44 protein-coding genes are annotated in these 48,500 nt (G+C 62.8%); 16 read left to right on the top strand and 28 right to left on the bottom strand.

Annotation, left to right across the window (positions count from 1 at the left end):
- Window positions 1–373 precede the first annotated feature (373 nt).
- From J9893_RS06905 to J9893_RS06895, 3 genes are all read left to right on the top strand, one after another.
- Window positions 374–1,138, top strand: coding sequence for an EAL domain-containing protein (locus J9893_RS06905; RefSeq protein ID WP_143238234.1), 765 nt, complete (start codon window positions 374–376; stop codon window positions 1,136–1,138).
- 153 nt (window positions 1,139–1,291) lie between these two features.
- Window positions 1,292–2,065: an amino acid ABC transporter substrate-binding protein gene (locus J9893_RS06900; RefSeq protein WP_143238235.1), complete on the top strand. Its 774-nt coding sequence runs from the start codon at window positions 1,292–1,294 to the stop codon at window positions 2,063–2,065.
- 338 nt (window positions 2,066–2,403) lie between these two features.
- On the top strand, window positions 2,404–2,808 hold the full coding sequence (locus tag J9893_RS06895) for a hypothetical protein (RefSeq protein WP_010672394.1): 405 nt from the start codon (window positions 2,404–2,406) through the stop codon (window positions 2,806–2,808).
- A 93-nt stretch (window positions 2,809–2,901) separates the two neighbouring features.
- Here the strand turns inward: J9893_RS06895 and J9893_RS06890 are convergent, their stop codons facing one another.
- The 7 genes from J9893_RS06890 to norV form a co-directional block, all read right to left on the bottom strand.
- Window positions 2,902–4,122: an aromatic amino acid transporter gene (locus J9893_RS06890; protein WP_041214146.1), complete on the bottom strand. Its 1,221-nt coding sequence runs from the start codon at window positions 4,120–4,122 to the stop codon at window positions 2,902–2,904.
- A 198-nt stretch (window positions 4,123–4,320) separates the two neighbouring features.
- Window positions 4,321–5,535 carry an aromatic amino acid transporter gene (locus J9893_RS06885; protein ID WP_043155441.1) on the bottom strand — a complete coding sequence of 405 codons (1,215 nt, stop codon included), beginning with the start codon at window positions 5,533–5,535 and terminating at the stop codon, window positions 4,321–4,323.
- 70 nt (window positions 5,536–5,605) lie between these two features.
- The gene (gene tnaA, locus J9893_RS06880; protein WP_010672391.1) at window positions 5,606–7,072 is read right to left on the bottom strand and encodes a tryptophanase; all 1,467 of its coding nucleotides are present in this window, start codon (window positions 7,070–7,072) and stop codon (window positions 5,606–5,608) included.
- Window positions 7,073–7,535: 463 nt separating this feature from the next.
- Window positions 7,536–8,753: a 4Fe-4S binding protein gene (locus J9893_RS06870; RefSeq protein ID WP_109112736.1), complete on the bottom strand. Its 1,218-nt coding sequence runs from the start codon at window positions 8,751–8,753 to the stop codon at window positions 7,536–7,538.
- 122 nt (window positions 8,754–8,875) lie between these two features.
- Window positions 8,876–9,214: a DUF1971 domain-containing protein gene (locus tag J9893_RS06865; RefSeq protein WP_167826497.1), complete on the bottom strand. Its 339-nt coding sequence runs from the start codon at window positions 9,212–9,214 to the stop codon at window positions 8,876–8,878.
- Between the two features lie 51 nt (window positions 9,215–9,265).
- On the bottom strand, window positions 9,266–10,417 hold the full coding sequence (norW, locus tag J9893_RS06860) for an NADH:flavorubredoxin reductase NorW (RefSeq protein WP_210600709.1): 1,152 nt from the start codon (window positions 10,415–10,417) through the stop codon (window positions 9,266–9,268).
- Window positions 10,414–11,898: an anaerobic nitric oxide reductase flavorubredoxin gene (gene norV / locus J9893_RS06855; protein WP_109112739.1), complete on the bottom strand. Its 1,485-nt coding sequence runs from the start codon at window positions 11,896–11,898 to the stop codon at window positions 10,414–10,416. The genes norW and norV overlap by 4 nt, the downstream gene beginning before the upstream one ends.
- A 170-nt stretch (window positions 11,899–12,068) precedes the next feature.
- Here norV and norR point away from each other — a divergent pair, with 170 nt between their 5' ends.
- Window positions 12,069–13,589 carry a nitric oxide reductase transcriptional regulator NorR gene (gene norR, locus J9893_RS06850; protein ID WP_275058933.1) on the top strand — a complete coding sequence of 507 codons (1,521 nt, stop codon included), beginning with the start codon at window positions 12,069–12,071 and terminating at the stop codon, window positions 13,587–13,589.
- Window positions 13,590–13,672: 83 nt separating this feature from the next.
- Here norR and J9893_RS06845 read toward each other — a convergent pair whose 3' ends face one another.
- The gene (locus tag J9893_RS06845) at window positions 13,673–14,677 is read right to left on the bottom strand and encodes a substrate-binding domain-containing protein (protein WP_039041004.1); all 1,005 of its coding nucleotides are present in this window, start codon (window positions 14,675–14,677) and stop codon (window positions 13,673–13,675) included.
- A 435-nt stretch (window positions 14,678–15,112) separates the two neighbouring features.
- Here J9893_RS06845 and J9893_RS06840 point away from each other — a divergent pair, with 435 nt between their 5' ends.
- The 6 genes from J9893_RS06840 (at window position 15,113) to J9893_RS06815 (ending at window position 20,988) form a co-directional block, all read left to right on the top strand.
- A complete protein-coding gene (locus J9893_RS06840) occupies window positions 15,113–16,234 on the top strand; it encodes a branched-chain amino acid ABC transporter substrate-binding protein (protein ID WP_210600711.1) in 1,122 nt (373 codons plus the stop codon).
- Between the two features lie 66 nt (window positions 16,235–16,300).
- The gene (gene livH, locus J9893_RS06835) at window positions 16,301–17,227 is read left to right on the top strand and encodes a high-affinity branched-chain amino acid ABC transporter permease LivH (protein WP_010672383.1); all 927 of its coding nucleotides are present in this window, start codon (window positions 16,301–16,303) and stop codon (window positions 17,225–17,227) included.
- A gap of 82 nt (window positions 17,228–17,309) precedes the next feature.
- A complete protein-coding gene (locus tag J9893_RS06830) occupies window positions 17,310–18,578 on the top strand; it encodes a high-affinity branched-chain amino acid ABC transporter permease LivM (RefSeq protein WP_039041002.1) in 1,269 nt (422 codons plus the stop codon).
- The gene (gene livG, locus J9893_RS06825) at window positions 18,575–19,348 is read left to right on the top strand and encodes a high-affinity branched-chain amino acid ABC transporter ATP-binding protein LivG (RefSeq protein WP_010672381.1); all 774 of its coding nucleotides are present in this window, start codon (window positions 18,575–18,577) and stop codon (window positions 19,346–19,348) included. The genes J9893_RS06830 and livG overlap by 4 nt, the downstream gene beginning before the upstream one ends.
- 10 nt (window positions 19,349–19,358) lie before the next feature.
- A complete protein-coding gene (locus tag J9893_RS06820) occupies window positions 19,359–20,060 on the top strand; it encodes an ATP-binding cassette domain-containing protein (protein ID WP_010672380.1) in 702 nt (233 codons plus the stop codon).
- Window positions 20,061–20,142: 82 nt separating this feature from the next.
- The gene (locus tag J9893_RS06815; protein ID WP_104452078.1) at window positions 20,143–20,988 is read left to right on the top strand and encodes an AraC family transcriptional regulator; all 846 of its coding nucleotides are present in this window, start codon (window positions 20,143–20,145) and stop codon (window positions 20,986–20,988) included.
- Here the strand turns inward: J9893_RS06815 and J9893_RS06810 are convergent.
- Window positions 20,967–21,476, bottom strand: coding sequence for a LysE family translocator (locus J9893_RS06810; protein WP_246875520.1), 510 nt, complete (start codon window positions 21,474–21,476; stop codon window positions 20,967–20,969). The two genes, J9893_RS06815 and J9893_RS06810, sit on opposite strands and share 22 nt — an antisense overlap.
- Before the next feature lie 163 nt (window positions 21,477–21,639).
- On the opposite strand from J9893_RS06810, the gene glpE reads away from it, so the two are divergent.
- On the top strand, window positions 21,640–21,963 hold the full coding sequence (gene glpE / locus J9893_RS06805) for a thiosulfate sulfurtransferase GlpE (RefSeq protein WP_210600713.1): 324 nt from the start codon (window positions 21,640–21,642) through the stop codon (window positions 21,961–21,963).
- A 29-nt stretch (window positions 21,964–21,992) separates the two neighbouring features.
- Window positions 21,993–22,826, top strand: coding sequence for a rhomboid family intramembrane serine protease GlpG (gene glpG, locus J9893_RS06800; protein ID WP_210600728.1), 834 nt, complete (start codon window positions 21,993–21,995; stop codon window positions 22,824–22,826).
- Between the two features lie 59 nt (window positions 22,827–22,885).
- On the opposite strand, the gene J9893_RS06795 is transcribed toward glpG, so the two are convergent.
- Window positions 22,886–25,303 carry a VolA/Pla-1 family phospholipase gene (locus J9893_RS06795; RefSeq protein WP_053288913.1) on the bottom strand — a complete coding sequence of 806 codons (2,418 nt, stop codon included), beginning with the start codon at window positions 25,301–25,303 and terminating at the stop codon, window positions 22,886–22,888.
- A gap of 301 nt (window positions 25,304–25,604) precedes the next feature.
- Between J9893_RS06795 and J9893_RS06790 the strand changes: the two genes are divergently transcribed.
- Window positions 25,605–25,862 carry an accessory factor UbiK family protein gene (locus J9893_RS06790; protein WP_041212039.1) on the top strand — a complete coding sequence of 86 codons (258 nt, stop codon included), beginning with the start codon at window positions 25,605–25,607 and terminating at the stop codon, window positions 25,860–25,862.
- 139 nt (window positions 25,863–26,001) lie between these two features.
- On the opposite strand, the gene fre is transcribed toward J9893_RS06790, so the two are convergent.
- From fre to trxA, 5 genes are all read right to left on the bottom strand, one after another.
- Entirely contained in the window at window positions 26,002–26,700 is a 699-nt protein-coding gene (gene fre, locus J9893_RS06785; protein WP_010672373.1) for an NAD(P)H-flavin reductase, read from the bottom strand.
- A gap of 155 nt (window positions 26,701–26,855) precedes the next feature.
- Window positions 26,856–28,325: a 4-hydroxy-3-polyprenylbenzoate decarboxylase gene (gene ubiD / locus J9893_RS06780; RefSeq protein WP_010672372.1), complete on the bottom strand. Its 1,470-nt coding sequence runs from the start codon at window positions 28,323–28,325 to the stop codon at window positions 26,856–26,858.
- 33 nt (window positions 28,326–28,358) lie between these two features.
- Window positions 28,359–29,366, bottom strand: a complete 1,008-nt coding sequence (locus J9893_RS06775; RefSeq protein ID WP_143238243.1) for a hypothetical protein — start codon at window positions 29,364–29,366, stop codon at window positions 28,359–28,361.
- 106 nt (window positions 29,367–29,472) lie between these two features.
- Complete coding sequence (gene rho / locus J9893_RS06770; protein ID WP_010672370.1) at window positions 29,473–30,738, bottom strand: transcription termination factor Rho; 1,266 nt, start codon at window positions 30,736–30,738, stop codon at window positions 29,473–29,475.
- A 207-nt stretch (window positions 30,739–30,945) separates the two neighbouring features.
- Entirely contained in the window at window positions 30,946–31,272 is a 327-nt protein-coding gene (gene trxA / locus J9893_RS06765; protein WP_010672369.1) for a thioredoxin TrxA, read from the bottom strand.
- Between the two features lie 113 nt (window positions 31,273–31,385).
- Here trxA and rhlB point away from each other — a divergent pair, with 113 nt between their 5' ends.
- The 3 genes from rhlB to J9893_RS06750 are packed head-to-tail and all read left to right on the top strand — an operon-like array spanning window position 31,386 to window position 34,452.
- Entirely contained in the window at window positions 31,386–32,675 is a 1,290-nt protein-coding gene (gene rhlB / locus J9893_RS06760; RefSeq protein WP_049636361.1) for an ATP-dependent RNA helicase RhlB, read from the top strand.
- A gap of 13 nt (window positions 32,676–32,688) precedes the next feature.
- Complete coding sequence (gene gppA, locus J9893_RS06755) at window positions 32,689–34,179, top strand: guanosine-5'-triphosphate,3'-diphosphate diphosphatase (RefSeq protein ID WP_010672367.1); 1,491 nt, start codon at window positions 32,689–32,691, stop codon at window positions 34,177–34,179.
- Window positions 34,180–34,191: 12 nt separating this feature from the next.
- Entirely contained in the window at window positions 34,192–34,452 is a 261-nt protein-coding gene (locus J9893_RS06750; protein ID WP_041214156.1) for a Rho-binding antiterminator, read from the top strand.
- A 70-nt stretch (window positions 34,453–34,522) separates the two neighbouring features.
- On the opposite strand, the gene J9893_RS06745 is transcribed toward J9893_RS06750, so the two are convergent.
- The 13 genes from J9893_RS06745 to J9893_RS06685 form a co-directional block, all read right to left on the bottom strand.
- Window positions 34,523–35,272 (bottom strand): class I SAM-dependent methyltransferase, encoded by a 750-nt coding sequence (locus tag J9893_RS06745; RefSeq protein WP_143238430.1) that lies wholly within the window; start codon window positions 35,270–35,272, stop codon window positions 34,523–34,525.
- A 60-nt stretch (window positions 35,273–35,332) separates the two neighbouring features.
- A complete protein-coding gene (locus J9893_RS06740) occupies window positions 35,333–37,900 on the bottom strand; it encodes a GGDEF domain-containing phosphodiesterase (protein ID WP_143238245.1) in 2,568 nt (855 codons plus the stop codon).
- A 234-nt stretch (window positions 37,901–38,134) separates the two neighbouring features.
- Window positions 38,135–40,177, bottom strand: coding sequence for an oligopeptidase A (prlC, locus tag J9893_RS06735; protein WP_042879059.1), 2,043 nt, complete (start codon window positions 40,175–40,177; stop codon window positions 38,135–38,137).
- A 221-nt stretch (window positions 40,178–40,398) separates the two neighbouring features.
- Window positions 40,399–41,418, bottom strand: a complete 1,020-nt coding sequence (gene hemB / locus J9893_RS06730; RefSeq protein WP_039041081.1) for a porphobilinogen synthase — start codon at window positions 41,416–41,418, stop codon at window positions 40,399–40,401.
- A gap of 3 nt (window positions 41,419–41,421) precedes the next feature.
- Window positions 41,422–42,207 (bottom strand): TatD family hydrolase, encoded by a 786-nt coding sequence (locus J9893_RS06725; RefSeq protein ID WP_109111985.1) that lies wholly within the window; start codon window positions 42,205–42,207, stop codon window positions 41,422–41,424.
- Window positions 42,208–42,318: 111 nt separating this feature from the next.
- On the bottom strand, window positions 42,319–43,071 hold the full coding sequence (gene tatC, locus J9893_RS06720; RefSeq protein WP_010672360.1) for a twin-arginine translocase subunit TatC: 753 nt from the start codon (window positions 43,069–43,071) through the stop codon (window positions 42,319–42,321).
- Window positions 43,068–43,523 carry a Sec-independent protein translocase protein TatB gene (tatB, locus tag J9893_RS06715; protein ID WP_048209343.1) on the bottom strand — a complete coding sequence of 152 codons (456 nt, stop codon included), beginning with the start codon at window positions 43,521–43,523 and terminating at the stop codon, window positions 43,068–43,070. The genes tatC and tatB overlap by 4 nt, the downstream gene beginning before the upstream one ends.
- A gap of 3 nt (window positions 43,524–43,526) precedes the next feature.
- Window positions 43,527–43,775 carry a Sec-independent protein translocase subunit TatA gene (gene tatA, locus J9893_RS06710; protein WP_010672358.1) on the bottom strand — a complete coding sequence of 83 codons (249 nt, stop codon included), beginning with the start codon at window positions 43,773–43,775 and terminating at the stop codon, window positions 43,527–43,529.
- 39 nt (window positions 43,776–43,814) lie between these two features.
- Window positions 43,815–45,455, bottom strand: coding sequence for a ubiquinone biosynthesis regulatory protein kinase UbiB (ubiB, locus tag J9893_RS06705; RefSeq protein ID WP_010672357.1), 1,641 nt, complete (start codon window positions 45,453–45,455; stop codon window positions 43,815–43,817).
- The gene (locus J9893_RS06700) at window positions 45,455–46,063 is read right to left on the bottom strand and encodes an SCP2 sterol-binding domain-containing protein (protein WP_109111984.1); all 609 of its coding nucleotides are present in this window, start codon (window positions 46,061–46,063) and stop codon (window positions 45,455–45,457) included. Before J9893_RS06700 ends, ubiB begins: the two co-directional genes overlap by 1 nt.
- Window positions 46,064–46,071: 8 nt before the next feature.
- Entirely contained in the window at window positions 46,072–46,824 is a 753-nt protein-coding gene (gene ubiE, locus J9893_RS06695) for a bifunctional demethylmenaquinone methyltransferase/2-methoxy-6-polyprenyl-1,4-benzoquinol methylase UbiE (protein ID WP_039041078.1), read from the bottom strand.
- Window positions 46,825–46,889: 65 nt separating this feature from the next.
- Window positions 46,890–47,267, bottom strand: a complete 378-nt coding sequence (crcB, locus tag J9893_RS06690; protein ID WP_010672354.1) for a fluoride efflux transporter CrcB — start codon at window positions 47,265–47,267, stop codon at window positions 46,890–46,892.
- Between the two features lie 87 nt (window positions 47,268–47,354).
- The coding region (locus J9893_RS06685) for a cytosine deaminase (protein WP_210621912.1) at window positions 47,355–48,500 on the bottom strand (1,146 nt) is incomplete at its 5' end.

The following is a 48,500-nucleotide window of genomic DNA, read 5'->3' as shown; positions in this document are numbered from 1 at the left end:
CTGAGTTTACGACGTGCTACTTTCTCGTTGGTGGTCATACGGTGACTCCAGATAACACGGTAGGGGTACCGTTTTGTTATCCGGTTTGAAGCCGTATGACCACTCCCTTTTGTGGGCAACTGTCAGGTGAATACCATCTCCATACAGATTAGCCGTCAGGCGTAATCGGACGTTCGCGTAAATCGATTCTCCCGCAATCACGGCCAGCCGCACTTCCCCCCTACGGCTGGCCGCCCCTGCATCACGGCAACAACCGTAATCAAAGCGTCTCGTTCGTCCGATTACGCTTCGCTAATCGAACCTACAGGGGGGTAATGAGCTGTTATCATTTGAGACAGTGCCCAGCGCCGCCACGGCCAAACAGAGGAACGTCATGGATATACCTGCCGCCCCGTCCTCCACCCTCTGCCAGCAGTGTCATGAGCAGGTGGATCTCGACTTCGATTTCACCATGGCCTTCCAGCCCATCGTCGATTGCAGCCAGCGCACCGTCTTCGGCTACGAGGCGCTGGTGCGGGGGATCAACAACGAACCGGCGCAGAGCGTGATTGCCCGGGTCAACGACGACAACCGCTACCGCTTCGATCAGCTTTGCCGCATCAAGGCCATCGCGCTGGCCGCCCGGCTCGATATGCGGGGCATGCTGAGCATCAACTTTCTGCCCAACGCGGTCTACCGCCCGGAGCGCTGCATCCGCACCACCCTGCAGGCGGCCCGCGAGCATCTCTTTCCCATCGAGCAGATCATGTTCGAGCTGACCGAGGTGGAGCAGGTGCAGGATAGCCAGCATCTCCGCAGTATCGTTGATCACTATCAGGCCCTCGGCTTCAAGACGGCAATCGATGACTTTGGCGCCGGTTACTCGGGCCTGAGCCTGCTGGCCGATTTTCGCCCCGACATCATCAAACTCGATATGCACCTGCTGCGCGGCATCGACCAGGACCCGATCCGTCAGGCCATCGTTCGCCACTGTCTGGCGCTGTTTACGGAGTTGCAGATCACCCCGCTGGCGGAAGGGGTCGAGACCCGCGACGAGATGGCCTGCCTGCGGGAGATGGGCGTCAGCCTGATGCAGGGCTATCTGTTTGCCCGCCCCGGCTTCGAAACCCTGCCCGAGGTGGATTTCGCCAGCCTGTGAGCGGCGCTGGCTATCTCCCTTTGTTGTCGTTCATTCGGGCAAGGCGGCCCGGAGGGTATCCACGGGCGGACGGCAGAAAGCGCTGGACCGGGCAACCCCCTGGGCTAGGATAGGACTGTCACCCTTTGCAACCACCGCTCTGACAGGGACACCATGGCGCAGGTTTCAGGATACCGCTTCTTCGCTCTTTCACTGCTCTTGCTGCTGGCCTTCCAGGTATGGGGGGCGCAAGGCAGGGGCAACATCACACTGGTGAGCTCCCTTGAAACTAGGGACTCCCCCTATGGTCGCTGGCTCGATCTCATCTATCGGGATGCGTTCGCCCGCCTGGGCTATGACTTCCAGTACCAGGGCTACCCCGGGGGACGGGCCCCCCTGCTGGCAGAGCAGGGACAGGTCGATGGCGAGATCCACCGCGCCGCCAGCTACCAGCAGCAGACCCGCACCCTCCAGCGCGTGCCCGAGCCCCATTTCGCCGTCTCCTATCAGGCCTATGCCCACCAGCCCGGGATCCAGCTGCAGGGGTGGCACAGCCTGCTGGGCACCGGTTATCGGGTCGAGTTTCGCCGTGGCGCCAAGCTGCCGGAGATGATGCTGGGCAAGGTGGTGGCACCGAACCGGCTCTTTGCCATCACCACCGCCGAGCAGGGGATGGGCAAGCTGCTCAAGGGGCGCAGTGACCTCTATGTGGAGCAGACCCTGATTGCCAGCCAGGCCCTGGCCGCCCTGACGCGCCAGGACCCGGGCTATGCCGGCATCTACTCCGCCGGGGTGATGGAGCTGGCCGATTCTTACGTCTACCTGCACGAACGGCATCAGGATCTGCTGGCCCCCCTTGCCAGCGTGATCCGGCAAATGAAGCAGGACGGCACGGTGGCGCGCTATGAGCAGCAGGCCATGGCGGCTGAGGGCACCAGCCAACCTTAACGTCCTCTTTTTCCGCAAGCCCTCCCGCGCCCTGACCATGCAGGAGACCCGGGGCGATCAATTCTGTCGCAGACTCATGGCCGCAGCGGGCACCCTGTTCGTCAACACCACGTTGACAAAAACGCCCCCTGTATCAGGGAACTCACCATATAAAACCCCAGCGACCTTGTGTTCATCTGGCTTGCGGCCAAAAGGCACCATGTCCGTCTGTACATACCCCAAATCTTGCAACATCCCCCACTCCGACCGCCCCATCATTTCGATGGAGTCGCGTCATCGTTCAGGCATATCTTCCCCTTGAGGCCCGTGCCAGGGCCCGATCACAGGAGCAATACATAATGAAAAAAGCAGTAACGGCCGCCTTGCTGGCCATGATGATGGCGGCCTCGGTTCAGGCGGCAGACAAGGTGACCACGGTGCCGGTGCACTTCGCCAAAGGCGCGCACAGCGCCAAGGTTGATGGCACCTTCTCCGGTTATGACACCATCAACTACACCCTGGGCGCCAAAGAAGGCCAGACCATGACGGTCGCCATCACCGGCAGTACCAATGCCAACTTCAACGTCTTCGCGCCGGGCGCCATCCCGGGTCAGGCCGAGGCACTGGGCGGCGGCAACGTGGACACAAAATGGCAAGGCACCCTGCCCAAGTCGGGCAAGTACCTGATCCAGGTCTACCAGATGCGCGCCACCGCCCGTAAAGGCGCCAAGGTCCCCCACTCCCTGTCGGTCGGCATTCAGTAACCGACGCCAATATTGCCTGTGTGACAAGCAAGAAGGAGCCCATGAGGCTCCTTCTTTGTCATTGTGTGCTGGCACTGCGACCCGGGTAACGGCTCAGCCCTTGTAGGCGGGCAGCAGGTCCACCATGTTGAGCAGGTGGAAGGCGGCGGTCAGCACGCCGAACAGGATCACCAGGACGATCATGAAGAGGCCGCCGGGGGCGCGGAAGCCCTCGCCACCTTCTTCGCGCCGGGCCGCCCGCACCTTCCAGGCCAGCAGGGGCGGGATGATGCAGGTCCACAGGGTCGCCACGGCGCCCGCATAGCCGATGGCCACCAGGAAGCCGAACGGGAACAGCAAGGAGAGCACCAGGGGCGGCAGGAAGGTCACCGCCCAGGACTTGGCGCGGCCACCCCGGCTGTTGTCGAACTTGAACAGATCCGCCAGGTAGTCGAACACCCCGAGCCCCACCCCGATGAAGGAGGAGAGGATGGCCGCCATGGAGAAGGCGTTGAGGGCGCTGGCCACCGCCTTGGACTCGATCACCGAGCCGAGGGCCTTGAGCAGGGCATCCACGTTGCCCCCCTCCGCGATCACCGGGCCGAACTCGCTGCGGGGCAGGTTGCCAAAGACGCTCACCAGCCAGATGAGGTAAAACGCGAGTGCGATCAGGGTGCCCCCCAGAATGGCGCGGCTGGCACGGCGCTCTTCACCGTAGTAGGCGCGCATGGAGGAGACCGAATGGTGGTAGCCGAACGAGGTGAGCGCCACCGGCAGCATCACCAGGGCATAGGGGGCGTAGCTCACTTCGCTGCCCACCCGGTCGAGCAGCAGATCGAGGCGCACATTCATCGACAGGCCCGAGATGCCGAAGGCAAAGCTCAGCCCCATCAGGATCACCAGCAACACCGAGATGCGGTCCACCGCCCGGGTGGAGTGCCACACCAGCAGGGAGAAGGCCAGGGTAAAGAGCACGGACGCCCACTGGCTGCCCATCCCCGTCATGCCGTCGATGATGAGACCGGCCGAGGTGATGTAGGCATAGAGCAGGATGCCGCCGACGAAATAAACGCTGAGATTGTTGAGGGCGTTGACCTTCTCCCCCAGCAGATCCCGGGTCACGGTATCGAAGGAGACGCGCAGGGGATAGCCCCGATAGGACTCCAGCAGCATCCAGCCGGAGACCGTCATCACCACCATGGTCAGTGCCACCGCGAGCATGGACCAGAGGGTCCAGGCGCCCGCCCCCGCACTCGGCAGCCCCAGCATGCCGGCCCCCACACAGACGCCGGCAATGATGCATGCCCCGCCCACCAACGATGGTTTCTGTTCCATTACTCCCCCAAACGGATTGTCGACTGGTCACGGCACACCGCCGTGCTTCTCCTGCGTTCGCCACTGCTGGCGCCGGGGGACTTTACCCTGCATGCCTTCGGGTATCAAATCCGGAGGGGAAATGGGGGGAAACGGGCCGGATCCTGCGCCCCATCCGTGGAATATGTTCGGGATGGGGCCAGGTTCGGCACACCAGGGTCAGCCGGTGTAGACGGGCAGCAGACCCGCCATGGCCATCAGGTGGAAGATGGCGGTAAGCACCCCGAAGACGATGACGGCCACCACCATGGGCTGGCCGCCGGGGGCCTTGAACCCCGCCTCGTCCGGGGCCAGCTCCCGGGACTTCTTCGCCAGCAGGGCCGGGATGATGCAGGCCCAGACGGTCGCCGCGGCCCCGGCATAGCCGATGGCCACCACGAAGCCGAACGGGAACATCAGGGAGAGCGCCAGGGGGGGCAGGAAGGTCACCGCCCAGGATTTGGCCCGCCCCCGGCGGCTGTTGTCGAACCGGAACAGATCCGCCAGATAGTCGAACACCCCGAGCCCCACCCCGATGAAGGAGGAGAGGATGGCCGCCATGGAGAAGAGGTTGATGGCCTGGGAGACCTGCCTGGACTCGATCACCGAGGCCAGCGCCCCCAGCAGCACATCCACGTCACCCCCCTTGGCGATGACGGGGCCGAAGGCGGGACGAGGCAGGTTGCCGAAGATGCTGAGCAGCCACAGAAGATAGAGCGCCAGGGCGATCAGGGTCCCCCCCAGGATCGCCTGTCTGGCTTTCTGCTCCTCGCCGTAATAGGCGCGCATCGATGCCACCGAGTGGTGGTAGCCAAACGAGGTGAGCGCCACCGGCAACATGGCCAGGGCGTAAGGGGCGCGGCCCAGCTCCTCGGCAAAGGAGTTGAACAGCTTGGCGGTGTCGACCTTGCTGGCAAGCCCGGAGACCCCGAACACGAAACTCAGCACCATGAAGACGATCAGGACGACCGAAATCCTGTCCACCGCCCGGGTCGAATGCCAGACGAACCAGGAGAACACCAGCACGAACAACACCGAGGCCAGCTGGCTATTGATGCCCAGCAGGCCGCCCAGGATGAGACCCGACGAGGTGATATAGGCATAGAGCAAAATGCCGCCCACGAAATAGACGGTGAGGTTGTTGAAGAGATTGATCCTGTGACCGAGCAGATCCTTGGTCACCGAGTTGAAGGAGGCGGTCAATGCGTAGGGTTTCAGGGCTTCCAGCAGCATCCAGCCTGAAACCGTCATGACGACCATGGTAAGAATGATGGCGAGGGTTGACCAGCTGGTCCAGGCCCCGGCTCCCGCGCTCGGCAGCCCCAGCATGCCGGCACCGACACAGACGCTGGCAATGATGCAGGCCCCTCCGATGACGGACGGTGTTGATGTCATGTGTGTCACTCCAAATCTTTCACAGAGCAGTGAAAAAAAAGGGCACAGAAAAATCTGTGCCCCTGACTCGTTATGCTTCTATCAATTTTTTCTGCGTCTTGCCGGCTGACGGGTCGTTATGCTCGACCTCTTTCAGTCTGGCGGTGAAGTGACGCAGCACGGCCGGCTCGTAAATGAAGTCCAGCCCCTTCACCCGGTGGGCGTTCTTCTTCACCTCGCCGAAGGCCTCGATGACAAAGTCCATGTGGGTCTGGGTATAGGTGGCACGGGGGATGGTCAGGCGCAGCAGCTCCGCCGGGCAGGGGTGCTGCTTGCCGGTGGCGGGGTCGCGCCCCAGCAGCAGGGAACCTATCTCCACCGCGCGGATGCCGGCGACCTTGTAGAGCTCGCAGGCCAGGGCGTGGGCCGGGAACTGATCCGCCGGGATGTGGGGCAGCAGCTTGCCCGCATCCACGAAGGCCGCATGGCCCCCCGCCTGCTGGCACACCACGCCGATGGCCTCCAGCCCGTCCACCAGGTACTGCACCTGGCCGATGCGATAGGCCAGCCAGTCCTGGCGCATGCCGTCCCGCAGGCCCACCGCCAGGCGCTCCATGGCGCCCCCTTCCAGGCCGCCATAGGTCGGGAATCCCTCCTGCACCACGCACAGGGTGCGGCACTCGGTGTAGACGTCCAGCATGCTGTCATCCTTGAAGCACAGCAGCCCCCCCATCTGCACCATGGCATCCTTCTTCGCCGACATGGCGAGGCCGTCGGCGTACTTGTAGGACTCCCTGGTGATCTCCTCGATGGTCCAGTTCGCGTAGCCGGGCTCCCGCTGCTGGATGAAGTAGGCGTTCTCGGCGAAGCGGGCGGAGTCCATGATAACGGGGATGTCATACTTTCTGGCGATCTCGTACACCGCCTTCAGGTTGGCAATGGAGACCGGCTGCCCCCCGGCGGAGTTGCAGGTGATGGTGCTGACGATGTAGGGCACGTTGGCGGGGCCCGCCTCCAGGATGGCCTCTTCCAGCTTCACCAGATCGAAGTTGCCTTTGAAGTCGGCGGTGACCGAGGTATCGAACGCCTCCCTGGTGTAGACGTTCTTCGCCACGCAGCAGTTGATCTGGGTGTGGCCCTGGGTGGTGTCGAAGAAGTAGTTGGAGAGGGCCACCATCTTCTTGCGATCCAGCCCCTTCTCCTGCTCCCGCTTCTTGATGAGCACGGGGATGTAAATCTGCTCGGCGCCGCGCCCCTGATGAGTGGGGATGGTCAGGGAGTAGCCGAAGATCTCCTGCACCGCCTGTTGCAGGGCATAGTAGCTGCGGCTGCCGCTGTAGGCCTCGTCACCGCGCAGCATGGCGGCCTGCATGTCCTGAGTGATGGCGCCGGTGCCGCTGTCGGTCAGCAGGTCGATGAAGACGTCTTCGCTGTCCAGCAGGAAGGGGTTCATGCCCGCCCGGACAATGGCCTCTTCCCGATAGGCACGGGTGGTGCGCTTGACCGGCTCGATGACACGAATACGGAAGGGTTCGGGCAGATGCTTGAAGTTTTCCATAATATAAACACCCCAGATTTAAATATTCAAAATGAGTCTCTTCCCCCGCCGAAAATAGAATGTCCGGCAGGTGGGAAATATTGGAAAATGGGTGCACGACATCGCCTCGCCAGAATAAACAGGCGAAGACGGGTGCAGCTATTTCAGTTCAGGAATGGAGGCGGGCTCGTGGCATGGCAGGCATGCCGCGCCGCCGCGGGGAATTACAGCGGGAAGAAGAACGCGATCTTATGGTCCAGGGTAAACCACTTGGGATAGCTGACCTTGATATTCATGTTGTTGCTCATCCAATTGATATTAACAACGCCAAATAACAGCACCCATTATGGTGGGGAGCGCTATATGATCAATTGCAATATGAGCAAAGTGGGATGGCGCTAACAATTTGGCGGGGGATTTTTATACAGCTTTTATCGCCAATCCGAAAGATCCCCCCATCATCCACCTTTTGCCCTTTCCCCCCTCAGTGGCTCAACCAGGGCAGCCGCTGCAACAGCTCGTAGCGGTCAGGGATCGGTGTCTGGCTGACCCAGAGATCCAGCAAGCCGTAAGCGAGCAGCGGCAACACCAGCAGCAACAGACAGAGCAGCCCCAGCAGTTGGCGGGAGGCGAGTCGCTGCCCTTGCGTGCCAAGATGCAGGGCATCGGCCCGCTTGGGGCAGGCGGCCACGCAGCTCTGGCAACCGGTACACTCGAGGCTCTGCACCGCGATGAGCTGGTGCACCTGGATGCGCGAGGGGCAGGCCCGGCTGCACTTGTCGCAGTCGTGGCCCAGGCTTCGCAGGCAGCGGGCCGGGTCGCGGCGAATGCGCACTGGGGTCAGCAGGCCGAGCAGGGCGAACCAGGCGCCATAGGGACAGAGGTAGCGACAGAACCCTTGCCGGAAGGTGGCGGTGAGCAGCAGCACCCAGCCAAGGCACAGGCCCGAGATCAGGGTCAGGTTGAAGAAGAAGGCCCCCATCTTCATGTCCGCCGCCTGATGGTAGGGGCTGGCAAGGTAGCCGGGCAGGGCGGCGGCGGGTACCGCCAGCAATATGATGAAGAGCAGAAAGGCGAGCACCAGAAACTTCTGGCCGCGCAACACGGCATCGAGCCAGCGCGGCGGGGTCCACTCCCCCGGCAACAGGCGCGAGCGCAGGCCGTGCAGCCACTCCCCCACCAGCCCGAGCGGGCAGAACCAGGCACAAAACGCCCGACCCAGCAGCAGGGCCGACAGGGAGAGCACCAGCACGGTGACGGTGGCCGCCGGGTGATGGGGGTCCGTCAGCCCCTGCCCGAGCCAGGCCCGCAGCCCGAGACCACCTGCGATGGGCAGGAAACCGTCCACCACGTCAGGGCGTACCAGCCAGGGGGTCATCCCCAGCCCCAACTGTCCGATATGAACAACATATTGAACCGCCACCAACACCCAACACAGCAGCAATAGCTGCCTGGTGGCCGTTCTGAGACGTTGACTGTCTATGTGGGCCAGCATGAGTAGGGGGCGATAGCGCAGCCAGAGCGCCAGAGTCGTGGCCACCAGCCCCAGTGCGAGCCAGAGTACCGAATCCGCCACCAGCAGCCAGAGCGCGGCGGCCAACAGCAGAGAGAGCGTCCAGCCCCAACCGCTGCGGCCCTGCCACAACAACAGAACCAGATAGACCAGACCCGAGGTCATGGTCAGGGCTTCCAACAGGCTCATGTTTCCCTCACTGTGCTCATCCGAATCGAGGGGGCAGGATAACCAACATCTGAGTTGATGATTTTGATCTGCATGGGCAGAGGGGGCATTTGCCCGCTCCGCCCCCTCAGCCTTAAACCCCGTTATTTGCGGCTGTGGAACAGCGGCTGGTCGGATTCGGCCTGCTCGGCCCAGAAGTGGATGTTGAAGCGGGCATCCTCCGACAGCTCAACCCTGTGCCAGTACTGGGGCGGGCTGGTGGCAAACTCCCCGGCCCGGATCACCAGGCTCACCTCGGGCTCCTCGGCCTGTTCGTCGGCAAAGCCGTGATAGGTGACTGTGCCCTCCATCACGCAGAGTTGGCCGAACACCCCGGCCGCGGTGTTGTGGTGGGTGAGCAGGGCCTGGGGCACATTCTCGCGGGTAAAGAAGGGAGTGGAACGGCGCACCACCCAGTGAGACGGGATCAGTTGCATGGCCATATCGGTTCTCCTCGTGTGGCCGGGTCGACCCGGCCGGTGCAATGAAAGGGGTTAACGGGGCAGCTGACGCAGCAGCGGGAAGGCGGCGCTCATCTGGTCACCCCCCACCACGAAGCCGCACAACTCGCCGGCTTGGTCGCGCGCCTCGGCCACCATGCCGTGGCTGTTCCAGCGGCACTGCCAGGCGAGATCCTCGCCCCGGGTGCGGCCAGCCAGTTGCAGCGGGTAGCGCGGCGTCTTCACCTTCACCAGCATGGGGGGCAGGGTCAGCGGGGTCGGTGTGCCGAGCAGGGTACGCGCCAGCGCATTGGCGCCCAGCACGATGGGTTGCAGGAAGGGGAGCAGCTGACCTTGCCACTGCACGCAATCCCCCAGCGCGAAGATATGGGGATCGCTAGTCTGCAGCCGATCATCGACCAGGATGCCGCGATCCACCTCCAGCCCGGCCCCGCGGGCCAGGGTCAGATTCGGCCGCAGGCCGATGGCGGCGATCACCAGATCCTGCGCACTGACGCGCCCGTCGGTCAGGGTGACGCGCCAGCCATCCCCCGGCTGGGCATCCACCCTGGCGAGACCCGTCCCGAACTGCAGACTGACCCCCTGGCTGCGCAGCGCCTGTTGCAGTGGCTGGGTCAGGGTGGCGGGCAGCAGGGCGCTGAGCGGGCTATCGGCCAGATCCAGCAGGGTGACCTCGCGGCCATCGCTCGCCATGTCCATCGCCAGCTCGCAGCCGATAAGGCCGGCCCCCAGCACCAGGATGCGGCGGGCCTGGCGCAGTTGCGCCTCGGTGGCGGCGTACTCCTGCTGGCTGTTGAGGGTGACCAGGTGTTCGCTGCCCGGCAGATCGGGGCGCACCGCGCTCGCCCCGGTGGCCAGCACCAGCTTGCCGTAGGGGAATTCCCCCTGCTCGGTCAGCACCAACCGCCGGGCTGGATCGATGCCGAGCACCGGGCTGTGGGGCAGCAGCGCGATGCGCTGCTGCTCGGCAAAGTCGCTGCCGCTAAGACGGGTCATGGCTGCGGCGGCGCAGCCCCGGCTCACCACATGGCTCAAGTCCGGCTTGTTGTACTCGTCGCCGCTGTCGGCGGTGATGAGGCGGATGGGCTGCTCGGCGTTAAGCTTGCGCAGGCTCTTGACCAGCTGCTGGGCAGCGAAGCCGCTGCCGATCACCACTATCTCGTCGCGCTGGGGGATGGCACTCATACGCAAGCCTCCACGGCGCAGGGTTCAAATACCTCCTTGCCGATGCCGCAGCCGGGGCAGAGGAAACTGTCCGGCACCTGGGCCCAGGGGGTGCCCGGCGCCACCAGCTGATCCGGCTCGCCCTGGGCCGGGTCATAGACCCACTGGCAGACCGTGCAGAGCATGGCCTGGTCGTCATCCCATTCGGCGGCGGCCGCTGCGGCTTGCGGCTCAACAGCAGGCATCGCGGGGACGGGCGTCACGGTTGTCTGGGTTGTGGTGATCGGGCGGGGTGCGTCCAGCGGGTGCAACGCCCACTGACGGGCGAGCTGGCGGCCGTGTTCGCGGCATTCCGCCAGCGCCGAGCCATCCGGCCGCCACTTGGCCTTGAGGGAGAGGCTGATGTCAAAGCCTGCATCCATCAATCGGGTCTGGATCCGGTCCACCGCACCACCTGTCCAGCCGTAGCTGCCGAAGGCCGAGGCGCGCTTGTTACGGAAGCGCAGGCCGGTGATCTCTTCGAGCATGCCCGCCACCTTGGGCATCATGACGTTGTTCATGGTGGAGGAACCCACCAGTATCCCCTTGGAGCGGAACACCTGGGTCAGGATCTCGTTCTTGTCGTGGCGGGCCACGTTGTAGATCTTCACCGCCACACCGGGGTCCACCTCGTGGATGCCCTGGGCGATGGCGTCCGCCATCATGCGGGTGTTGTTGGACATGGAGTCGTAGAAGAGGGTGATGCGGTCTTCCTGATAGTGGTCGGCCCACTCCAGGTATTTCAGGATGATCTGGGTGGGATCTTCGCGCCAGACGATGCCGTGGGAGGTGGCCACCATGCTCACCGGCAGGTTGAAGCCCAGCACTTCCTTGATCTTGGCGGTCACCAGGGGGCTGAAGGGGGTGAGGATGTTGGCGTAGTAGCGCTGGCACTGCTCCATCAGCTCGGTCTGATCCACCTCGTCGTTGAACAGGTGCTCGTCGCAGTAGTGCTGGCCGAAGGCGTCGTTGGAGAACAGCACCGCATCCTCGGTCATGTAGGTCATCATGCTGTCGGGCCAGTGCAGCATGGGGGTCTCGATGAACACCAGCTGCTTGCCGTTGCCGATGTCCAGGCTGTCCCCTGTCTTGACCGGGTGGAAGTTCCACTCCGGGTGGTGATGATGGCCGGTGATGGAGTCGATGGCGTTGTGGGTGCAGTAGATGGGGGTGCCGGGAATGCGGGCCATCAGCTCGGTCAGGGCGCCGGCGTGATCCTCCTCGGCGTGGTTGATCACCACATAGTCGATGGCGGCGAGATCGATCTCGGCCGCCAGGTTCTGCACGAACTCCCGGCTGAACTTGTGATCGACGGTATCGATCAGCACATTCTTCCCTTCGCGGATGAGGTAGCTGTTGTAGCTGGTGCCCTTGTGGGTCTTGTACTCGGTGCCGTGGAAGTCGCGTACCTCCCAGTCCCGTTGGCCGACCCAGTGGATGTTGTTCTTGACGTGAATGCTCATCAGGCAGTTCCTCGAATGCAATAGTGGATGTTCAACTGAACTAGCTATTGCAGCGGACGTGCCAATATGTAACTTGTTGTTTTTAATGAGTACACATATCTATCATTGTCATTTAGACAGCCTCTCTTTATAGTCAAAATCACAAACACACTGTCATTTGGACAATCATCGTGATCTCGACCGACAGCCTGGCGCGCATCGCCCTCGACCTGCAACTCGGCATCTCCCATCAGGACCGCTTCCACCGCCTGATCCAGAGCGTGCGCAGCCTGCTGAACTCGGATGCCTCGGCCCTGCTGCGCTACGAGGGGGGCCAGTTCATCCCGCTGGCCATCGACGGCCTGATGCAGGACGTGCTGGGGCGCCGCTTCGCCCTCAAGGATCACCCGCGCCTCGAGGCCATCGCCCGCGCCGGGGATGTGGTGCGCTTCCCTGCTGACAGCGCCCTGCCCGACCCCTATGACGGCCTGCTGCCGGATCACGACGACTTCAAGGTGCACGCCTGTGTCGGCCTGCCGCTCTTCTCGGATCAGGCGCTGATCGGCGCCCTGACCATAGACGGCATGAACCCGACCCAGTTCGACGGCATCAGCGACGAGGAGCTGCGTCTGGTGGGGGCCCTGGCCGCCGCCGCCCTCGACAACGCGCTGCTGCTGGAGCGGCTCGCCCGCCAAAGCAGCGAGCCCCTGGTCCCCGGCACCCGGCCCGGCCCCGAGCAGCCAGAGATGGTAGGGCACTCCCCCGCCATGGCCCGGCTGCGCCACGAGATAGACGTGGTGGCCAGCTCGGAGCTGAACGTGCTGATTTTGGGGGAAACGGGTGTGGGCAAGGAGCTGATCGCCAAGGCGGTGCATGGCGGCTCGCCCCGCGCCCATGCCCCCCTGGTCTACCTCAACTGCGCCGCCCTGCCGGAATCCGTGGCCGAGAGCGAGCTGTTCGGCCACGTGAAGGGGGCCTTCACCGGCGCCATCCACAACCGGGCGGGCAAGTTCGAGCTGGCGGACAAGGGCACATTGTTTCTCGACGAGATAGGGGAGCTGTCCCTGGCGCTGCAGGCCAAGCTGCTGCGGGTGCTGCAATACGGCGATCTGCAGAGGATCGGCGACGACACCCCCCTCAAGGTGAACGTGCGCATCCTGGCGGCAACCAACCGGGATCTGAAGCAGGCGGTGGTCGAGGGGCAGTTCCGGGCCGATCTCTACCACCGGCTGAGCGTGTTCCCGATCCAGGCCCCGGCGCTGCGGGAACGCCCAGGCGACATCCCCCTGCTGGCCGGTTACTTTTGCGAGCGCTGCCGGCTCAGCCTGGGGCTGGAGCGGCTGCGCATCCAGCCACAGGCGCTGCAACTGCTCGAGCGCCACGACTGGCCCGGCAACGTGCGCGAGCTGGAGCACGCCATCCACCGCGCCGCCGTGCTGGCGCGGGCCGAACAGGGCAGCCCCTCGCCGACCCTGGAACCCCACCACTTCAACCTGGGGACGACGGGCTCATCCCTGCCCGCCGACGTGGTCAGCCCACCCCCGGCCGTCACGGATCTGGGCCTGCGCGCCGCCACCGATCTGTTCCAGCGCCAGCTCATCGAGCAGACCCTGGCCGCCCATGACGGCAACTGGGCCGCCACCGCCCGCGCGCTGGATCTGGACGGCGGCAACCTGCACCGCCTCGCCAGGCGGCTCGGCCTCAAGGAGTAACGCTCCCAGAGACGAGAGGCGCCCAAAAACAGAAACCCCCTCGCTGGCGAGGGGGTTTCGTGTTCATGGCACCCGTGGCGCCGTCAGCGCAGGGACTTGACCGAGCGGCGGACGATGAGCTCGGGCTGCACCGTCATGGACTCCACTTCCAGTTCCTTGTTGCGGATCCGGCTCACCAGTTGCTGCACCGCCAGCAGACCGAGCTCGGCCTTGGGGTGGCGGATGGTGGTGAGCGGCGGGCTGGAGAAGCGCGCCATCTCCACGTCGTCATAGCCGATCATGGAGATATCGTCCGGCACCTTGACCCCGGCCTCCCAGGCGGCGCAGATGGCACCGATGGCCATGGGATCGTCGAAGGCAAAGACCGCGGTCGGGCGAGGGGTGAGGGCCAGGATGCGCTGCATGGCATCGAAGCCGCTCTGGCTCTCGTAGTCCCCTTCGAAGATCTGCTCTTCTTTCAGGGTCATCCCCTGTTCAGCCAGGGCATCGCGCACCCCGTCCAGTCGCTGCTGGGTGGTCGGCTTGGCGAGATGGCCGGTGATGCAGACGATGTTGGTATGGCCCTGCTCCAGCAGATGGCGCATGGCCAGCCGCGCGCCGATGCGGGCGTTGTCGTTGATCACGTTGGCGAAATCGCACTCGTTGCCCCAGTCCAGCACCACCTGCGGCACCTTCTTGTGGATACGCAGCATGTCCCTGAACTGGGTGTCGATATCGGTCCCCAGCACCAGCAGACCGTCCACCCGCTTCTCCATCAGCATGCGCAGATAGTGCTGCTGGCGGGGCGGCTGGTTCTCGGTGTTGCACAGGATCAGGCTGTAACCCTGCTCGAAGCAGTAGGCTTCCACCCCCTGTACCACTTCCGCGAAGAAGGGGTTGGCACTGGTGGTCACCAGCATGCCGATGGTCTTGGTCGAATTGATCTTGAGACTGCGCGCCACCGAGTTGGGCGCGTAGTTAAGCTCTGCCACCGCCTCAAGCACTTTCTGGGTTGCGTCTTCGCTGACCCGACGGGTGTGATTGAGTACATGTGAGACGGTGGAGATGGATACGCCTGCGCGCGAGGCGACATCCTTGATAGTTGCCATCTCTGTCTCCTGAATAACAAAGGCGGAACAGTAGCAGATTTCCCGAATAAAGGCTTGGTTTTAACGGGCGCTGCCAGTGAATTATCAATGCTGGCTAATCTATGCGGTCATTTCTTTTTGCGCAAACGGATTTTGGTCAAAATGAGAGCGGACGCAGAATGAAATATCGTCAGTTTTTTACTCTGGAAATTGTCACCATGACAATTTGTTATCTGTATGTTGCACCATCACAGCAACATTAAACTCCGATAAATAGCAATAAACTGCGCGTTAGTTTCACAAAACCCCTCTCGCGCCTGCTCCGGTTAGTATCTTTAACATCTTGTTATTGCCCGGCGAGGAATGATAGAACCTTATCTATCGCCGGGCTGGCGGGACACAGGCTCGGAATGACGTGCATAAAATGAAACAATTCACTGATTAAGGGACGAATCAATGCATAACTTCAGCAAAATGGCAGTCAGAGCAGCGGTTTCTTTGGCTCTGTTTGGATCAGTTTCCATGGCCAATGCGGCCGATACCATCAAGATCGGCATCGCCGGCCCCCTGACCGGCCCGGTCGCCCAGTACGGTGACATGCAGTTCACCGGCGGCAAGATGGCGGTCGAGCAGATCAACAAGGCGGGCGGCATCAAGGGCAAGCAGATCGAAGCCGTCATCTATGACGACGCCTGCGATCCCAAGCAGGCCGTGGCCATCGCCAACAAGGTGATCAACGACGGCGTCAAGTTCGTGGTCGGCCACCTCTGCTCCGACAACACCCTGCCCGCCTCCGACATCTATGAAGATGAAGGGGTCCTGATGGTCACCCCCGCCTCCACCAACCCCAAGATCACCGAGCGTGGCTACCAGATGGTGCTGCGTACCATCGGCCTGGACAGCGACCAGGGCCCGACCGCCGCCAAGTACATCATCGAGCAGGTCAAACCCCAGCGCGTGGCCGTCATCCACGACAAGAAACAGTACGGCGAAGGCATCGCCTCCAGCGTGAAAGCCGCGCTGGACAAGGCAGGCGTCAAGGTCGTTGCCTATGAGGGCATCACCGCCGGCGACAAGGACTTCTCCGCCCTGATCGCCAAGCTGCAAAAAGAGAACGTCGACTTCGTCTACTACGGCGGCTACCACCCGGAGCTGGGTCTGATCCTGCGCCAGGCTGGCGAAAAGGGTCTGAAGGCCAAGTTCATGGGTCCGGAAGGGGTGGGCAACAAGGACATCTCCGCCATCGGCGGCCCGGCTTCCGAAGGCCTGCTGGTGACCCTGCCGAACAAATATGACCTGGTGCCGGCCAACGCCCCCATCGTTGCAGCGTTCAAGGCCAAGGGTCAGGACTCCTCCGGTCCGTTCGTCTGGACCACCTATGCCGCCATGCAGGCCCTGGCGGCCGGTATCGCCAAGGCGGGCGAGGATGATCCGGCTGCCGTCGCTGCCGCCATCAAGGCCGCACCGATCGACACCGTGATGGGCCCCCTGACCTGGGCACCGAACGGTGACCTGAAAGGCTTCGAATTCGGTGTGTTCCAGTGGCACGCCGACGGTACCTCCACTCAACTCAAATAATCTGCCGGTCGGGGTGACGTGAGTCACCCCTCCTTTCTTTGCGGGCAAGTACACAGGGAACGCGGTATGTCCGAACACCTTCTTTATCTGGTTCAGCAGTTGCTGAACGGATTGACCATAGGCAGCACCTATGCGTTGATCGCCATCGGCTACACCATGGTCTACGGCATCATCGGCATGATCAACTTCGCCCACGGCGAGGTCTACATGATCGGCTCCTATGTCGCCTTCATGGTGATGGCCGGGCTCATGATGATGGGCATCGACAGCACCGTGCTGCTGCTGGGGGGCGCCTTCCTGGTCAGCATCATCATCACCGGCAGCTATGGCTGGTCCATAGAGCGGGTGGCCTATCGTCCGCTGCGGGGCGGCAACCGCCTGATCCCCCTCATCTCCGCCATCGGCATGTCGATCTTCCTGCAGAACATGATGCGGATGGCCCAGGGCTCGCGTGACATCGCCATGCCCACTCTGATCTCCGGGGGCTGGACCCTCGGCGGCGAGGATGGCTTCCAGGCCAGCCTCTCCTACATGCAGCTCATCATCTTCGTGGTGACCTTCGTCACCATGCTGGCGTTGACCCAGTTCATCGGCCGCTCCCGCATGGGGCGTGCCTGCCGTGCCTGTTCCGAAGACATCAAGATGGCCAACCTGCTGGGGATAGACACCCACGTGGTCATCTCCATCACCTTCGTGCTGGGGGCCGCCCTGGCCGCCGTCGCGGGGGTGCTGCTCGGCATGTACTACGGTGTCATCAACCCCTATCTCGGCTTCATGGCAGGCTTGAAGGCCTTCACCGCCGCGGTATTGGGCGGCATCGGCAGCATTCCCGGTGCCGTACTGGGCGGCCTGCTGCTCGGCGTGGTGGAAGCGCTCACCGCGGGCTATCTCAGCACCGAGTACAAGGATGTGATGGCGTTCGCCCTGCTCATCTTCGTGTTGCTCTTCATGCCCACCGGCATCCTGGGTCGTCCGGAGGTCGAGAAGGTATGAAAAACCAATCTATGCATGCCCTCGTGCTGCTGTTCATGACCATCACTGGCATTCTCGGCCGTCCGGAAGTGGAGAAAGTCTGATGAAACGTCAATTTATCCATGCCTGCATCGCCAGCCTGGTGCTGCTGGTGCTCTCCTTCTGGCTGCTCGGCTTCAAGCTGGAGACCGATGGCTCCCGCCTGCTGGTGGTCAGCCGCCTCGATGTATCGCTGGCCTGGCTGCTGGGGGGCGCCACCATCGTCTTCTGGTTCCAGATGCTGCGCGGCCAGATAAGCCGGCTGTTCCAGGCCTCCATCAGCGGCTTCTCCGTCGGCTTCACCAAGCTGGTGCTGCCAAGCCCCGAAGAGGCCCCCAAGCTCTATAACCTCACCGCCGTGCTGGTGCTGCTGTTTGCGGTGAGCTGGCCCTTCATGGCCTCTCGCGGCGCCATCGATCTGGCCACCCTCACCCTGATTTACATCATGCTGGGGCTGGGACTGAACGTGGTGGTGGGCCTCGCCGGTCTGCTCGACCTCGGCTATGTCGGCTTCTATGCGGTCGGCGCCTACAGCTACGCCCTGCTCAACACCTACTTCGGTCTGAGCTTCTGGGAGTGTCTGCCCATCGCCGGTCTGCTGGCGGCCACCTTCGGCTTCCTGCTCGGGTTCCCGGTGCTGCGGCTGCGGGGGGACTACCTGGCCATCGTCACCCTGGGCTTTGGCGAGATCATCCGCATCCTGCTCAACAACATGACCACCCTGACCGGCGGTCCGAACGGGATCTCCGGCATTCCGAAACCGACCCTGGGGGGGCTCGAGTTCAACCGCACCGTCAAGGATGGGGGCTTTGGCACCTTCCACGACTTCTTCGGCATCGCCTACAACGCCAACCACAAGGTGATCTTCCTCTACCTGATGGCCCTGGTGCTGGTAGTGGCGACCCTGTTCGTCATCAACCGCCTGCTGCGCATGCCGCTCGGCCGTGCCTGGGAGGCGCTGCGGGAAGACGAGATCGCCTGCAAGTCCCTGGGGCTCAACCCCACCATCATCAAGCTGACCGCCTTCACCATAGGCGCCTGCTTCGCGGGCTTTGCCGGCAGCTTCTTCGCCTCGCGCCAGGGCTTCATCAGCCCGGAATCCTTCGTCTTCATCGAGTCGGCCATCGTCCTTGCGATTGTGGTGCTGGGGGGCATGGGATCCCAGATCGGGGTGGTGCTGGCGGCCATCGTGATGACGGTGCTGCCGGAGCTCGCCCGCGAGTTCAACGAATATCGCATGCTGATGTTCGGTCTCTTGATGGTATTCATGATGATCTGGCGGCCGCAGGGACTCCTGCCCATGAGTCGACCCCATATGGAGCTGCGTAAATGAGCAACAATCAACCATTGTTGGATGTCTCAGATCTGTCGATGCGCTTTGGCGGCCTGCTCGCAGTCAACGGCGTCAAGCTGGATGTGGAAAAGGGGGAGGTGATCTCCATCATCGGCCCCAACGGGGCGGGCAAGACCACCATCTTCAACTGCCTGACCGGCTTCTATCGCCCGAGTGGCGGTGTCATTCGCTACAAGGGTGAGGAGATCCAGGGGTTGCCCGGCCACCTCATCGCCCGCAAGGGCATAGTGCGGACTTTCCAGCACGTGCGCCTGTTCAAGGAGATGACGGCGGTGGAAAACCTGCTGGTGGCCCAGCACAGGCATCTCAATACCGGCTTCATCGCCGGCCTGTTCAAGACCCCCTCCTTTCGCCGTGCCGAGAAAGAGGGGCTGGAGCAGTCCGCCTTCTGGCTGGAAAAGGTGGGCCTCAAGGATCTCGCCAACCGCGCCGCGGGCAACCTGGCTTACGGCCAGCAGCGCCGCCTCGAGATCGCCCGCTGCATGGCGACCCGGCCCGAACTGCTGATGCTCGATGAACCGGCCGCAGGCCTCAACCCCAAGGAAACCGACGAGCTCAACGAGCTCATCTCCAACCTGAGGGACGAGTTCGGGGTCTCGGTGCTGCTGATCGAGCACGACATGAAGCTGGTGATGGAGATCTCCAACCGCATCTTCGTGGTCAACCAGGGCACCCCGCTGGCCCACGGCAAACCGGACGAAATCCGCAGCAATCCGGCGGTGATCAAGGCCTATCTGGGCGAGTCGTAAGGACAAAAAGATGTTAGAACTTCGCAACGTATCGACCCACTACGGCAAAATTCAGGCGCTGCACGACGTCAGCGTCGAGGTGAAAGAGGGGGAAATCGTCACCCTGATCGGCGCCAACGGCGCCGGCAAGACCACTCTGCTGATGACCCTGTGTGGCGAGCCCAAGCCCAGCAGCGGCTCCATCTGGTTCGAGGGGGAGCAGATAGACTCTCTCACCACCGCCCGCATCATGCGCAAGGACATCGCCGTGGTGCCGGAGGGGCGCCGCATCTTCGCCCGCCTCACAGTGGAGGAGAACCTGCTGATGGGGGCCTTCTTCGTCGACAAGGCGGAGCAGCGCGGCCTGCTGGATCAGATTTTTACCCTGTTCCCCCGCCTGCACGAGCGGCTGGAGCAGCGGGCAGGCACCATGTCCGGCGGCGAGCAGCAGATGCTGGCCATCGGCCGCGCCCTGATGAGCAAGCCGCGCCTGCTGCTGCTGGATGAACCCTCCCTGGGACTCGCGCCCATCGTCATCCAGCAGATCTTCGACACCATAGAGCAACTGCGCCAGAAGGGGATGACCATCTTCCTGGTGGAGCAGAACGCGAACCAGGCGCTCAAGCTGGCGGATCGCGGCTATGTGCTGGAGAACGGCCGGGTGGTGCTGCAAGACACGGGAGAGGCCCTGCTGGCCAACCCCGCCGTCCGCCAGGCCTATCTCGGCGGCTGAGGATGCAGCAACCATCGTCACCCTTCCCCTGCCGCGCTCCCCGAGCCAGGCAGGGGAACAGCCCCCCGCCGAGGAGCACATCGTGAGCCGTGCGCGGGCGACGCAGGATCAGCACCACTTCTGGCACGATCCCGCCCTGCCCTTCATCGAGGCGCGGGCGGTGCAGGATGGCCGGCGCGTCTGCTATGACAAGCACAGCCACCCCCACTTCTCCATCGGCGCCATCACCGGCGGCCACAGCCACTACCTCAACCAGCGCAGCCTGCAAGAGGTCGGCCGCGGCAGCCTGGTGTTGATGAACCCGGAAGAGGTGCACGCCTGCAATCCCGTCGCGGACCAGCCCTGGTCCTATCTGATGTTCTACATCGACAACCTCTGGTTGCAGCGCCAGCAGGAGGAGGCCGGGCTCGGCAACGCGTTTCGCCCCTTCGACATGACCGCAAGCCGGGATCCCCTGCTCTACCAGGGGCTCTGCCGGCTTCATCGGCAACTGGTGGAGGAGCCGGATCCCCTGGCTCGCGAAGTGGCCTGCCACCTCTTCAGCCGCCAGCTTCTGGCCAGGCTCACCCCGGCCAAGTGGGATGACCGCCCTCCCCGGCACCTGCAGCGAGCCGCCGAGCTGATGCAGGACGAGAGTGCCTGCGCCCTCACCCTGGCACAGCTGAGTGCGGTGGCCGGGCTTACCCCTTCCCACTTCGTGCGCGCCTTCAGCCGCCACTACGGCATGACGCCCCACGCCTACCTGCTCGATCAGCGCATTCGCCACGCCCGCACCCTGCTGCGCCAGGGGCAGCCCCTGGCGGAAGTGGCCCTTGCCAGCGGTTTTGCCGATCAGGCCCACTTCCAGCGCCAGTTCAAACGCCGGGTGGCCGCCACCCCGGGCCAGTACAAAGCGCAGCTCGTCCCTCAGGACGAGCGCACCAGATAGGCGGCGCTGAGCAGCAGCAAGAGCGCCATGGCCCGATTGAACCAGCGCAATCGGCGAGGAGAGACCAGCCACCCCTGCAATCGGCTGCCCGCATAGGCCCAGCAGGCGATGGAGCCGAGGCAGATCAACAGATAGATGCCGGTAAAGAGGGCGATCTGGCTCATGCCGCCCGCGATCCCATAGGCTCCCATCCCCATGCTGGCGGCGAGCCAGGCCTTGGGATTGAGCCACTGCATCAAGGCCCCGTACCAGAAAGCGGGGGGCACACCCTCTACTTCCTTCACCTCGCCGCTGTCCACCAGCAACTGCCAGGCCATCCAGCCGAGAAAGAGCACGCCGCCCCAGTGAATGGCCCCCACCACGTGGCTCAGGCTGGCCGTGAAACCGTACCGGGCGCCGGTGCCAAGGGCGACCAGATTGACCGGCCCCGGGGAGATGGACATGGCCAGGGCAAACCCGGCCATGGATAACAGCAGACTGAATTCCATGGATGATGCTCGTTCAATTGAGGGAAGTCCGAGCCTACCCGGCCCGGGCGGCCCGATATTGAAGAAAATTGCGATCCCCTGGATGCCGCCCCCATTGCACACTTAGCGCAAACCGCCGCTTGCGGTAAACTGCCCTTCAACCCTCCATTTTCAGGACATCTCAATGGACCAGTTTGCCCATATCAGCGCCCATGATGCCCACCAGAAGCTGAGCGCAGGCGAAGCCCGTCTCGTGGACATTCGCGATCCCCAATCCTTCGAGACGGCCCACGCAGTCGGCGCCTTCCACCTTACCAACGGCACCCTGGTTCGCTTTATGAACGAGGTGGACTTCGATACCCCTGTCATCGTGATGTGCTATCACGGCAACAGCAGCCAGGGGGCGGCCCAGTACCTGCTGCAACAAGGCTATGACGAGGTCTATAGCCTGGATGGCGGTTTCGAGGCCTGGCGCAGCGAGTTCCCCATCCAGGCGGGGGACGCATGACAGAGGCGGGTCGCTCCTCCTCAACCGGCATGATCCAGCTGCTGGTGCTGGGTGACGCCCGCATGGCCCAGGCGCTGGTGGATTATCTCGCTACCCTGGGCATTCCGTGCGAGCTGACCCAGTCAGAGCTTGGCGTCTCGGTCTGGCTGGCAGACGAACAGCGCCTCGCCCAGGCCCAGCAGGAGGTCAAACGCTTCCTGAGCGAACCCAATCATCCCCGCTACATGGAGGCCTCCTGGCAATCCGGCCATGCCGATGCCCGGATCGACTACAGCAAGGGGATGACGGATCCGGTCACCGACTTCCTCCACCAGGCGGGCCCTCTGACCCTGGTGGTCATCATCGCCTGCCTGGCCATCTACGCTCTGGATGCCATCGGCCTGCCCATCTTCGACGAGCTCGCCTTCCACCCCACCCTGGCCCAGTTCACCGACTGGCAGGCCTGGCGCTACGTCACCCCGGCCTTCATCCACTTCTCGGTGCTGCACCTGGTGTTCAACCTGTTGTTGTGGTGGTATCTCGGTGGCCAGATAGAGCAGCGCCTCGGCAGCGGCAAGCTGTTCATACTGCTCATCGTCGGGGCTGCCCTGCCCAATATCGCCGAGTTCTTTGTCAGCGGCCCGCGCTTTGGCGGCCTCTCCGGGGTGGTCTATGCCCTGCTCGGCTACAGCTGGCTGCGAACCAGGCTTCAACCGGATTGCGGCCTCGCCATGCCGCCAGCCCTGATGGGCTTCATGCTGGTCTGGCTGGTGCTCGGCTTCCTGGACATGCTCGGCACCCCCACAGCCAACATGGCTCACCTGGCGGGTCTGCTGGTCGGCCTTGCCCAAGGCTGGCTGGACAGGCACCACAGGCCAGCCTGAGCCGATTTGCCATAAAAAAACGCCGCCCCAAGGGGCGGCGTTTTTATTGGTCGGCCGGCTTACTGCTTGAGCAGGCTGCCGTCGGTCACCTTGACCGCGGTACCGCCGCTTGCGAAGAAGCTGCCGAACTGGGTCTGCATCTCGGTGGTGACGGCGCCGGTCGGATCGAAGTTCTCGTCAGGTGCCAGCAGCGAGCTGTGCCCCCCGGCCACGAAGCGGGCCGCTCTGTGGTTGGCGGCGCCGGTGGCGGTCAGCGGTTGCAGGGCCAGGACCTTGAACAGCGGCTCGGTGCCACCCAGCGGGGCGGTGGCGATGCTGTTCGGGATCACTCGATCCGACAGGCTCAGGGCGCCGTCGCCGACGATTTCGGTGGCAAACAGCGGGAAGTCCGCCGCGATGCCGCTCCCCAGGTTGATGGGGTCTGCCGAATCCAGCACCGACTGCGCCGCGAAGCTGTAGCTCTGCAGGGTGCTGGCCGCCGTGGCCTGGGTGGCCGCATCCTGGCTCGGCAGGAACTCGTTGACGAAGCAGGTCGGCACCGCCGTCTTGCAGTTCGGGGCGTAGGCGGTGAAGGCTGCCTTCAGGGCCGCACTGCCAGCGGTCAGCACGCTCATCTGGATGGTCGGGCCGAAGGTCGGCGAGTTCAGCAACAGCGGCGCTATGCCGCCACCCGGCATGGCCAGGCCGCCAGTGTCGAACTTGAACAGGGCGTCTGCCGTCGGGTTGCCAACAGACTGGTTGGCCACCGCCAGCAGGTTGGCCCCCGCGATGGCACCCAGAGAGTGACCCAGGAAGTGTACCTTGAGGCTGCCAGCGGTGCCGATAGCCCCCTTGGCATTGGCCAGCCCCACCGCCAGACGCAGGCCCAGCAGATCCGCCACGCTCTGTTTCAGGTTGTCGCGGGCCACGGTCAGGTAGCTCAGGTTCAGGTAGGGGGTCGGGTTGTCGGAGGTGGTCACCGAGTCCATGCTGCCGGTCAGGGCGAAGCCGCGTTCACCGTGCAACGGATGATCGATCACCACCACGGCCACGTTCTTGCTCGCCTGGGCACCGGCACCAATCTGGCCAAGGGCCAGGGCGTAGGCGTTCTCCTTCACCGAGGTGACGCCGTGCTGATAGATGATCACGTCGGTGATGTTCGCCAGCGGTGCGGCGGCGAAGATCCGCATCGGGACGGACTGCACCTCTTCCAATGCCGGCAGCGGGTTGAAGCGCCCGATATTCATCTCGGGATCCAGCGCCTTGCCGCCGGAGGTGAGGGTCACCCCGATCAACTTGCTCGCCTCCGCCAGCAGCTCGGCCTGACGGCTCGGATCGGCGATGAGTTCGCCCAGCAGGGCCGGATCCACACCCGCCCCCACCAGGCCGCCGATCACTTCGGCATCCTGGGCCTTCAGGGCGTTCGCGATGGCGTAGAGGCTGGGGATGGCACCGTGCCAGGACTGGGTCTTCGCCTTGTCCCAGGAGCCGGCGGTGGTCGGGGAGGAGAGGAAGTAGGGCAGCTTGACGGTGCCGCTGTAGACGGTGGTACCCAAGGCCAGATTGTGGAGTGGAGTGCCGTCACCAAAAGCGGCGGCAATCGCATCCTTCTGCTCCTGGGGCAGGAAGTTCTCGGCGTCCAGCTGGGTCAGGAAGGGGCTGCCGCCGCTCACCGACAGGGTATAGGTGCCAGGCAGGCTGGTATTGCCCAAGGCGTCCTGCTTCCACAGGGCGGCAGCGTCCAGGGTCGGGCTCTTGAGCACGGATGCGGCCGCCCCTTTCACCGCCACCAGCACGTCGGCGCCGGACTGGGTACCGAACCAGTCGGAGAAGATCACGTGGTCGCTAGTGATGCCGGTGGCAGCCTTGAACAGCCCTTCCTGCAGCGCAATCAGGCCGCTGATGGTCTGCTCCTGGGCGTTGCTGCCGGTGCTGGTCTTGTAGTTGCTGTAGTCGCTACCCGGTCGCAGGGGGGCACCCGTGCTGTCTTTGAGGGTATCGGTCGCCACTATCATGTAGTAGGAAGAGGGGTTGAGCGGCTTGAGCGGCACCAGATTCAGCTTCCCGGTCGTCTCGGCCACCACGAAGTCCACCCCGTAGGTCAGCACCTTTTTCACGCCGCTCGGACGCAGGGCCGCACTGTCAAACTCCAGCTCCATCAGGTAGAGGGGGGCCACGGAGGCTGCGAATTCAGCAGCGGCCGGCGCCTTGACCTGGATGCCGGAGGCCGTCACCGGCACTATCTGGATCGCCTGGGTAGTCGACCAGCCATCCAAGGTGGAGAGGGCGGACACCGGGTTGGAGAGATCCGCCGTTTCCGTGGAGAATTTCAGGGTACCGTCGGTCGCACGGGCTGCCAGGGCGCTGGGTCGGACTGCATTGGAGCCGCTCAGCAGATAATCGAGATAGCTTGAGGTATCGCCTGTGTTGTCGTCACTGCCACCACAACCGCTCAGCAGCGCACTGACGACGGCCGCGTAAATTAGCTTTTTCTTCATATCCTTATCTCTTTTATGTTGTTATCCATGATGAGCCTGACGGGGTAGGGTTCAAACCCGACCGAATCATATTAACAGCAACGCAACAATTAATAAGCCTCTGGTCAGTCATCTGATCTGATTTTTTTGTGTACACCATCAAGGAATTGGAATTGATTCCCGGTGCCACAGGGTAGCAGCCAGGGTACATCAACCAGACCCGACCAGAGCCCGATGGGATCCATGGCGCAAAAAGCCGCCCCGATCTCGGCAAAGGGGACGATTTGTCGGTAGAATGGCGCCATTGCTTAAGGAGACCCCCATGATCGACCCGAAAAAACTGGAAGAGATCGCCAAACAGATACACAACGCCCTGCCCCCCGGCATTCGCAGCATGGGTGAAGAGGTGGAGAAAAAGACCCGTCAGGTCTTGCAGGCTCAGCTCAACAAGCTGGATCTGGTGAGCCGCGAGGAGTTCGACGTGCAGACCAAGGTGCTGCTGCGCACCCGGGAGAAGCTGACCGCCCTCGAGACCAAGCTGGCCCAGCTCGAGCAGCAGCTTGCTGCCAAGGGCGAATGATCCGGCGTGACCCGCCGTAGATAGCACAAACCCCAGCCAGGCTGGGGTTTGTCGTTTTTATGGGGACAACGAGTTTCTCATCCCCCCTTCTCTCGCAAGACGATAAGGGGGCAGATCGACGCTCTGCGGTTGGCCGTGGTCAGATAAACTCGTAGGCATCGCCGAAGATGCGCTCGGGCTCGGCGCCCAGCACCTTGAACTCTTCCCGCGCGGCACCGGCCATCTCGAAGCGGCCCGCCACATAGATGTCGTAGTCATGCAGGCTGACGAAGTCATCCATGATGGCCTTGTGCACCAGCCCGGTCCTGCCGGTCCAGTCGCTCTCGGGCTCCTGCACCACGGGAATGAAGGTCAGCGGCGCGTAGTCGCGCTCCCACTGCTGCATCTGCTCCAGCTCGTAGAGCCAGTGCGCCTGGCGTACCCCCCAGTAGAGGAACACCGGACGCTTGCTGCCGCTGCCGATCAGGTATTCCAGGATGGCGCGGGCATAGGAGAAGCCGGTGCCTCCCGCCATCAGGATCAGCGGTCGGGGGGATTCGTCGCGCAGGAACGCCTTGCCGGCGGCCAGCTCGACCTCGATCTCTCCCTGCTCGCGCATGCGGGCCAGCACCTGACCGGCATAGGCATTCTCGGGAGTGGCACCGATCTGCAGCTCCAGCACGCCGGAGCGGGTCGGCGAGTTGGCGATGGAGAAGGGGCGCTTGTCCGAATCGCTCATCACCACCAGCAGATACTGGCCCGGCTTGAAGCTCACCTCCTGCTGCGGCGCCAGCGCCACGTGCCAGATGGTGTCGACATATTCGCGCAGTTCCTCTACGCGGCACTTGATACGTTGCATTCTTGTCCTTGTGAGGGGCCTGCCCGGCCCGCTTCGCTCATGGTTTCACTGTTTTTATGGCGACCAGTTGGTGGTCAGGTCCGTCGAGCATACCCAATTCGGCACGGCAATACCGCACTTTTGCGTCACAATGGTCGCGCCGCATCGGGGATCCCTCAGTCGAGGATCTTCAGCTCGTCCCAGATGGCATCGATCTTCTGCTTTACCGCCTCGTCCTGGACGATGGGCTGACCCCACTCCCGGTTGCTCTCCCCCGGCCACTTGTTGGTGGCATCCAGCCCCATCTTGGAGCCGAGCCCGGAGACCGGCGAGGCGAAGTCCAGGTAGTCGATGGGGGTGTGCTCGATCAGGGTGGTGTCCCGAGCCGGGTCCATCCGGGTGGTGATGGCCCAGATCACGTCCTTCCAGTCGCGGGCGTTGATGTCGTCATCGCAGACGATCACGAACTTGGTGTACATGAACTGGCGCAGGAAGGACCAGACTCCCAGCATCACCCGCTTGGCGTGGCCAGGGTAACGCTTCTTGATGGTCACCACCGCCATCCGGTAGGAGCACCCCTCCGGCGGCAGGTAGAAATCCACTATCTCGGGAAACTGCTTCTGCAACAGCGGCACGAACACCTCGTTGAGCGCCACCCCGAGCACCGCCGGCTCATCGGGCGGACGGCCGGTGTAGGTGCTGTGGTAGATGGCATCCCGGCGCATGGTCATGTGGGTGATGGTGAAGACCGGGAACTCGTCCACTTCGTTGTAGTAGCCGGTGTGATCGCCGTAAGGCCCTTCGGGGGCCATCTCCCCCGGCTCCAGATAGCCTTCCAGCACGATCTCGGCGCTGGCGGGCACTTCCAGATCGCAGCTCAGCGCCTTCACCACCTCGGTACGGCTGCCCCGCAGCAGACCGGCAAAGGCGTATTCGGAGAGACTATCCGGCACCGGCGTCACCGCGCCCAGGATGGTCGCCGGATCGGCGCCCAGCGCCACCGCCACCGGGAAGCGTTCGCCCGGGTGGGCCTCCTGCCACTCGCGAAAATCGATGGCGCCACCCCGGTGATCCAGCCAGCGCATGATCAGCTTGTTCTTGCCGATCTTTTGCTGGCGATAGATGCCGAGGTTCTGTCGCTTCTTGTAGGGACCGCGGGTGATGGTCAGCCCCCAGGTGACCAGGGGCGCCACATCCCCGGGCCAGCAGTGCTGGATGGGGATCTGATCCAGATCCACCGCGTCCCCTTCCAGCACCACCTGCTGACAGGGGGCCGAAGAGAGCCGCTTGGTCGGCATGTTGAGCACCTGCTTGAAGATGGGCAGCTTCTCCATCAGCTCCTTGAGCCCGCGAGGCGGCTCCGGCTCTTTCAGGTAGGAGAGCCAGGTCCCCACCTGGCGCAGGGCGCTGACGTTGGGCTGGCCCATGCCCATGGCAACCCGGTCCGGTGTGCCGAACAGGTTGGTCAACACCGGCATGGTGTAGCCCTTGGGATTCTCAAACAGCAGGGCCGGGCCCCCCGCACGCAGGGTACGGTCGCTGATCTCGGTCATCTCCAGATAGGGGTCTATCTCGCGACTGATGCGCCTGAGCTGTCCGTTTTGTTCCAACTGCGCGATAAAATCACGCAAGTCCTTGTATTTCATGCAAGTACCCCAGCGGGATCAGGTGGTCCCGCATTATAACCCTGGCGGCGTATCCGGTGTACCCGTATCGGACCTCATGACGGACGAGGCGTGTCGCCGCTCCTGAAGCGTCAGCCGGTTTGCCAATTGACCCAGGAGCCTGGGCTCGTCCATCTGCAACAACAGGCCGGCCACCAGCCCGCCATACTGGTGCTTGCCGAGTTCGGCCAGGAGGTACTGCTGGGCCCCGTCCGGCAAGGGGGAGAGGCGGCTGAGCTGGTGCAGGGCGGGGACCATCAGGCGGCTGTTCTGGCTGGCGGCGATCAGCAGATCGCTCGCCTCCTGCCCTGAATAAAAGCGGGAAATGGTGTGTAGCGCAGTCAGGCTGTCGTGATCCACTGGCTGACGCCACAGCTTGAGGTAGAGTGCCGTCTCCCCGGTCTGTTCGATGAAGTGCAGCAGCAACTGGTTGTCCGGCAGGAAGAGATTGAGGGCGGCAAGCCGCTGCGCCTCCCGGCGCAGCACGGATACCGGCTGCCGATCGAGCACCGCCAGCAGGGCCTGCTGCTGCTGTGTCAGCTCGGGATTGCGGCTGTAGTAGACCTGCTTGAAGTCGAAGCGATCCTGCTCCAGCAACTGGCGATAGTTGTCCTGCCAGGCCAGCTGCTGCCAGTGGCTCAGCACCAGCCGGGCCTCGGCGGGGAAGTCGTAGGCGGGTAGCTGCACCAGGAAACCATCCACCTTCCCTTCCACCAGCCATTTTGGCGCCTTTGCCGCTTGTGCCCGCACCCAGGCCAGCAGCGCCGGGCTCGGTGCGCCCGATGACTTGAGCTCACCCAGCAACTGAAACAACAGGAACTCCCGCTGCCCCACCGACAGGGTCTCGAGCAACGAGTCCATGGCATCAAACTGCCCGAGCGCCATGCGGCCGTCCAGGTACGCCCGATGCCCCTCCAGTCCCTCGTCCGCCACCAGGGGAGCCTGCAATTGCGGCGGGGAATCGGCATGCACCGGGGCCGCCAGCCACAACCAACCCATCCATATGAACAACACCAGCTTCATGACGTCCCTTTCCTTGTGACATCGAGGCTTCATACTACTAAGCCAGCCGTGAAATAGATAAACAAAAACCGCGACCTGGGCCGCGGTTTTGTCATTGAAGAGGCTGTTACTTCTGTTGACGCTTCATGGAGTCGAAGAACTCGTCGTTGGTCTTGGTCGCAGCCAGCTTGTCGATGAGGAACTCGATGCTGTCGATCTCGCCCATGGGGTGAATGATCTTGCGCAGGATCCACATCTTCTGCAGCTCGTCCGGTGCGGTCAGCAGCTCTTCCTTGCGGGTGCCGGAGCGGGTGATATCGATGGCCGGGTAGACGCGCTTCTCGGCAATCTTGCGCGAGAGGTGCAGTTCCATGTTGCCGGTACCCTTGAACTCTTCGTAGATGACTTCATCCATCTTGGAGCCGGTATCGATCAGCGCGGTGGCGATGATGGTCAGGCTGCCGCCCTCTTCGACGTTGCGCGCCGCACCGAAGAAACGCTTCGGACGGTGCAGGGCGTTGGCGTCCACACCACCGGTCAGCACCTTGCCGGAAGACGGGATGACGGTGTTGTAGGCGCGAGCCAGACGGGTGATGGAGTCCAGCAGGATCACCACGTCCTTCTTGTGCTCGACCAGACGCTTGGCCTTCTCGATCACCATTTCGGCGACCTGGACGTGACGGGAGGCCGGCTCGTCGAAGGTGGAGGCGATGACTTCGCCCTTAACCATGCGCTGCATCTCGGTCACTTCTTCCGGACGCTCGTCAATCAGCAGCACGATCAGCTCACAATCCGGGTGGTTGTAGGCGATGCTCTGGGCGATGTTCTGCAGCAGCATGGTCTTACCGGCCTTAGGCGGCGCAACGATGAGACCGCGCTGGCCCTTGCCGATCGGGGATGCCAGATCCAGTACACGGGCGGTGATGTCTTCGGTGGAACCGTTGCCACGCTCCATGCGCAGACGCTCGTTGGCGTGCAGGGGAGTGAGGTTTTCAAACAGGATCTTGTTGCGGGAGTTTTCCGGACGGTCGTAGTTGACGTCGTTGACCTTGAGCAGGGCGAAATAGCGTTCGCCCTCTTTCGGCGGCCGGATCTTGCCGGAAATGGTATCGCCGGTACGCAGGTTGAAGCGGCGGATCTGGCTCGGGGAGACATAGATGTCATCCGGACCAGCGAGATAAGAGCCGTCTGCACTGCGCAGGAAACCGAAACCGTCGGTCAGGATTTCCAGCACACCGTCGCCAAAGATATCCTCACCGCCCTTGGCGTGCGCCTTGAGGATTGCAAAGATAATGTCTTTCTTGTGCGCCCGAGCCAGATTTTCCAACCCCATGGATTCGCCAAGCTGGACCAGCTCGGACACAGGAGTGTTCTTAAGTTCAGTCAGATTCATAGTGGTGAAAGTCTGTAAGCAAGGATTGAAATGAGGAGACAGTCTGCTGGATTGATGCTGATCGGATTTGACTTGCCAGGCTGGTAGTTAAGCAAAGAGTCAGGCAAAAAGGTTAGCAAACGAGCGATAAACTAGCACCAATCAGGGTGAGCGTCTAGGTGATAAAACACAAGGAGCGCATTATTGCAATGCGCTCCTTCTTGATTATTACAGGTTGCCGTCCAGGAACTCTTTCAGTTGGGTCTTGGACAGGGCGCCGACCTTGGTCGCTGCCACTTCACCATTCTTGAACAGCAGCAGGGTCGGGATACCACGAATGCCGTACTTGGGCGGAGTGTCGGCGTTATGATCGATGTTCAATTTCGCCACGGTCACGCGACCTTCATATTCCTGAGCAACTTCGTTCAGGATCGGGGCAATCATCTTGCACGGTCCACACCATTCGGCCCAGAAATCGACCAGAACAGGGCTGTCGGCGTTGATTACATCGGCCTCGAAGCTGGCATCGCTCAGCTGAACAATCTTGTCACTCATCTCCAACTCCAGTCAGTAATTAAGGCTTTATTGATGGTTCAACAAAGGCAATAGTTGCCCTATTTGAAATGATCCTGTTTATTATTGCAAGCCTAACCTGATAACCTACCGCCATGAGCAAAACACATCTAACGACCGAAAAATTCGCCCAAATGGGCCTCGAACCCGAAGTTCTGGCTGGTCTGGAATCAAAGGGATTTCACTATTGTACGCCCATCCAGGCACTGTCCCTGCCCCTGCTGGTTGAAGGTCATGACCTTGCCGGTCAGGCTCAGACGGGGACCGGCAAAACCCTGGCTTTCCTGGCGGCGACATTCAACTATTTGCTGACCCATCCGCTGACCAGGCCGCGCCTCATCAACCAGCCCCGCGCCATCATCATGGCCCCGACCCGGGAGCTGGCCGTCCAGATCTATAACGATGCAGAGAGCATGTCCGCCTCCACCGGGCTCAAGCTCGGTCTCGCCTATGGTGGCGAAGGCTACGACAAGCAGCTGGCCGTGCTGGAACAGGGCGTCGACATCCTTATCGGCACCACGGGTCGCATCATCGACTACTTCAAGTCCAAGGTCATCGATCTCGGCAACATCCAGGTCGTGGTACTGGACGAAGCGGATCGCATGTTCGATCTGGGCTTCATCAAGGACATCCGTTTCCTGTTCCGCCGCATGCCCCCCGCCACCGAGCGTCTGAGCATGCTGTTCTCCGCCACCCTCTCCCTGCGGGTGCAGGAGCTGGCCTATGAACACATGAACCACCCGGAACATGTACAGGTCGAACCGGAACAGATGACCGGCGTGCGGATCAAGGAGGAGCTCTTCTACCCCTCCAACGAAGACAAGATGTTGCTGCTGCTCTCCCTGATGGAAGAGGAGTGGCCCGAGAAAGCCATCGTCTTCGCCAACACCAAGCACGTCTGTGAAGACGTTCACGCCTGGCTGGAGAACGACGGCCACCGCGTCGGCCTGCTGACCGGCGACGTGCCGCAGAAGAAGCGGATGAAGATCCTGGAAGAGTTCACCAAGGGTACCCTGGATATCCTGGTCGCCACCGACGTGGCCGCCCGTGGTCTGCACATCCCCGACGTGACCCACGTCTTCAACTACGACCTGCCCGACGATGCCGAAGACTATGTCCACCGCATCGGTCGTACCGGCCGCGCCGGCAGAAGCGGTCACTCCATCAGCCTGGCCTGTGAAGACTATGCCTTCAACCTGCCGGCCATCGAGGAGTACATCCACCACCCCATCCCGGTCAGCAAGTATGACCGCGAGGCGCTGCTGGATGACGTCACCGCACCAAAACGGGTGTTCCGCAACCGCCAGCCGGTGAACCGCAACATGCGGGATCGCCAGGGCGGTGGCAACAGCAACAACCGTCGTCGCCCCCCCCGCAAGAACTGAGGGATCGGCCAAGTTGCACAACTCGCCTCTCTATGCCGCCATCGACCTCGGCTCCAACAGCTTTCACATGCTGGTGGTGCGCGAGGTCGCCGGTGCCCTGCGCACCGTCACCAAGGTCAAGCGCAAGGTACGCCTCGCCGCCGGCCTCGATGCCGATTTTCGCCTCAACCGTGCCGCCATGGAGCGGGGCTGGGATTGTCTGCGCCTCTTCTCCGAGCAGTTGCAGGACATCCCGTCCGACAACATCCGGGTAGTGGGCACTGCCACCCTGCGCCTGGCCACCAACGTCGACGAATTCATCAGCGAAGCGGAACGGGTGCTCAACCACAGCATCGAGATCATCTCGGGCGAGGAAGAAGCCAAGACCATCTATGAAGGTGTCTCTTGGACGTCGGCAGGGGAAGGCAACCGGCTGGTGATCGACATCGGCGGGGCCAGCACCGAGCTGGTGATCGGCGAGCAGAGCGAAGCCAAGCTGCTCAACAGCCTGCACATGGGCTGCGTCACCTGGCTCAACAACCACTTCGGTGATGGCGAGCTCTCCGAGACGCGCTTCAACCAGGCCATTGCCGCCGCCAAGGCGGTACTGGAGAAAGTGGCTGCGGACTACCGTGTCCTCGGCTGGCGCACCTGCGTCGGCGCCTCCGGCACCGTCCAGGCGCTGCAGGAGATCATGCTGGCCCAGGGCAAGAGCGAGCGGGTCACCCTGCCCAAGTTGCAAGAGCTGATGGGTCAGGCCATCGCCTGCGGCAGACTCGATAAGTTGCAGCTCGAAGGGCTGGCGGCCGAACGGCTGACCGTGTTCCCCTCCGGTCTCGCCATCCTGATCGCCATCTTCGAGACCCTCGACATCGAGAGCATGACCCTGGCGGGCGGTGCACTGCGTGAAGGGCTCATCTACGGCCTGCTCGGCAACAATCACGACTGTGATGCCCGGGATCGCACCGCCGACAGCCTGATCAGCCGCTACCAGCTCGACAAGGAGCACGCCGAGCGGGTCCGCGACACCGCCATCGAGGCGTTCACCCAGTTGCAGCCTGCCTGGCGCCTCTCCAAGCGCTACGGTCGCCCGATCCTGCGCTACGCAGCCCTGCTGCACGAAATCGGTCTGTGCATCGAGTACAAGAAGGCGCCGCAGCACGCCGCCTACATCATCGACAACATCGACATGCCTGGCTTCACCCCCGCGCAGAAGAAGCTGCTGTCGGCCCTGCTGTTCAACCAGCGGGATGAATTCAAGCTGGAGCCGCTGGAGAAACAGGGCGCCGTCACCGGTCGCCAGGCAATCCGGTTGGCCCGCATCCTGCGCATCTCCCTCATCCTCTGCATGCGCCGGACCCAGGGCACTGTGCCCAGGTTCATGCTGCAAGCCGATGAAGATGCCCTGACCCTGACCCTGCCCAAGGGGTGGCTGGACGAGCACTACCTACGCGCCAGCGAGCTTCGCCTCGAGGTGGAGCGCCAGCAGAAGATGGGCTGGTCCACCCGGCTGCTGGAAGCCTGAGCCGCACACCCCATGGCCGATTACCAACCCGTCAGCTGTGACCTGTACGACTGGCTGGAGATCGCCGCCAGCTGGCAGCTGCCCGTCACGATCACCGACCGGGATGGACGAACCTGGGCGGACAGGATCCGCACCATAGAAGCCAGCGACGGAGTCGAATATCTGCTGCTGGAGCGCGCTGAGCGCCTCAGCCTGGCGGACCTGGCGACCCTGGAACTCGTCTGGCAAGGGGAAGAAAAGCGGATCCACTTCGCCCCACCCCGCAGCCAATGAATAGCAAGAGGGCCAACCTGATCAGGTTGGCCCTCTTCGTTTGACGCTCAGACTCCCTGCCAGTCGCCACTCAACTCGCCAGCGCCGCCATCACATAGACGTCGAAGCGGTTGCTCTTGGTCTCGATGGCCATGCTGGGCTTGTGCTCGTTGAGCCAGCCCGCATAGTCGGGCCGCTTCACCACCACCCGCTTGTCAGCCATCCTGAGCGCCGCCGGCAGCAGGGCATCCGCGTCGAGATCCGCCCCCACCAGGGACTGGAACACCCGCATCTCTTTTTTCACCAGCGCCGACTTCTGCTTGTGGGGGAACATGGGGTCCAGGTAGATGACCTCCGGCCGCTCGGTCAGCGCCAGCAGGGTTTCCACCGCCGGGCCTTGCAGCAGTTGCATCCGCTCGCGCACCCAGGGGCCTATCTCGGGATCCTGCCCCGCTCGGGTCAGACCGTCCTGGAGCAGGGCCGCCACCACGGGGCTGCGTTCGATCAGGGTCACCTTGCAGCCGAGGGTGGCGAGCACGAAGGCATCGCGCCCGAGCCCGGCGGTGGCATCCACCACGGTCGGCATGGCTCCCGACTTCAATCCCACCGCCTTGGCGATGGACTGGCCGCGCCCGCCACCGAACTTGCGCCTATGGGCCACCGCCCCTTCCACGAAGTCCACATAGACGGCCCCCAGCTTGGGTTCGTCCAGCTTGCGCAGCTCCAACCGCAATTCGGTCAGCACCAGGGCGAAAGGAGCGGGAAACGCCACGTCGGCAAGGCGCTGGCGCAGGGCGTCGAGCTCGCCATCGCGGGCGGGCACTTCACTGAAAACCTGAATATGGGGCATAACATGGACTCATCACGGCGCAGAAGCCGGCATGATAGCAGAAGCGGGGGGTCAGCTCACCGTGGTCAGATTCGCCAGGTTCATTCCCTGACGGTTGAGACTCAGGTACTCGGTCAGATCGTCGAAGGGCAGCGGGCGGCTGAGCAGATACCCCTGGGTGAAGGCGCACCCCTTCTGGCAGAGGAAGTTGAGCTGCTCCCGGGTCTCCACCCCTTCGATCACCACCTGCATGCCGAGGTTGTGCACGATGTTGATGATGCCGTCGAGCAGCAGGCGGTCCTGCTCGTTGAAGGGAATATGGCGCACGAAGGAGCGATCGATCTTCACCAGATCCACCGGGAAGGTACGCAGGTAGTTCAGTGCTGAGTAGCCGGTGCCGAAGTCGTCGATGGCCAGCTTGCAGCCCGCCTCGCGCAGAGCATCGATCCGCACCCTGTGCTGATCGCTGGTCTCCATCAGCAGGGACTCGGTGATCTCGATGATGATGTCCGCCGGATCCAGCTCGAAGTGGCGGATCACCCTGAGCCACTCGTTGGCCTCCGGGTCTATGGTCTGGAACTCCAGGGTGGAGCGGTTGATGGACATCTGCAGATCCGGGAAGCCGGACTGCTGCAATCTGGCCAGATCCCGGCAAGACTGCCACAGCACCAGGGCACCCAGCCCCTGGATGAGCCCCGCCTCTTCCGCCAGCGGGATGAAATCCGCCGGTGAGACCTGACCCCAGTGGGGGTGATACCAGCGCACCAGGGCCTCCAGCTTGGCGACCCGGCCGCTGCGGTTGTCCCAGATGGGCTGGTAGGCCATGGTCAGCTGGCCCAGCTTGATGGCCTCCGCCAGATCGTGCTGCATCTGGTGGCGCTGGCTCACCTCTTCCCGCATGGAGGCGTTGTAGGTGCCGAGGGAACGTCCCTGGCGCTTGGCGACGAACAGGGCCTGCTCGGCATTGCGCAAGAGCTCGTCGCTGTCGCCGCCGTCATTGGGACAGAGGGTGATCCCCAGGGTGGCGGTCACATAGAGGTGCTGGTTGGCCAACATGAAGGGACGGGCAAAGCCGCCGATCACCTGCTTGGCAAATACCTCGGCCTGACGGCGGTTGACGATGCCGGGCACCAGGAAGGCAAACTCGTCGCCGCCGATGCGGGCCACCAGGTCCTCGGTGCGTACCCGGCTCACCAGCCGATCCGATACCTCCCGCAGCAGGGCGTCGCCCACATGGTGATCCATGCTGTTGTTGACCGCCTTGAAGTTGTTGAGGTCGAGCACCATGAGGGCGAAGCGCTCCCCCCGCTCGCAGAAGCGGGCCAGGCAGCGACCGAACAGCCAGCGGTTGGGCAGGCCGGTGAGGTTGTCGTAGTTGGCCTGGGCGGCGATCTTCTGCTCCGCCAGCTTGGTCTGGGAAAGATCGCTGAAGATGGCGATGTACTGACTGATCTTGCCCCCTTCCCGCACGGCGCTGATCATCAGCTGCTGGGGATAGAGCTTGCCGTTCTTGCGCTTGTTCCATACCTCCCCACGCCAGATCCCCACCCGCTCCAGAGCGTGGTACATGTCCGCATAGAAGGTCTGATCGTGCAGTCCGGACTTGAGCATGCTGGGCCGCTGGCCACGCGCCTCCTCCTCGCTGTAACCGGTGATCTTCTCGAAGGCCGGATTGACCGAGATGATGCGACTGTCGGCATCGCACACCAGAATGGCTTCGGAGAGGTTGTCATAGACCCGGTGGGAGAGCTTGAGCTGCTCCGCATGGCGCCTGATGGGATCGATGTTCTCCAGCACCACCATGAGATAGTCGGGGTACATCTGCTCGTTGCGGATCAGGGTCACCGTCACCCGTCCCCACAGGACGGTCCCATCCCGATGGAGATAACGCTTCTCCTGGGTAAACGCGGGACGCTCTCCCCGCTTGAGGGCGTCGTAGAGCGCAATGCTGGTCTGCCAGTCGTCCGGATGGTTGATTTCGGCGACGGTGAGCTGTTGCAGCTCCTCCTGGCTGTAGCCGAGCATCTTCTCGATGGCCGGGTTCGCCCAGAGGATCTTGCCGCCCAGATCCACCTTGCCGATGCCCACGGGCGCATGGGACATCATGGTGTCCAGGAAGTGGTGATGTTCCGGTTGCGCCGGCGGCTCCTGGCTCTGGCGCTGCTGATACATCAGTGCCAGTTCACGACCGGCGAGCGGGGCCAGCAGACGCAGCAGGCCCACTATCTTCTCCATTCTCGGCATGGCCCGCTTGAACATGACGCTGCACAGGCCGATGGTCTCTCCCTCGGCGTTCTTGAGCGCGACGCCGGCATAGGCTCTCACCTCGCAGCGCTCCAGCACGGCGGCGTGGGGGAACAGCTGGCGGGTGCGATCACTGAACCAGGCTTCACCCTGCTGCATGGCGATCTCCCCCGGAGTGTCGGCGAGGGGGAAGCTGTAGGCGTTGATGTCGAGGGAGGCGGGATAGGCGGCATGCACGGTAAAGAACAGACCCGCCTGATCCTTGCCGGACACCAGGACGAAGTCAGCCCCCACCGCATTGGCGATTTCACTCACAAAGGCATCAAAATATCCCTGACCACTCGAATGAGACAGGCTGGAGATGATTTGATAGACAGACTCGAGTGCTCGCCTCATGGCAAGGTTCTTTCTCTCCCTGGAAGGTAGAACCCGACTCTACTGAAGAGGCGGGGACAGTGCAAACATGCACTCCGCAAGATATTAAAAAGGCTTGGAAAAAGGGACCAAAAGGTCCCTTTTTCTATCAAAAATCACGTTTCGATCCCACTATGCCGCAAATGTGTACCTGCTTGAAGCTCCCGCAGTGGCGCGGCAGCTCATCCAATCGAGGCTCACTGTGGCGGCGGGACCTCACGCGGCGATACCGCTGTGACGCAGCAGCGCATCCACCTGGGGCTCCCGGCCACGGAAGGCACGGAACAGCTCCATCGGCTCCCTGGAGCCGCCCTTTTCCAGAATGTTCTTCAGGAAGGAGTGGCCCGTGGCCGGGTTGAAGATCCCCTCCTCCTCGAAGCGGGAGAAGGCGTCGGCAGAGAGTACCTCGGCCCACTTGTAGCTGTAGTAGCCCGCCGCATAGCCGCCCGCGAAGATGTGGGAGAAGCTGTGCTGGAAGCGGTTGAACGCCGGAGGCGTCATCACGGCGACCTGGCTGCGCACCTCAGCCAGCAGCGCAGGGATCTGATCCGCTCTGGCCGGGTCAAAGGTCTGGTGCAGACGGAAGTCGAACAGGGCGAACTCCAGCTGGCGCAGCATCTGCATCGCCGCCTGGAAGTTGCGGGCGGTCAGCATCTTCTCCAGCAGATCGGCGGGCAGCGGCTCCCCGGTCTCGTAATGGCCGGAGATGAAGGCCAGCGCTTCGGATTCCCAGCACCAGTTCTCGAGGAACTGGCTCGGCAGCTCCACCGCATCCCAGGCCACGCCGTTGATGCCGGCCACGCCGGCCACATCGATGCGGGTCAGCATGTGGTGAATGCCGTGGCCGAACTCGTGGAACAGGGTGACCACTTCGTTGTGGGTGAACAGGGCCGGTTTGCCATCCACCGGGCCGTTGAAGTTGCAGGTCAGATAGGCCACCGGCTTTTGCAGGGAGCCGTCCTGACGGTAGCGGCGACCCAGGCAGACATCCATCCAGGCGCCGCCCTGCTTGTGCTCGCGGGCATAGAGATCCAGGTAGAAGCTGCCGCGCAGCTCGTCATCGGCGTCAAAGATGTCGTAGAAGCGCACGTCCGGGTGCCAGGTGTCGATGCCGAGACGCTCGCGCACCTTCATGCCGAACACCCGCTTGACCACCTCGAACAGCCCCTTCACGACCCGACCGGCGGGGAAATAAGGACGCAACTGCTCATCAGAGACCGAAAACTTGTGCTGTTTGAGCTTTTCTGCGTAATAGGCAAGATCCCAGGCCGCCAGTTCGTCCTGACCGTGCTGCTCGGCGGCAAAGGCGCGGATCTCCTCCAGCTCCGCCTTGCCTTGGGGCAGAGACTTGGCAGCCAGGTCGGTGAGGAAGTCCACCACCTGCTCCGGCTTGTCCGCCATCTTGGTCGCGAGGGAGAGCTCGGCATAGTTGGCAAAGCCCAGCAGTCGGGCCAGCTCCCGGCGCAGGGTGAGCAACTCGGTCATGATGGCGGAGTTGTCCCACTTGCCGGCGTTGGGGCCCTGGTCGGAGGCGCGGGTGGTGAAGGCCTCATACAGCTCGGCACGCAGGGCGCGGCTGTCGGCGTACATCATCACCGGCAGGTAGGAGGGGATGTCCAGGGTGAACAGCCACCCCTCCTTGCCCTTGAGTTCGGCCATCTGGCGCGCGGCAGCCTGGGCGCTCGCGGGCAGACCGGCCAGCTCGGCCTCGTCGGTCACCAGCTTGTGCCAGCCCTGGGTCGCGTCCAGCACGTTGTTGCTGAAACGGGAGGCGAGCTCCGAGAGGCGGGCCTGGATCTCGCCGTAACGCTGCTGCGCCTCGGCAGGCAGACCGATGCCGGAGAGGCGGAAATCGCGCAGGGTGTTCAGGATCTCCTTGCGCTGGGCATCATCCAGCCGGGGGAAATCATCGCTCTCGGAGAGGGCCAGATAGGCTTGATAGAGCCCTTCATGCTGACCGACATAGGTCTGGAATTCGGACAGCAGCGGCAGGCAGGCATCGTGAGCCGCCCGCAGCGCCTCGCTGTTCTGCACGGCGTTGAGGTGGCTGATGGGGGACCAGATCCGGGAGAGGCGGTCGTTGACCTCTTCCAGCGGGGCGATCAGGCTGTCCCAGGTGTGAGGCTCCTTCTGGGCCAGCACGTCCTCAATCTTCTGTTTGCAATCGGCGATGGCCTGCGTCACGGCAGGTTGCACCTGATCGGGCTGGATCTGGCTGAAGGGAGGCAGCGAGTCCATTGTCAGCAAAGGGTTAGTCATCTGCGGTACCTCTAAATGCTCTGCAGCCCCTGCCGTCCAGAAGCCTGCTTGGACCATCTAAGATGTAGGCAGAAACCCCATTTATCAAGCCTTTGCCGCCAAGAGACGGGCATGTTGCCCACTTTTTCAGGCATTTTGTTCATAAAACCAGCATTCCATCTGCCAGAGACGACAATGCCGGCCCGAGGGCCGGCATTGTGAGGGAATGGACACTCCCCGCCTCAGCGTCGGGCGTCCTCTTTCAACCACTGGGCGACCCGCTTGGCGAAGTAGGTGAGGATGCCATCGGCCCCGGCCCGCTTGAAGCAGAGCAGGGATTCCATCACGCACTCCTTCTCCTTGAGCCAGCCGTTCTGGATCGCCGCCATGTGCATGGCGTACTCGCCGCTCACCTGATAGGCGAAGGTCGGCACGCCGAACTGATCCTTCACCCGGCGGATGATGTCCAGGTAGGGCATGCCCGGCTTGACCATCACGCTGTCCGCCCCTTCGGCGATGTCGAGGGCCACTTCGTGCAGGGCTTCGTTGCCGTTGGCCGGATCCATCTGGTAGGTGGCCTTGTTGCTCTTGCCGAGGTTGGCGGCGGAGCCCACCGCATCGCGGAACGGGCCGTAGTAGTGGGAGGCGTACTTGGCGGAGTAGGCCATGATCTGCACGTTGACGAAGCCATTCTCCTCCAGCGCGGCGCGGATGGCACCAATGCGGCCGTCCATCATGTCGGACGGGGCTACCATGTCGGCCCCGGCGGCGGCATGGGAGAGCGCCTGCTTCACCAGGATCTCGGTGGTGATGTCGTTCTGCACATAGCCTTCGTCATCAATGATGCCGTCCTGGCCATGGGTGGTGAAGGGGTCGAGCGCCACATCGGTGATAACCCCGAGCTCCGGGAAGCGAGCCTTGAGGGCACGGGTCGCCCGCTGGGCCAGGGCATCCGGGTTGTAGGCCTCTTCCGCCATCAGACTCTTTCTCTCCAGCGGCGTCACCGGGAACAGGGCCACCGCCGGCACACCCAGGGCCACCAGTTCGGCGGCCTCTTCGAGCAGCAGATCGATGGAGAGTCTGTCCACCCCCGGCATGGAGGCAACGGCCTCTCGCTGACCCTCCCCCTCCAGCACGAACACGGGATAGATGAGATCGTCGACGGTCAGTACGTTCTCGCGCACCAGGCGGCGGCTGAAGTCATGTTTGCGCACCCGGCGCAGGCGACGGCCCGGGAAGGCCCCCGGAAGAGTTGTGGCCATGAATCACTCCAAAAGCGGAAGTTGGAAGAATGCGGCGGAGGTGGCCCGGGTATGGGCCAGCAAGGCCTCGGGCGCTTCACCACGGCAGGCCGCCACCACCTGGGCGATGTGCGGCAAAAAAGCGGGTTCGTTGCGTCTGGGCCTGGGTTTCAGATCCCGCGGCACCAGGTAGGGGGCGTCCGTCTCTATCATCAGGCGACCCGCCGGAATGCGGGCCACCTGCTCGCGCAGCAGCTGGCCACGGCGCTCGTCACAGAGCCAGCCGGTCACCCCGATATGCAACCCCAGCGCCAGGCACTCGTCCAGCTCGGCATCGGAGCCGGTGAAGCAGTGCAGCACGGCCCCCGGCAGGCGGGGCAACCAGGGGCGCAGGATCTCGACGAATTTGTCATGGGCATCGCGGCAGTGCAGAAACACCGGCATACCGAGCTCGGCGGCGAGCGCCAGCTGGGCGTCAAACACCGCGTCCTGCACCGGACGGGGGGAGAAGTCCCGGTTGTAGTCGAGACCGCACTCGCCGATGGCCACCACCTGGGGCAGGGCCGCCAGTTCGCGCAAGGCGGGCAGGGTCTCCTCATCGACGCTCTTGGCATCATGGGGATGCACCCCGGCGGTGGAGAAGCAGTAACCGGGCCAGCGGGCGGCCAATGCGGCGCTCTCGCGGCTGCCGGCCAGATCGGTGCCGGTCAGGATCAGAGCTTCCACCCCGGCGGCGCGCGCGCGTTCCACCAGGTCGGCCTGTTCGCCTGCGAACTGGCTGCTGGTCAGGTTCAAACCGATGTCGATCATGGAGTCAGGGGTTCCGGACAAACGAGGTGCATATCAGGTATTTGAAAACCAGCTACTCGATGGGGCCTTACCATACGCCTCGAACGGATGCATGAAAAGAGGAAGGGAGCCTCAGCTCCCCTCTTCCGTTTGTTGCTGCTCTTCGTCCTCTTTCTTCACGTAGAAGCGGGCGAAGAACAGACCTATCTCCCACAGGCCCCACATGGGGATCGCGAGCAGGGTCTGGGAGAAGACATCGGGCGGCGTCAGCAACATACCGACCACGAAGACCCCGACGATGACGTAAGGGCGCTTCTCCTTCAGGCTCCTGGGGGTGGTCACCCCGGTCCAGCAGAGCAGTATGGTGGCCACCGGGATCTCGAACGCCACCCCGAACGCGAAGAACAGGGTCAGTACGAAGTCCAGGTAGCTGGCGATGTCGGTCGCCACCGTCACCCCGGCGGGGGCGGTACTGGTGAAGAAGCCGAACACCAGGGGGAACACCACGTAGTAGGCGAACGCCATCCCCGCGTAGAACAGCACGGCGCTGGAGGCCACCAGAGGCAGGATCAGCCGCCGCTCGTGCTGGTACAGACCAGGGGCGATGAAGGCCCAGGCCTGGTAGAGCAGATAGGGGATCGCCACGAAGAAGGAGACCACCAGGGTCAGCTTGATGGGCGTGATGAAGGGCGTCGCCACATCCGTCGCTATCATGCTGGTGCCTGCCGGCAACTGGCTGAGCAGCGGCTGGGCCACGAAGTCGTAGATGTTGTTGGAGAAGTAGATCAGCGCGATGAACACCAGCAGGATGGCGGAGATGGCGCGCAGCAGACGGGTTCTCAGCTCTACCAGATGGCTGATGAGGGGTTGTTCTGCCTGACTCATGGCTTCACCTCCCCTTTGGCTGCGGACTCGCTGGCGGGCACAGGCTCGCTCTCTCGCTGGCTGTTGACCGGTGGCACCTCTGTGGTGGGCGCCGGGGCCGCCACCGGGGTGGCTGGCTCAGCCTGGGCGGGCTCCCGAGGCGGGCGAATCTCGTTCTCCCCCTGATAGGGACGATTCACCGACTGGGCGGCCGCTTTCAACTGCTCGATGGACTCCTGCAGCTCGGGGCTCAGGTTGTTCATCTGCAACCGTTCGGCCTTCTTCAGATCGTTGTGCAGATCCTGCAACTTGAGCTCCTGTTCCAGCTCGGCCTTGACCGAGTTGGCGGTGCTGCGGATCAGCCTTATCCAGTGGCTGGCGGTGCGGATCGCGACCGGCAACCGCTCGGGACCCAGCACCACCAGGGCGACGACGCCGATGACGACCAGTTCCCAAAAACCGATGTCGAACATGGCTTAGGCCTGATCTTTGTCTTTCTGCTTGGCGGCTTCGGCGTTGCTGGCCGTCTCGTTCAACTGCTTGGTCGGGAACTCGGCATCTTTCTGCTCGGGTTTGGTGTCGGCCGGCTCATCGGAGAGCGCCTTCTTGAACCCCTTGACCGCCGCGCCCAGATCGCCACCGATACCGCGCAATTTTTTGGTGCCAAACAACAGCACGACGATGACTGCGATGATCAACAACTGCCAAATACTGATACCACCCATGACTTTCTCTCCGGATAGGCGCCCGATGGCGCAGGTTATTTAATGGGAACGGGTTCGCAACCAACCCAGCAGCCAGCATAACCCGGCGCCGGCGAGGCTGATTTGTCCCCACTCAATGTGTTGTTTCTGGGTCAGCAAGAATACACCCGCGAGCAGCAGGCTGGCTCCAACCCCTAAGAGGTAGCGAGCCTGCCCCTGACGGCGACTGTGGCGACGGAAATCGGCAAACATCTGGTCGAAGTGGTGCTGCTGATGGCGGGCCTGACGCAGGGTCTCGTAGACCAGCTCCGGCAGCTCCGGCAGTTTCTCCGCCCAGAACGGCGCCTTCTCCTTGATGGCATTCCACACCGCCTTGGGGCCGACCTGCTCGTGCATCCAGTTTTCCAGATAGGGCTTGGCGGTCTGCCACAAATCCAGCTGGGGATAGAGCTGGCGACCCAGCCCTTCCACATAGAGCAGGGTCTTTTGCAGCAGCACCAGCTGCGGCTGCACCTGCATGTTGAATCGACGGGCGGTGTTGAACAGATTGAGCAGCACGTGGCCGAAGGAGATCTCGGAGAGCGGTTTCTCGAAGATGGGCTCCAGCACGGTGCGGATGGCGAACTCGAACTCGTCCACCTTGGTATCGGGTGGCACCCAGCCGGACTCCACGTGCAGCTCGGCCACACGGCGGTAGTCGCGGTTGAAGAAGGCGAGGAAGTTCTCCGCCAGGTAGCGCTTGTCTTCCCGGTTGAGGGTGCCGACGATGCCGCAGTCGATGCCGATCCAGAGCGGATTCTCGGGGTGTTCGAAAGAGACGAAGATGTTGCCCGGGTGCATGTCGGCGTGGAAGAAGCTGTCGCGGAACACCTGGGTGAAGAACACCTCCACTCCGCGCTCGGCCAGTAGCTTCATGTTGGTGCCGTTGGCTTCCAGCGCCGCAATGTCGGAGACCGGAATGCCGTAGATGCGCTCCATCACCAGTACCTGCTCACGGCAATGGTCCGTGAACACCTCGGGCACATAGAGCGCCTCGGAGCCGGTGAAGTTGCGGCGCAGCTGGATGGCGTTGGCCGCTTCGCGCATCAGGTTGAGCTCGTCGAGTATGGTCTTGCGATACTCCTCCACCACCTCGACGGGGCGCAGTCGGCCGCTCTGGGGCACGAAACGGGCCACCAGACGAGCCAGGGCCTGCATCAGGCGCAGGTCGGCCTCGATGACCGGCTCGATATCGGGACGGATCACCTTGATGACGATCTCGCGGCCGTTCTCCTTCAACCGGGCGGTGTGCACCTGGGCGATGGAGGCGGATGCCAGCGGCGTCTCGTCGAAGTCATCGAACAGAGTCTCGACGGGGCAACCCAGGCTCTCTTCTATCTGGCGACGGGCGGCCTGACCACAGAAGGGAGGCACCCTGTCCTGCAGCAGGGCCAGCTCTTCGGCAATGTCAGGGGGCAGCAGGTCTCGGCGGGTCGAGAGCATCTGGCCGAACTTGATGAAGATGGGACCAAGCGCCTCGAAGGCGAGGCGAATACGGGCGCCACGGCTCATGCCTTGTTGCTTGTTCTTGAGCCAGAACAGACTGCGACGGGCCAGACGGCCAGGCCAGGGCTGATAACGGGCGGGCACCAGCTCGTCGATGCCCTGTTCCAGCAGGATGCTGACGATGCGATAGAGGCGTTTGAACTCCTTCGGGGTCATCAGCTCACCTGCTGTTCGAGGCGGGCAAGCCGCAACTCGATCGCCTTCATCTGTTGGGCCAGCTCTTCGACATCGTCATTGAAGCTCGCCACTTCCAGCGGACCCGGGGCAAGCCTCGCCTCCTCGGTCAGATACTCGGCCACTTGACGCTGGGAACGGCACAACTCTCGCCCCACAAAACGGCGAGCCTGACGGGCACCACTGCACAGGGTGTGGGCCACCACATCGCCGGTGTAGCGGGACAGCTCCTCTTCCCAGTCGATATCGAGCTCGCCAAGCAGGGCGCTGAATGCCTGCACCAGCTGGGGGTCACCGCTCAGGTCCAGCTTCTCCTCGCGGATGTAGCGGGTCAGGGCGGAGGGATCCTTGAGCAGACCGAGGGCAGTCAGGGAGAGGCTCAGCACCGCATCCGCCTCCCCTTCAAACCTGGCCAGCACATCCAGACGGCGCTCCGAGAAGACAAACCAGAGCGGCTTGAGCTCGCGCAGCTCCAGTTTGAGTACCTTGCCCGTCAGCTTGCGCAACCGCTCCGGGCTCTGTTTGTCCAGGGCCAGCAACTGGTTGAGGCTGGTTTCGATCACCGCGGTGACCATGGCATCCATCGGCATAGGCGACCTTAAAACTTGTAACCGCGGTGCAGGGCGACCACGCCCTGGGTCAGGTTGTAAAACTCCACCTGTTCGAAACCGACATTCTCCATCATGCCTGCCAGGGTCTGCTGATCCGGGTGCATGCGGATGGATTCCGCCAGGTATTTGTAGCTTTCGCTGTCGTTTGCGACGATTTCGCCCATTTTCGGCAGCAATTTGAAGGAGTAGAGATCATACAGCTTGGCGATCACTTCGCTCACCGGTTTGGAGAACTCCAGCACCAGCAGGCGGCCACCCGGTTTGAGCACCCGGAACATGGAGGCGAGCGCCTTGTCCTTGTCGGTGACGTTGCGCAGGCCGAAGCCGATGGTGATGACGTCGAAGTGGTTGTCCGGGAACGGGAGCGCCTCGGCGTTGGCCTGCACGTAGGAGACGTTGTTGGCCACCCCCAGGTTGCGCAGTTTGTCGCGGCCCACTTTCAGCATGGAGTCGTTGATGTCTGCCAGGACCACCTGGCCGGTCTCACCCACGATGCGGGAGAACTTGGCGGTCAGATCCCCTGTGCCGCCAGCCAGATCCAGCACCTTCTGGCCCTTGCGGACGCCGGAGCAGTCGATGGTAAAGCGCTTCCAGAGGCGATGGATGCCGAACGACATCAGATCGTTCATCAGATCATACTTGGCCGCTACCGAATGAAAGACACCGGCGACCAGGGTTTCCTTCTCGGTCGCTGCCACGGTTTTATAGCCAAAATGCGTAGTAGTAGTCTGTTCCGACATCCCTCAAATACCCATAGAGCAAAGAATGGCCGCCAGTTTACCAGAGCCGATGGCGTGCGGACACCTCAAACCCGGCTTGCGACCAACTGCATCCCCAGCACGACCATGGCCAGACAGAGGAACAGATTGAGACCGATATTGAGCAGCGCCTTCAGATAGGCCCCTTGCTGGGCCAGCACGACCGTGTCGAGGGCAAAGGAGGAGAAGGTGGTCAGGGCACCGAGGATACCCACCATCAGCAATGGCTTCATCGGGTGTTCCACCACGTGACCATGGCTGATCAGGGCATAAGCAATCCCCATGATGAAGGAACCCACCACGTTGACCACCAGGGTGCCATAGGGAAAGTGGCGTCCCAGCAGCCAGGCCATCAGCTCGGCGATGCCAAAACGCAGGCAGGCACCGAAGGCGCCTCCGGCAGCGACAAATAACCAGGTTTGCATCAAGCAGTCTCCAAGATTGTCAGGTTGGCATTATGCAAAATGTCGGCAGCAGGGGACAGCCGGGCAATTAATCGACCCTGCTAGACCCTAGCGGCGAAAGTCTACCGATTCTGCATTCACAAGATGGAGGGTCGTCTCGGCCGGGCGAGTATCGGCGATGACTCTGCCATGGCGGATGGAATAACGCACCGGCACTTGGCGGCGCACCGCATCGAAACCATTCTCTGCAGGAAGGATCAGCAGGTTGGCGGGCTTGCCCACCTCGATGCCGTAGCGATCCTGCACGTTCAGGGTGCGGGCGCTGTGGCTGCCGATCAGCTTGAGGCTGTCGTTGATCTGCTCGTAGCCCATGATCTGGCAGACATGGAGCCCCATATGCAGCACCTGCAACATGTTGGCCGTGCCCATGGGATACCAGGGATCGAACACGTCGTCGTGGCCGAAGCAGACGTTGATGTTCGCCTCCAGCATCTCCTTCACCCGGGTGATCCCACGACGCTTGGGATAGCTGTCGAAGCGCCCCTGCAGGTGAATGTTCACCAGCGGATTGGCCACGAAGTTGATGTCCGCCATCCTGAGCAGCCGGAACAGCCGCGAGGCATAGGCTCCGTTGTAGGAGTGCATGGCGGTGGTGTGGCTGGCGGTCACCCTATGGCCAATACCGCGCTCGTAGGCCAGGGTTGCCAGCGTCTCGATAAAACGGGACTGTTCGTCATCGATTTCGTCGCAATGCACATCCACCAGAACCTGATACTTCTCCGCAAGATCGAAGACGTAGTGCAGACTTTCGACCCCGTACTCCCGAGTGAACTCGAAATGGGGGATGGCACCGATCACGTCGGCCCCCAGCTTGAGAGCCTCTTCCAGCAATGCCTTGCCGTTGGGGTAGGAGAGGATCCCCTCCTGTGGGAAGGCCACTATCTGCAGCTCCACCCACTCCTTCATCTCCTCCCGCACCTCCAGCATCGCCTTCAGAGCGACCAGATTGGGGTCGGAGACATCCACGTGGGTACGGACAAACTGGATGCCGTTGGCAATCTGCCATTTCAGTGTCTGGATGGCTCGCTGTTTCACATCCTCATGGGTCAGCAGCGCCTTGCGCTCGGCCCAGCGCTCGATCCCCTCGAACAGGGTACCGGAGAGGTTCCAACTCGGCTCGCCAGCCGTCTGGGTGGTATCGAGGTGAATGTGCGGTTCGATAAAGGGGGGGATGACAAGGCCTTGCTCACCATC

The organism is Aeromonas sp. MaB10011B (assembly GCF_017939325.1).
Taxonomy (GTDB): domain Bacteria; phylum Pseudomonadota; class Gammaproteobacteria; order Enterobacterales; family Aeromonadaceae; genus Aeromonas; species Aeromonas caviae.
This window is presented reverse-complemented; position numbering and strand designations above follow the sequence as displayed.

Excerpts from the sequence above, each read along its gene's own strand:
- tatC (WP_010672360.1), bottom strand. The coding sequence starts at position 43,071 with ATGAGTCAGGCAGAACAACCCCTCATCAGCCATCTGGTAGAGCTGAGA.
- J9893_RS06795 (WP_053288913.1), bottom strand. The coding sequence starts at position 25,303 with ATGAAGAAAAAGCTAATTTACGCGGCCGTCGTCAGTGCGCTGCTGAGC.
- J9893_RS06725 (WP_109111985.1), bottom strand. The coding sequence starts at position 42,207 with ATGATCGACATCGGTTTGAACCTGACCAGCAGCCAGTTCGCAGGCGAA.
- J9893_RS06900 (WP_143238235.1), top strand. The coding sequence starts at position 1,292 with ATGGCGCAGGTTTCAGGATACCGCTTCTTCGCTCTTTCACTGCTCTTG.
- J9893_RS06750 (WP_041214156.1), top strand. The coding sequence starts at position 34,192 with ATGGCCGATTACCAACCCGTCAGCTGTGACCTGTACGACTGGCTGGAG.
- tatA (WP_010672358.1), bottom strand. The coding sequence starts at position 43,775 with ATGGGTGGTATCAGTATTTGGCAGTTGTTGATCATCGCAGTCATCGTC.
- hemB (WP_039041081.1), bottom strand. The coding sequence starts at position 41,418 with ATGGCCACAACTCTTCCGGGGGCCTTCCCGGGCCGTCGCCTGCGCCGG.
- ubiD (WP_010672372.1), bottom strand. The coding sequence starts at position 28,325 with ATGAAATACAAGGACTTGCGTGATTTTATCGCGCAGTTGGAACAAAAC.
- J9893_RS06885 (WP_043155441.1), bottom strand. The coding sequence starts at position 5,535 with ATGACATCAACACCGTCCGTCATCGGAGGGGCCTGCATCATTGCCAGC.
- J9893_RS06700 (WP_109111984.1), bottom strand. The coding sequence starts at position 46,063 with ATGCCGATGGATGCCATGGTCACCGCGGTGATCGAAACCAGCCTCAAC.
- J9893_RS06775 (WP_143238243.1), bottom strand. The coding sequence starts at position 29,366 with ATGAAGCTGGTGTTGTTCATATGGATGGGTTGGTTGTGGCTGGCGGCC.
- tatB (WP_048209343.1), bottom strand. The coding sequence starts at position 43,523 with ATGTTCGACATCGGTTTTTGGGAACTGGTCGTCATCGGCGTCGTCGCC.
- J9893_RS06820 (WP_010672380.1), top strand. The coding sequence starts at position 19,359 with ATGTTAGAACTTCGCAACGTATCGACCCACTACGGCAAAATTCAGGCG.
- fre (WP_010672373.1), bottom strand. The coding sequence starts at position 26,700 with ATGCAACGTATCAAGTGCCGCGTAGAGGAACTGCGCGAATATGTCGAC.
- glpG (WP_210600728.1), top strand. The coding sequence starts at position 21,993 with ATGATCCAGCTGCTGGTGCTGGGTGACGCCCGCATGGCCCAGGCGCTG.
- ubiB (WP_010672357.1), bottom strand. The coding sequence starts at position 45,455 with ATGACCCCGAAGGAGTTCAAACGCCTCTATCGCATCGTCAGCATCCTG.
- glpE (WP_210600713.1), top strand. The coding sequence starts at position 21,640 with ATGGACCAGTTTGCCCATATCAGCGCCCATGATGCCCACCAGAAGCTG.
- norW (WP_210600709.1), bottom strand. The coding sequence starts at position 10,417 with ATGAGTGCCATCCCCCAGCGCGACGAGATAGTGGTGATCGGCAGCGGC.
- livH (WP_010672383.1), top strand. The coding sequence starts at position 16,301 with ATGTCCGAACACCTTCTTTATCTGGTTCAGCAGTTGCTGAACGGATTG.
- prlC (WP_042879059.1), bottom strand. The coding sequence starts at position 40,177 with ATGACTAACCCTTTGCTGACAATGGACTCGCTGCCTCCCTTCAGCCAG.
- J9893_RS06905 (WP_143238234.1), top strand. The coding sequence starts at position 374 with ATGGATATACCTGCCGCCCCGTCCTCCACCCTCTGCCAGCAGTGTCAT.
- rhlB (WP_049636361.1), top strand. The coding sequence starts at position 31,386 with ATGAGCAAAACACATCTAACGACCGAAAAATTCGCCCAAATGGGCCTC.
- J9893_RS06845 (WP_039041004.1), bottom strand. The coding sequence starts at position 14,677 with ATGGCAACTATCAAGGATGTCGCCTCGCGCGCAGGCGTATCCATCTCC.
- J9893_RS06740 (WP_143238245.1), bottom strand. The coding sequence starts at position 37,900 with ATGAGGCGAGCACTCGAGTCTGTCTATCAAATCATCTCCAGCCTGTCT.
- J9893_RS06895 (WP_010672394.1), top strand. The coding sequence starts at position 2,404 with ATGAAAAAAGCAGTAACGGCCGCCTTGCTGGCCATGATGATGGCGGCC.
- J9893_RS06790 (WP_041212039.1), top strand. The coding sequence starts at position 25,605 with ATGATCGACCCGAAAAAACTGGAAGAGATCGCCAAACAGATACACAAC.
- J9893_RS06865 (WP_167826497.1), bottom strand. The coding sequence starts at position 9,214 with ATGGCCATGCAACTGATCCCGTCTCACTGGGTGGTGCGCCGTTCCACT.
- J9893_RS06840 (WP_210600711.1), top strand. The coding sequence starts at position 15,113 with ATGCATAACTTCAGCAAAATGGCAGTCAGAGCAGCGGTTTCTTTGGCT.
- crcB (WP_010672354.1), bottom strand. The coding sequence starts at position 47,267 with ATGCAAACCTGGTTATTTGTCGCTGCCGGAGGCGCCTTCGGTGCCTGC.
- J9893_RS06890 (WP_041214146.1), bottom strand. The coding sequence starts at position 4,122 with ATGGAACAGAAACCATCGTTGGTGGGCGGGGCATGCATCATTGCCGGC.
- trxA (WP_010672369.1), bottom strand. The coding sequence starts at position 31,272 with ATGAGTGACAAGATTGTTCAGCTGAGCGATGCCAGCTTCGAGGCCGAT.
- J9893_RS06830 (WP_039041002.1), top strand. The coding sequence starts at position 17,310 with ATGAAACGTCAATTTATCCATGCCTGCATCGCCAGCCTGGTGCTGCTG.
- ubiE (WP_039041078.1), bottom strand. The coding sequence starts at position 46,824 with ATGTCGGAACAGACTACTACTACGCATTTTGGCTATAAAACCGTGGCA.
- norV (WP_109112739.1), bottom strand. The coding sequence starts at position 11,898 with ATGAGCATTCACGTCAAGAACAACATCCACTGGGTCGGCCAACGGGAC.
- J9893_RS06870 (WP_109112736.1), bottom strand. The coding sequence starts at position 8,753 with ATGAGCCTGTTGGAAGCCCTGACCATGACCTCGGGTCTGGTCTATCTG.
- J9893_RS06810 (WP_246875520.1), bottom strand. The coding sequence starts at position 21,476 with ATGGAATTCAGTCTGCTGTTATCCATGGCCGGGTTTGCCCTGGCCATG.
- tnaA (WP_010672391.1), bottom strand. The coding sequence starts at position 7,072 with ATGGAAAACTTCAAGCATCTGCCCGAACCCTTCCGTATTCGTGTCATC.
- rho (WP_010672370.1), bottom strand. The coding sequence starts at position 30,738 with ATGAATCTGACTGAACTTAAGAACACTCCTGTGTCCGAGCTGGTCCAG.
- livG (WP_010672381.1), top strand. The coding sequence starts at position 18,575 with ATGAGCAACAATCAACCATTGTTGGATGTCTCAGATCTGTCGATGCGC.